Genomic DNA, 56,593 nt, shown 5'->3' on the forward strand with positions numbered 1-56,593 from the left:
CACCATTCGGCCAGCGTGGCGATCGCGAGCGCGGCGTAGCCGGGCGAAGCGGGTCGCCACCATTCGGCCAGCGTGGCGATCGCGAGCGCGGCGTAGCCGGGCGAAGCGGGTCGCCACCATTCGGCCAGCGTGGCGGCGCCGCGCCGACGGACGCGCCGCACCGCTGAGCCATTTACGACAGTTTGTAGGACCAGCCCTGACGTCGCCATGATCGACGGCTAAGATTCGTCTCAATACCGATTTTTGGGCCAGTGTCCGATCTGGATGTTTGGAGAAGCTGTTGACAGCCGAAGCGCCCCCCTTGGGAGAACTCGAGGCCGTTCGTCCGTACCCGGACCGGATGGGCCCCAAAGGGAACCTCGCCTACAAACTGATCACCACGACCGATCACAAGATGATCGGCATCATGTACACCGTCACCTGCTTCGCCTTCTTCTTCATAGGCGGGCTGATGGCCTTGCTGATGCGCACCGAGCTGGCCGCTCCCGGGCTGCAGTTCCTGTCGAACGAGCAGTTCAACCAGCTGTTCACCATGCACGGCACGATCATGCTGCTGCTGTACGCCACCCCGGTGGTCTTCGGTTTCGCCAACCTGGTGCTGCCGCTGCAGATCGGCGCGCCCGACGTGGCGTTCCCGCGGCTGAACGCCTTCTCGTTTTGGCTGTTCCTGTTCGGCGGGCTGATCGCGGCGTCCGGCTTCATCGTTCCGGGCGGGGCCGCCGACTTCGGCTGGACCGCCTACACGCCGCTGTCCGACGCCGTGCACTCACCCGGCGCCGGGGGAGACCTGTGGATCACCGGCCTGATCGTCGCCGGTCTGGGCACCATCCTGGGTGCGGTCAACATGATCACCACCGTGGTGTGCATGCGCGCGCCCGGCATGACCATGTTCCGGATGCCGATCTTCACCTGGAACATCCTGGTGACCTCGATCCTGATCCTGATCGCGTTCCCGATCCTGACCGCGGCGCTGTTCGGGCTTGCCGCCGACCGACATCTGGGCGCCCATGTGTACGACGCCGCCAACGGCGGAGTGTTGTTGTGGCAACACCTGTTCTGGTTCTTCGGCCATCCCGAGGTGTACATCATCGCGTTGCCGTTCTTCGGCATCATCACCGAGATCATTCCGGTGTTCTCGCGCAAGCCGGTCTTCGGTTACACCACGCTGGTGTACGCGACCCTGTCGATCGCCGCACTGTCGGTTGCGGTGTGGGCACACCACATGTTCGCCACCGGAGCCGTTCTGCTGCCGTTCTTCTCGTTCATGACGTACCTGATCGCGGTGCCCACCGGAATCAAGTTCTTCAACTGGATCGGCACGATGTGGAAGGGACAGATCACCTTTGAGACGCCGATGCTGTTCTGCGTCGGCTTCCTGATCACCTTCCTGCTGGGTGGTCTGACCGGCGTGATACTGGCCAGCCCGCCGCTGGACTTCCACGTCACCGACAGCTACTTCGTGGTCGCGCACTTCCACTACGTGCTGTTCGGCACCATCGTGTTCGCGACCTTCGGCGGGGTCTACTTCTGGTTCCCGAAGATGACCGGCCGGTTGCTCGACGAGCGCCTGGGCAAGCTGCACTTCTGGTTGACGTTCATCGGCTTCCACACCACCTTCCTGGTGCAGCACTGGCTGGGCGACCTGGGCATGCCGCGCCGCTATGCGGACTACCTGCCCAGCGACGGCTTCCAGCCCTACAACGTCGCCTCGACGGTCGGCGCCTTCATCCTGGGCGCGTCAATGTTCCCCTTCGTCTGGAACGTCTTCAAGAGCTGGCGGTACGGCGAGGTCGTCACGGTCGACGACCCGTGGGGCTACGGCAACTCGCTGGAGTGGGCCACCAGCTGCCCGCCGCCGCGGCACAACTTCACCGAGCTGCCCCGAATCCGTTCGGAGCGCCCGGCATTCGAGCTGCACTACCCGCACATGGTGGAGCGGCTCCGCGCCGAGGCGCATGTGGGCCGCGCGCACGGGCCGTCGGACAAGGACGTCACCAGACTGGACGACGTCCAGGTTCGCAGCTGATCGCCTGACGGGCGGCTGTCGGGAGTGAACTCACCAGCCAATGTGTCGGTGCTGATCACCGTCACCGGCGTGGATCAACCGGGCGTGACGGCGACCCTGTTCGAGGCGCTGTCGCGGTACGGGGTCGAGCTGCTCAACGTCGAACAGGTGGTGATTCGGCATCGCCTGACGCTGGGCGTGCTGGTGTGCTGCCCGGCCGACGTCGCCGACAGCGCGCAGTTGCGCGACGACGTCGAATCGGCCATCCGCAACGTGGGCCTCGATGTCAGCATCGAGCGCAGCGACGACGTGCCGATCATGCGGGAGCCCTCGACCCACACCATTTTCGTGCTGGGCCGGCCCATTACCGCCGGCGCGTTCGGCGCGGTGGCCCGCGAGGTGGCGGGGCTGGGCGTCAACATCGACCTGATCCGCGGCGTCTCCGACTATCCGGTGATCGGCCTGGAGCTGCGGGTCTCGGTGCCGCCGGGGGCGGACGCCGCGCTGCGGACCGCGCTGAACCGGGTGTCCGGCGAGGAACAGGTCGACGTGGCGGTCGAGGACTACAGCCTGGAACGACGGGCCAAGCGGCTCATCGTGTTCGACGTCGACTCGACGCTGGTGCAGGGCGAGGTCATCGAGATGCTGGCGGCCCGGGCCGGTGCCGAGGGCAAGGTCGCCGCGATCACCGAGGCCGCGATGCGGGGCGAGCTGGACTTCGCGCAGTCGCTCGAACAGCGGGTGGCGACGCTGGCGGGCCTGCCCGCCAGCGTGATCGACGAGGTCGCCGACCACTTGGAACTGATGCCCGGCGCCCGCACCACGCTGCGGACCCTGCGGCGCCTGGGTTACGCCTGCGGCGTCGTTTCCGGGGGCTTCCGCCGGATCATCGAGCCGTTGGCCGAGGAGCTGATGCTGGACTACGTCGCGGCCAACGAGCTGGAGATCGTCGACGGCACGCTCACCGGACGGGTCATCGGCCCCATCGTTGACCGGGCCGGAAAGGCCGAGGCGCTAAGGGAATTCGCGAACCAGGTCGGGGTACCGATGGCGCAGACGGTCGCCGTGGGAGACGGCGCCAACGACATCGACATGCTGGCCGCGGCCGGACTGGGGATCGCGTTCAACGCCAAGCCGGCGCTGCGCGAGGTCGCCGACGCGTCGCTGAGCCACCCCTACCTGGACACCGTGCTGTTCCTGTTGGGTGTGACCCGCGGCGAAATCGAGGCCGCCGACGCGGTCGACGGCGAGGTCCGCCGGGTCGAGATCCCGCCCAACCCGTAGCACTGCCGGGCGCGGTGACCCGGCAGGTATTCGAGCGCCGCGGTACGGCACGATGGTCGGGTGCCCGAGAACGGAAGCGAGTCAGCCGACCCCGATCTGCTGCTCGACTTCAGGCAGGTGTCGCTACGGCGCGGCGGCAACGTCTTGGTCGGGCCGGTGGATTGGGCGGTCGAACTCGACGAACGCTGGGTGATCGTCGGCCCCAACGGCGCCGGCAAGACCTCGCTGCTGCGGATCGCCGCGGCGACCGAACATCCCTCGTCCGGCGTCGCTTTCGTGCTCGGCGAGCGGCTGGGACGGGTCGACGTGACCGAGTTGCGGTCCCGGATCGGGCTCAGCTCTTCGGTGTTGGCGCAGCGGATCCCCACCGACGAGGTGGTGCGCGATCTCGTCGTCTCGGCCGGCTACGCGGTGCTGGGCCGGTGGCGGGAGCGCTACGAAGACGTCGACTACCAACGGGCCATCGACATGCTGGAGAGCCTGGGCGCCGAGCACCTCGCGGACCGCACCTACGGCACGCTGTCCGAGGGCGAGCGCAAGCGGGTGTTGATCGCCCGCGCGCTGATGACCGACCCCGAGTTGCTGCTGCTCGACGAGCCCGCCGCCGGCCTGGATCTGGGCGGCCGCGAGGAATTGGTCGCCCGGCTTGCCGACCTGGCCGCCGACCCCGACGCACCGGCCCTGGTGCTGGTCACCCATCACGTCGAGGAGATTCCGCCCGGGTTCAGCCACTGCATGCTGCTCTCGGAGGCCGAGGTGGTTGCCGCCGGATTGCTGAGCGACGTGCTGACCGCCGAGAACCTGTCCACCGCGTTCGGCCAAGCGATCGCCCTCGACGTCGTCGACGGGCGTTATTTCGCGCGGCGAGTCCGCACCCGCGCAGCCCACCGGAGGCCGTTATGACGTCACCCGACGGACCCCCGCTGGTCGCGCGGCCTGCCGCTACCGTGATGCTGGTCCGCGACGACCCGGGCGGCTCCAAAACCGGGTTAGCGGTCTTCCTGATGCGCAGGCACGCCCAGATGGAGTTCGCCGCGGGCACCGTGGTGTTCCCCGGCGGCGGCGTCGACGACCGCGACCGCAATGCCGACATCGCGTGGGCCGGCCCGCCGCCGCAGTGGTGGGCGCAGCGGTTCGGCATCGAACCCGACCTGGCCGAGGCGCTGGTCTGCGCCGCGGCCCGCGAGACGTTCGAGGAGTCGGGGGTGCTGTTCGCCGGTCCGGCGGGCGACACGGAAGGCATCGTCGGCGACGCCTCGGTCTACGGCGAGGCCCGCCGGGCGCTGGCCGAACGGTCGCTGTCCTTCGCCGACTTCCTGCGCCAGGAAAACCTGGTGCTGCGGTCCGATCTGCTGCGGCCGTGGGCCAACTGGGTCACTCCGGAGGCCGAGCGCACCCGCCGCTACGACACCTATTTCTTCGTGGGCGCACTGCCGCAGGGCCAGCGGGCCGACGGCGAGAACACCGAATCCGACCTCGCCGGCTGGATGACACCCCGGGCCGCCATCGACGAGTTCGAGGCGGGCCGCTGCTTCTTGCTGCCCCCGACGTGGACGCAGCTGGACTCGCTGGCCGGGCGGACGGTGGCAGAGGTGCTGGCCGTCGAACGCCAGATCGTGCCGGTGCAGCCGCATCTGGAGATCCAGGGCGACAACTGGGTGTTCGAGTTCTTCGATTCCGACCGCTACCACCAGGCGCGGGAAGCGGGCGGCCTGGGATGGCGGCATTGAGCGAGTTCGTCAGCGTCGTGGTCAGCGACGGCACGCAGGACGCCGGGCTGGCCATGTTGCTGCTGTCGCGTCCACCGACCAACGCGCTGACCCGCCAGGTCTACCGGGAGGTGATCGCGGCGGCCGAGGAATTGGGCCGGCGCGACGACGTCGCCGTGGTGATCCTGTTCGGCGGCCACGAGATCTTCTCCGCGGGCGACGACATGCCCGAGCTGCGGACGCTGCGGGGCCCCGAGGCCGAGAGCGTCGCGCGGGTGCGGCAGGAGGCCGTCGACGCCGTGGCCGCGATCCCCAAGCCGGCCGTCGCCGCGATCACCGGCTACGCGCTGGGCGCCGGGCTCACCCTCGCCCTGGCCGCCGACTGGCGGATCAGCGGCGACAACGTGAAGTTCGGCGCGACCGAGATCCTGGCCGGCCTGGTGCCCGGCGGCGACGCGATGGCCCGCCTGACCCGGGTGGCCGGCGCGAGCAAGGCCAAGGAGCTGGTCTTCAGCGGCCGTTTTTTCGATGCCGAGGAGGCGCTGGCGCTGGGCCTCATCGACGAGATGGTGGCGCCCGACGACGTGTACGACGCCGCCGCCGGGTGGGCGCGCCGGTTCCTCGACGGGCCGCGACACGCGCTGGCCGCCACCAAGGCAGGGATCAACGACGTGTTCGATCTGGCACTCCCCGAGCGCCTCGCCGCCGAACGCCGCCGCTATGTCGAGGTGTTCACCGCTGGTCAGGGCGGTGGCGATCGGGCGGATCCCGGCGGCCGTTAGGCTGCCCTGCATGACCAGTTCGACCGACGCCGTTCCGACGCCCCACGCCACCGCCGAGCAGGTGGAAGCCGCCCGGCACGACAGCAAGCTGGCCCAGGTGCTCTACCACGACTGGGAAGCCGAGACGTACGACGACAAGTGGTCGATCTCCTATGACCAGCGCTGCATCGACTACGCGCGCGGCCGCTTTGACGCCATCGTTCCCGACGAGGTGCTGCGCGAGCTGCCCTACGACCGGGCCCTCGAATTAGGCTGTGGCACAGGGTTTTTCCTGCTCAACCTGATCCAGTCCGGGGTCGCCCGGCGCGGGTCGGTGACCGACCTGTCGCCGGGCATGGTCAAGGTCGCCACCCGCAACGGGCAGTCGCTGGGCCTCGACATCGACGGCCGGGTCGCCGACGCCGAGGGCATCCCGTACGCGGACAACACTTTCGACCTGGTGGTCGGGCACGCCGTGCTGCACCACATCCCCGATGTGGAGCTGTCGCTGCGCGAGGTGATCCGGGTGCTGCGCCCGGGCGGCCGGTTCGTCTTCGCCGGCGAGCCGACCAGCGCCGGCGACGTCTACGCCCGCGAGTTGTCCACCCTGACCTGGCGCATCGCCACCAACGTCACCAAGCTGCCCGGCCTGGGCGGCTGGCGGCGCCCGCAGGCCGAGCTCGACGAATCCTCCCGGGCCGCCGCGCTCGAGGCGATCGTCGACCTGCATACCTTCACCCCGGGCGACCTGGAGCGGATGGCAGCCAACGCCGGGGCCACGCAGGTGCGAACGGTCAGCGAAGAGCTCACCGCCGCGATGTTCGGCTGGCCGGTGCGCACCTTCGAGGCGTCGGTGCCGCCCGGGCGTTTGGGCTGGGGCTGGGCGAAATTCGCCTTCACCGGCTGGAAGACGCTGAGCTGGGTGGACGCCAACGTCTGGCGCCGCGTGGTCCCGAAGGGCTGGTTCTACAACGTGATGGTGACCGGGGTCAAACCCTCCTGAGCGGTGGGCTGCGCTTCGGCACGGACGACGTCGGCTACCTGCGATCGCAGGCGGGTGCCGCGGCGCTGGAGGCGGTCGGCGAACTCGAACTGACAGACGCCAGCCGGGTCGGCGATATCGCCGCTGCGCGCGCCCAATTCGGCCACCGGGCCGCGGTGCTGGTGGAGACGGTCCTGTTGCGCCGCCGCGCCCTGGAAAAACTGGGCCAGCTGGGAGTGTCGGGGTGGCTGTTCACCGACGAGGCGCTGCAGCAGGCCACCGCGGCGCCGGTGGCGTTGCACCGGGCCCGACGGCTGGCCGGCGACGGCGGCGCCGTCGTGCACGACGCGACCTGTTCGATCGGCACCGAGCTCGCCGCGCTGAGGGCCTGCGGGATCGCCGCGGTGGGCAGCGATATCGATCCGGTGCGGCTGGCGATGGCGCGCCACAACGTGGGGGAATCGGCCTGGATCTGCCGCGCCGACGCGCTGCGCCCGGTGACCCGCGACGCCGTGCTCGTCGTCGATCCGGCCCGGCGCGTCGAGGGTCGGCGGCGATTGCGCATCGACGACTACCGGCCCGGCCTTGGCTCGCTGCTTGACACCTACCGCGACCGGGAATTCGTCGTAAAGTGTGCTCCCGGAATCGATTTCGATGAGGTGCGACGCCTGGGCTTCGACGGGGAAATCGAGGTGACGTCGTATCGCGGCTCTGTCCGGGAAGCCTGCCTGTGGTCGGCCGGACTGGCGCACCCCGGTGTGGGCCGGCGGGCGAGCCTCCTGGATCGCGGTGAGCAGCTCACCGACGACGACCCGGACGACTGCGGAGTGCGACCGGTCGGGCGCTGGATCGTCGACCCGGACGGTGCGGTGGTGCGGGCCGGGCTGGTGCGCCACTACGGCGCGCGGCACGGGCTGTGGCAGCTCGATCCCGACATCGCCTACCTCTCCGGGGATCGGCTGCCCGCGGCGGACCGCGGGTTCGGGGTGCTCGAACAGCTGGTCTTCGACGAGCGCCGGCTTCGCCAGGCGCTGTCGGCGCTGGACTGCGGTTCGCTGGAGATCCTGGTGCGCGGGGTGCGGGTGGACCCGGACGCGCTGCGCAAGCGGATGCGGCTGCGCGGGCGCCGATCGCTGTCGGTGGTGATCGCCCGCATCGGCGCGCGCAGCGCCGGCCGGGTGATGGCGTTCGTTTGCCAACCCTCCCGATAGCGCCGGGTACGCTGGCGGCGTCACTTCTCCGGGTCACCGGCCCTGGCCAATTTGCGAGGACAATTCCACGATGCGTTACCCGATAGCCGCTGCGCTGCTCGCGGCGGCGGTCTTGGTGGTGGGCTGGCCGGCCGCGGCCGAGCCACCGTCGTGCGCCAGCCTGGGCGGCAGCGTCGAGGCCGACCAGATGTGCCGTCTGCGCGCGACCGGCCCCAACTACACGCTCAACATGACCTTTCCCGCCGATTATCCGGACGGCCAGGCGCTGGCCGACTACATCACCCAGAACCGCGACGGCTTCGTCGCCGTCGCGCAGAGTTCCGGGGGGCGCGACCAGCCTTACCAGCTCGAGGCCACCACCGAGCAGCGCGTCGCCGGGCAGCCGCCCCACAACACCCGCAGCGTCGTGCTCAAGTTCTTCCAGGACGTCGGGGGAGCGCACTCGTCGATCTGGTACAAGGCGTTCAACTACAACCTGGGGACCAAGCAGCCCATCACCTTCGACAACCTGTTCCCCCCGGGCGCCACCCCGCTGGACGCCATCTTCCCGATCGTGCAGCGCGACCTGGAACGCCAAACCCCTTTGGGCGCCGCGATTCTGCCGTCGACGGGACGTGACCCGACGCACTATCAGAACTTCGCCATCACCGACGACCAGCTGATCTTCTACTTCGCCCCAGGCGAGATGCTGCCGGCGTTCGGCGGGCCGTTGCAGGCCCAGGTGCCGCGCAACGCGATCCCGCCGCTGGCGATCTAGTCCCGATGATGGCGACCCGCCACTAAGCCCGCTCAGACCGGGCCGGCCTGCAACTCCATCGCCACGGCGCCCAGGGCCAGCGCCACCTGCGCGACGCAACCGATGAGCGGGACGAAGAACGCCCGCCTCTGCCGCACCAGGAAATACACGGCGACCACGATGTCGACGACCAGGAGGGCGGCGCCGCCCCAGGTGCCCAGATTCATGGCCCGGTCGATCCAGGCGGGATCGCCGCATTGTCGGGATCCGCAGGGATCGGTGGTCATCACCAGCAGGCCCAGCAGCACGAAGCTCGCCGCATAGAGGCCGCCGTGGATGACCAGCAGTACCGACGTCGCCACGATGTCGGCGGTGCTGCCTCGCGGGCTTGCGGTGGTCTTGATGGTCGCGACGCCTGGCGCCACGGGTTCGTCGATCGGCACTACACGAGTATGTCCCGGTCAGGCCGGCGCAAAACCGTAAACCTGGCCGTCGCTGGTGGCGGCGACCACCCGGCGATCGGTGCCGACGGACACGCCGACCGGATACCCGGTTGCCGCCGGCATCGGATAACTGCCCAACGTGCGGCCGCTACCCGGGTCGAAGATCAGCAGCGACATGCCGGGGGCGCCGTTCGCCGGGGGTCCGCTGGCCACCGTGTAGCCGACGCCGGCGCCGGCCAGGCTCGACGTCGACAGGGGCAGGACGTCATCGCGGCGCCACACCTGATCGGCGTGATCGCCGGCGTCCCTGAACGCCGCAAGCTTCGTGTCGGGCCCGCCGCCGGCCACGATCAGCCCCTGTGGGGTGACCGCGGGCGGCGTCTGCGCCAGGAAGCCCAGCGGCGCAGACCATTTCACCTTCGCGTCGGCGGCGCGCAATGCCCACAGTCGTTGGTCGCGGCCGTTGACGTAGACGGTCGACCCGTCGGCCGACAGGACCGGGCTGGCGATCACACCGGCGCCCACGGCGTCGCTGGTCCACTCGCGGGTCAGCAGCGGCGTCTGCCCCGGGTGGTACTTGAGCCCCACCAGACCAGCGGCGGGAGCGGCGGGCTGCCAGACACCGAGCACCACCATCCCGTTGGCCGCCGAGAAGGCCGGCGCGGCCGCGACGGGGCAGCCCTGGCGGGCCGGTGTGCAGTCGGCCAGCCCGCGCGCGGCGTCGGTGGGGTCGACGCCGTCGACCAGGTCGAGCGGGCTCCCCGACACCTGTCCGCGATGGGAGTCGAAGACCAGCACCTGTCCCAGGTGCGTGGCCACCAGCAGCGCGCCCTGCCCGACGAATCGCGGCGTGGTGGGCATGCCGATCACCGGCTGGCGCCACCGGGTCCACTGGGTCACCGGGAAAGACAGCAGCGCTCCGGGCTGGCCGACGTAGAGGTTGTCGAATCCGTCGAGCAGCGGGCCCCCGAAGCCGCCACCCTGGGCCAGACGCACGCACCAGCGCTGCCGCCCGTTGTCGTTGTTCTCCCATTCCATCAGCGAGCATCCCGCCGAGGTCTGGGCGTTGAGGGCCAGATAATTACGCGCGCTCAGCGCCGGTCCGGCGGCCAGGCTTCCCTTGACCGACCGGGTCCACTGCAGCGAGAGCTTGGTGGCCCCGTCGGTGGTGGTGTAGCTGCTGTTGGCGGCGTCGGCGTACTGCGCCGGCCAGCCCTGCGCGGCCGAGGCGTCGACCCAGGAGTCGGTGTCGCCGCAGGCGCCGGCCCCGATCGTGAGCACCGCCGCCATCACGACGGAGGACGAACGCCGGAGCCCACTGACGAGTTGTCGGGCAAGCACGTCGGTTTCCAAGTCCTTCCGCAGGGGCGTTGGGCGGGTGCGGCGATCGAGTACACGTGAGGGTATCGCTTGGCCTCTCGACTAGGCTTTCCGGCCATGACATCCATGTGGGGTGCACCGGTCCATCGCCGCTGGCGTGGATCGAACCTGAGGGATCCGCGTCAGGCCAAGTTCCTCACGCTGGCCTCGCTGAAATGGGTGCTGCGCAACCGCGCATACACCCCGTGGTACCTGGTGCGCTATTGGCGGTTGCTGAAATTCAAGCTGGCCAACCCGCACATCATCACCCGCGGCATGGTGTTCCTCGGCAAGGGCGTGGAGATCCACGCGACGCCCGAGTTGGCGCAGCTCGAGATCGGCCGGTGGGTGCACATCGGCGACAAGAACACCATCCGCGCGCATGAAGGCTCGCTGCGGTTCGGCGACAAGGTGGTGCTGGGGCGCGACAACGTCATCAACGCCTACCTCGACATCGAGCTCGGCGATTCGGTGTTGATGGCCGACTGGTGCTACGTCTGCGATTTCGACCACCGCATGGACAATATCGACCTGCCGATCAAGGACCAGGGCATCGTCAAGTCCCCGGTCCGGATCGGTCCGGACACCTGGGTGGGCGTGAAGGTGTCGGTGCTGCGTGGCACGTCCGTCGGACGTGGTTGCGTGCTGGGGTCTCACGCGGTGGTCCGCGGGGTCATCCCGGACTATTCGATCGCCGTCGGCGCACCGGCCAAGGTGGTCAAGAACCGTCAGCTCGCCTGGGAGAGCTCGGCCGCACAGCGCGCCGAACTCGCGGCCGCGCTGGCCGACATCGAACGCAAGAAGGCCTCGCGCTAGCCGGCGCTTGCGGCTGTTCGTCGACCTTGAACTGGAAGTTGACGCCGCCGGGATGGCGAACCGCAATCAGATGCTCTGATAGCGCCGCAGCGCCTCGGTGCGCTCGGCGGCGTGGTCGACGATGGGCGCCGGGTAGCCGTCCGGCCGCTGACCCTTGCGCAGGTGCACGTCGTCGGCCGAGCGCAGTTCGGGTACCCAGCGCCGGACGTAATCGCCCGCCGGGTCGAACTTCTCGCCCTGAGTGATCGGGTTGAACACCCGGAAGTAGGGCGCGGCATCGGTACCGCAACCCGCACACCACTGCCAGCCGTGCTGGTTGTTCGCCATGTCGCCGTCCACCAGCTGGTCCAGGAACCATTCGGCACCCCATTGCCACGGTAGGTGCAGGTCTTTGACCAGAAACGACGCCACGATCATCCGCACCCGGTTGTGCATGAAGCCGGTGTCGCGCAGCTGGCGCATCCCGGCGTCGACGAAGGGAAACCCGGTCTCGCCGGCTCTCCACGCGTCGAAGCGGCGTTTGGCCTCGGCGCCGGTGTCGGTCTGAATGCCGTCGAAATCGCTGTTCCAGTTGCGCCAGGTGCTGGCCGGCCAGTGGTGCAGCACGTCGGCGTAGAAATCACGAAAAGCCAACTCCCGCAAGAAGGCTTGCACCCCGGCGCCGCGCTGGTCCAGGTCGGCGACCAGGGTGCGGGGATGAATGGCGCCGAACTTCAGGTGCGCCGACATGCGGCTGGTCCCGGTCAGGTCCGGCCTGTTGCGGTTCTCTGCATAGCTCTGTAATCCGGTGTCCACGAACGACTTCCACTGCTTACGCGCCGCAGGCTCACCTGCCGACACCTCGAGGGCCAACCCGGGATCGGGGATCTCGCATTGCCTGATCCGCAGCTGCGCCGGATCCAGCCAGCGTGCCGACTTCGCATTCGACCCGGCCGGTTCGCGCCAGCCGGTCTTTTGCCACTGACGCAGAAACGGGGTGAACACCTGGTAGGGCGAGCCGTCCGGCTTGGTGACGCGGCCGGGCGAGACCAGATACGGCGAACCCGTCGCCACCAGCGGCACCGAATCCAGTGCCGCGCGCACCCGCTCATCACGGCGCTTTCCGAACGGTGCGAAGTCTTCGGAGACGTGCACCGACGACGCACCGATTTCGGTGACGATGCGCGGAATCTGCGTGTGGGGCTGGCCGCGGGTGACGAGCAGCCGGCCGTCGAGGTCGTCGCGCAGCCGCCGCAGCGCGTCACCCAGGTACTGCAGCCGGCGTTGTCCCGACGACTTTTCCAGGCGTGGATCGAGCACGAAGCAGGCGAGCACCTCGTCGTTCTCGGCCGCGGCGATCAGTGCAGGATGGTCACGCAACCGCAGATCTCGGCGAAACCACAACAGTGCCGGCATGATCTAGCGATTCAGTCGCCAGATGTGGGTGGACAGGATGGTCGCGAAGCCACACCACAGCGGGTAGGGCAGCAACGCCAGCCCGCCGCGCGGTGTGGCCTGGGCCGTCCGCCTGACCAGATCGGCGCTGCTGGCCGTCAGCGCCGCGGCGCCGACAGCACTCGCGCCGAGTTTGTGGTACCCGAAGAACAGCCAACTCCATCCGGCATTCAGGAGCAGGTTGGCCGCCAGAGCCGCGGCGTAGTTGCGTGCCTTGTCGTGCCGCCCGGTCGCGCGAAACCGGTCGATGGCCACCGCCGACGTGCCCGCGATGTCACCGTAGAGCGCCGTCCACACGGTGGGGAAGGCGGCGCGGGGCGGCTGGTAGGAGGGCTTGCGAAGCCGCGAGTACCACAGCGGAATGGCGTTGCTGCTGGCGATGCTTCCGGCGCCGGCGGCAGCGGCGACGGCCAGGCTGGTCGCGGCAAGTATCGACCTGTTCACGGTGTGCTCCGTTCTGGTTGTTTCCGGTCCGCTTGTTGCTCAACGGCTTTGGTGCGGGCAGGGCTGGTGGGCCACCAGATCCGGTCGCCGATGAGGGCGAACAGGGCCGGGATGACCAGTGTGCGCACCACGAAGGTGTCGAGCAGGATGCCCAGGCCCACGATGATGCCCAGCTGGGTCAGGACGATCAGCGGCAGCACCCCGAGCACGCAGAACACGGCGGCCAAAACGATTCCCGCGCTGGTGATCACGCCGCCGGTGGCCGACACCGCCCGCACCATCCCGCCGCGGGCACCGTGCTGCGCGGCTTCCTCGCGGGCCCGGGTGACCAAGAAGATCGTGTAGTCCACGCCGAGGGCGGCCAGGAACAGAAACGCGAACAGCGGGGTGGTGTTGTCCAGCGCGGGGAAGCCGAAGACGTGCAGGCTCGCCCAGCCGCCCATGCCCAGCGCGGCCAGCGCGCCCAGAATCGTTGTGGCCAGCAGCGTGGGTGGCGCAAGGGCCGACCGCAGCAGCACGTAGAGGACGATCAGGATGACCGCCAGGATCGCCGGGATCAGCAGCACCCGGTCGTGGGTGGCCGCGTCGCGAACGTCCAGCGCCTGTGCGTCGGCACCGCCCACTAGCGCGCGCGGGTCGGCGGTCCGTGTCGAATCCCGCAGCGCGGCAACGATACCGAACGCCCGCTTTGACGACGGCGGTGCGTCGATCACCACCGACCACTTCGTCAGTCCCGATCCCGACCGACCGGACTCGGTCGCCGAGACGACGCCGGGGGTTGAGGTGATCGCCCGCTGTACGGGTGCGGCGTGATCGGTCGGGCTGACGACCAGCGTCGGGTTGGCCAGGCCGGCCGGAAAATGTTCGGCCACAACGGTATAACCGGTTACCGAGTCCGCGCGGACGCGGAACTGCTCGGTCTGCGACAAGCCGATCCGAGTTCCGCACAGGCCGGCGCCAAGGGCCACCAGCACGGCGATCGCGACCGCGGCGACCAGTGCGGGGCGCCCGCCCACCCATTCGGCGACGCGATGCCACCCGCCGGAGTCCAGGGTTTCGTCGTCCCCGGCGCGCGGGATGAACGGCCAGAACAATCTCCGGCCGCACACGGCCAGCAGCGGGGGCAGGATCACCAGCACCGAGATCGCGGCAAGCACGAGGCCGCACGCCGCCAGGGCGCCTAGGCTGCGAGTGCTCGGGGTGGACGCGAACAGCAGGGTGAGCAGCGCCAGCACCACCGTGGCGTTGCTCGCGACGATGGCCGGCCCCGCCCGGCGAACGGCATGACGCAGCGCGGCGCGGTGCGCCGAATGGAGCCGGAGCTCCTGGCGATACCGGGAGATCAGCAGCAGCGCGTAGTTGGTGCCGGCGCCGAAGACCAGCACGCTGGTGATCCCGGAGGTGGCGCCGTCGAAGCTCAGCCCGGTCAGCGATGCCACCGACGTGCCGACCGCGACGGCCACCCGATCGGCGAATCCGACCACGAGCAGCGGGACCAGCCACAGCACCGGTGACCGGTAGGTGGCGATCAGCAGCAGCGCCACCACCGCCGCGGTCACCGCGAGCAGGGTGATGTTCGCGCCCGCGAAGGCGCTGGCGATGTCGGCGCCGAATGCCGGGCCGCCCGTCACGTGCACCTGCAGGTCCGCGGGCAGACCGCTGGCCGCGGCCGCGCGCAGCCCGGCGACGGCGTCGCCCAGGGCGAGCCCGGACAGGATGGCGCTGATCGGCACGACGCCGAGGACGGCCTTGGCGTCCTGCGCGGGCCTCAGGGGCGCGGCCTGATTCGGGGTGGGTTGCGCCGCCGCCTGCACCCGATCGCACGCGGCTTGGGCGGCCGCGACGTCGGACGGGCTGAGGACCCCGCCATCGGTGCGGCTGACCACCACGATCAGCGGGGCTTTGTCACCCCCGGGAAATTGCCTTGCCAGGGCGTCGACCTGCGCGGATTGCGCAGCAACCGGAACCGATTGCGGGGACTGGCCCGAAGCGGCGTTGCCACCGACCAGAACCATGAATGCGACACCCAGCAGGGCCGTGACCAGCGCGAGCAGCCATGAACGCCGGCCGGTCACAGCGGCGGCCAAGGAATCCCACACCACGATCACAACCCTTTCAGTTTGTTAAACATTAATCAACTGAAATGACGCATCGTCACGCGGCAGCGCCGGCGATACGCAAGAGGGGGCACTATGGACATTATGAACGCGGGGGCCGGGTCAGTGTCGGACGCGAGGGAGGCCTGCGATGACCGCTGACCGGGGGGAGATGAGCACCCGCAAGCGGCGCCACATCGACGTCTGCCTGAACGAGCCGGTCGGCTACGACGGCGTGACCACCGGGCTGGACCGCTACGCATTGCCGTACAACGCGCTGACTCAGACGAACCTGGGTGACATCGACTTGTCCACCGGGTTTTTCGGCGCCAACCTGCGATCTCCGATACTCATCGGTGCGATGACCGGGGGTGCCGAGCTGTCCAGGACGATCAACCGCAATCTGGCGGCGGCCGCCCAGCAGCTGGGCTTGGGCATGATGCTGGGCTCGCAGCGGATCATGCTGGACAGTGCGCTGGGGGAGCGCGCCGCGGACAGCTTCACGGTGCGCGACGTGGCCCCGGATGTATTGCTGTTCGGCAACATCGGCCTGGCGCAACTGACGGAGACCGCCGTGCCGGATCTGGCCAAGGCCCTCGACCGAGTGGGCGCCGACGCCCTTGCCGTGCATACCAATCCGCTTCAGGAAGCCATGCAGCACAACGGTGACACCGATTTCTCCGGCTCGCTGAGCAGGCTGCGCGAGGCGGCCGACGGCATCGGCTATCCGGTGCTGCTCAAGGAGGTCGGGCATGGGATCGGCGGCGCGGCTGCCGCGGAACTCGTTGGGGGAGAAGGCGAATTGCCGGTTGCCGGAATCGACGTCGCGGGCGCCGGTGGCACGTCGTGGTCGCGGGTCGAACAGTTCGTGCGGTACGGTGAACTGCGCTATCCGCACCTGGCTGATTGGGGCGTTCCCACCGCCCGCGCGATCGTGGAGGTGCGTGAGGTGCTGCCGGCGGTCCCGTTGGTGGCATCCGGCGGCATCCGCACCGGCATGGATGCGGCCAAGGCGATCGCGCTGGGTGCCGATGTGGTGGCGGTGGCTCGGCCGTTGCTGGCCGCCGCGATCGAATCGACTGCGGCCGTGGTCGATTGGCTGCAGCCGTTCATCGATGAGCTCAGGGTCTGCCTGCACGGCTGCGGCGCCGCGAAGCTGGCGGACCTGCGCGATGTCGACCTCATCGGCGTGGCCTAGGCCCGCGCGAGGTGGCCGTCATATTGGCGTACGGTTCGCCGGCCCTGGGACATCTGCTGCCGACGGGGGCCGTGCTGGCCGAGCTGGTCCAGCGCGGCCATGATGTTCACCTGCGCACCATGTCGGCCGGCGTCTCGGCGATGCGATCGGTCGGCGTGCACGCCGAGGCGGTCGCCCCCGACATCGAGGCTATCGCCGGCAACGACTGGCAGGCGCGAAACGCGTTGGGAGTGCTGAGGTTATCGATCGACGTGCTGTGCCGGCGGGCGGTGCAAGAGGTGGGCGACTTCCGGCGCGCGGTGGACGCGATCCGACCGGATGCGGTCATCGTGGATGCGAACTGCTGGGGCGCCTTGTCGGCCGCGGACGCAGGCGACATTCCGTGGTTGCTCTTCTCGCCGTTCACCCCGTATCTGCGCTCCCGCGGTGTGCCGCCGTTCGGTCCCGGAATGCGTCCACTGCCGGGCATAATCGGCGACCTCCGGGACGCCGGGGTACGGCCGATCGTCAGGCACGTGTTCGACCGGCCGATGTTGCCCCGCATCAACGCCATTCGTGCTGGGCTGGGCGTACCTCCGGTGACATCGGTGGACGGTTTCATGCGGCGCGCGCCTCTGGTGCTTGCGGTGGGTGGCGAGCCGTTCGAGTACCCGCACCCCGGATGGGCCGGTCTGGTGCACCACATCGGCGCGTGCGTATTCGAGCCCACACCCAGGGCCACACCGGAGTGGATCGACGCCATCGATCGTCCGCTGGTGCTGGTGAACACCTCCTCGCTGCGGCAGGCCGACGAGGCCCTGGGGCGAATCGCGTTGCGCGCGCTGGCCGACGCGGACGTTCACGTGGTGGCGACGTTCCCGGCCGGTGTACCCGCCGATCTGCCGCGGTCGGCGAACGCGACCGTATGCCGGTTCGTGCCGCACGCGGCCATCCTCGACAAGGCCGGCTGCGCCATCACGCACGGCGGGATGGGCACGACGCTGAAGGCCCTCGATCGCGGCGTGCCGGTCTGCGTCGTGCCGTTCGCCCGCGACCAGGCCGAGGTGGCGCGGCGGGTCGAGGTTGCCCGCTGCGGCACCCGCCTGGCCGCGAAGAAACTCACCGCGGCGCGGCTGAGGGCCAAAGTGCGCGAGGCGATGACGATGGCCGGCGGTGCGCACCGGGTTGCGGCCGGATTCGCGGCGACGGGCGGTGTGGCCCGCGGTGCCGACCTGATCGAGCAACGGCTACTGGGCTGCGCGGCCGAGTGGCCGGTGCACTAACCGCCGCGTTTGACCGGGCTGCGCGGGCCTTTGGCCGTCGCGCGCTTCGGTTCGGCCGCGGGAGCCTTGGGACTTGGTGGGGCGAGTCGGGATTCGAAGCTGGCCATCGCCTCGATCATCGACGTGAACACCCGATGTGCCGCCGCCAGGTCACGATCGGGTATGTCGGCCAGCGCCGTATGCAGTTCGGCGCCAAGGGGAGTGAAAAACGACCGGGCCAGGGCCATTCCCGGTTTCTCGTAACGGAGCAGGGTCTTGCGGCGGTCCTGGGGATCGGGTTCCCGCCGGACATGGCCGGCGTCGATCATGCGATCGACGAGGTAGGTGATCGCGGCCGGTGACACGTCCATGCGCCGTCGCAGCTGTGCCGCGGTCAAAGGTTCTCCGGCGGTCTCGGCGACCATGATGTGCAGCAACGCGTGGAAGTCGGTGCCGCTGACGTCATTTTGGCGGGCGAAGTGCCGGCCGATGCGATCGGACTGCGCAGTGATCGCGCGCATGTCGGCCGACATCAATTTCTCGAGTTCGGCCCGGTCTAGTCGCCGGTCAGCGGCGGCGCGCTTGGTCACTTACCCGCATCCTTCTTGGAAGATACGCCGGCCAGCGTATCGGCGACCGCTGTCCGCGGCAGGCGAAACGCCCAAGCGTTCCGATGGCCATCAGCGTACGGCACCCTCGGCGGGTAGCCTCGTGCGGCGCCTCAGCCGCATCCAGGGGGCGCTATCGCGGGGTCGCGACCCCGGTTCATCAACGAGCCCCGCCACGGGCTCTCGTCGATCTTGCCGTCCGGGCATCGGTCATGTCAGTTCTCGTGGATCGTGTTCACGTGCATCACTTTGCACGACGCAGCGCATCCGGCTTGTGCACCGCGTCCGCGCCCGTCTTGTCGCTGCGTACCTTGTACTGAGGCTCGTCCTTGGACGCCCGCACCGTGCGGCCGGCGGCGTCGGTATCGGAGGTGATCTTGCCTTCCACCGTGCCCTGGACCGTGGTGCCGTGGCTTCGCCACTGCACCTTGTCGCCCTGGTTGAATTCGCTGTCGCTCACCGGGAGTCACCTTTCGCCGATTCATCGCTGGGGGACGAGGTGTGGGCCGGGTGGCCGGCGGTGCGGCGGCGCCGTTTCAACGCCATCTCATGGACGTGGCGGTGACCGTCGGTGAGTCGGCTCCGCACCAGCTGTTCGGTCTCTTTGAAGCAACGGTAGTAGCCGTCGTCGTACTCCTCGACGACCTGAAAGCTCCACCGGCCGGCAGGACGTTGCGCCCGATCAGCTCGCTACAGATGTATCGCGCGAGATCGGCGTGGCCGATGTCGTGCAGCCGCGCCACCGCCTCGTCGAGTTGCAGGTCGGCGCGGCCGGTGAGCTGATGGAAGGAATACAAATGCCCGCGCGCACGCTCGATGGTTTCCAGCGCCTCGGTCACTCGCCCTACCGCATGCGCAACGCCGTCGACGTCCGGCCCGTCGCTCATGAATTCCTCCCCCCGCGTTGGCCTATGGCATTCCCGCCGCGAGGGTGAGCGAATCGTCGGATTCAGCGATTCACAAACTGAATAGTTAAGGCTTTGGCGTGAGTCGCATGCGGCGCCCGCGTGACGGTTTGAACGGGTGTGCCTCGGGTATCTGGTGTGACGATGACTGTGATCGAGACTTCCCGGCGCCTGGGGCGCGCGGAGCGCAAAGTGATGCGCCTACAACGACGCTTGTGGCTCGCGCAGCTGGCCATGTGGCCCACCGTGATCGTGCTAGTGATCCTGCTGCTGGTGGGTGTGTGGTGGCTGGTGCGGCGCCGGTCAACCGGTGGTCGGCATGCCGCGGCTCCCGCGACCAACGCCCCGGGGGGCGAATACACCCCATGAGATGGCGGCGGCGTCAGCCGAGCCCGGCGCGTACCTGATAGCGCCGCTCGGCGTAGGCGAGGTCGTCGCGCCAGAGTTTGGTGGCCGCGTAGCGCATGAAGGGTGTGATCAGCGGCGCCACCCGGGAGGCGTGCGCGAAGCCGGGCCGGTCCGAATGCGCGATGGTGGCTTCCAGGACGGTGGTGCGCGGTCGGCCGTCGGGACCCGAACCCATTGGCGTCGCGTGGGTTTCGACGACGCTTCCGGTTCCCTCGCCGTCCACGATGCGCATGACGATGGTGCGTGCCTCCGGACAACTGAACTCCGCGACGACCGGCACCCCCAGGCGGCCCATCCGGAATGTCACCGCCACCAGGAATCGGTCGACCTGTTCGGTGGGCGTCGTGAGCACGTCGAGACGGGTGAACGAGTAGGGGTGGAACCACGCTCCGTGCCAGGGGTCGAGCCGGTTTGCGATGATGTCCGTCGGCTCGCACACACCCTGCATGCGGGCGACCGCGCTCAGCGTGCCGCCGCTCGGCCGTTGCGCAAGCACCGGCCGGTCCAGCGGTTTCTCCTTGCCCACCGCGTCGAGCCGCACCCACGCGAGCACGCCGTCGTCGTGACTGGGCAGCGGGCTCCAGCCGAACTCGCGAGCGTGTCCGTCGAGCGTCAGCCCGTGCCAGCGGCAAATCAGCGCGCCCCGGTGCACGGTGCCGGTCGCGAGGTCGGCGCCCAGATGGGGACAACTGCGCGGACCCACACAGAGCCCGTCCTGTTCGTCACGCCAGGCGACGACGTCTACACCGGCGACGCGGGTGCCCAAGGGCCGCCCGGCGGGCACCCGGTCGCTGGCGGCGAACGCGTACCAGTTGCCGGTGGGTTTGCGCTGGGAGCGCTGCAACGCTCCCTCGATGATGGCGGGCTGTGCGTCGCGATACGTCGGGCGCTGATCGGCCCACGGCGCGCGCGGGATCACCTGCAGCGGCCAGCCTTTGGCCCGGGCGGCGGACAGGCGTTGCTGAAGCTGTTCGCGAATCTTCATGATCGGGTGGCTCTTTCGCGGGCGGCAAGCCAGCGCAGCAGTGGTGACCGGCCGTGGGTGGGTACCGTGGCCAACTGGTGTCCGGCTAATCCCCATCGTTGCAGGAGTTGATTGGCGGCGCACCAGCCGGTGGTGGCGGCCCGCTCCATGAGTGCCACCGGCAGGTCGATTCGGATTGCGTCGCCGGCCAGCAGCAGGCCCGGCGTGGGCGTGATGACCGGGGGGCGGTGGGGATAGGAGCCGGGCGAGAACAACGGGCAGTCGTTGCGATGCAGCAGCCGCTCGTGGACGATCTGTGCCGAAGCGGTTTCGGGATACACCCGGTACAGTTGTCGTAGGGCGGCGGCGCGGGACGGCGCGGAATCCAGTGCATACGAGTGCAATTCGACGACGGAGCCGCGGTGCGCAGCCGCCCAGTTGCGCGCCTCGCGTTCGTAGCGTTCCAGCACGCTGATGTTGTCGAGCGGTTCGTGGCCGGCCGTGCCCAGGAACGCCGGCCGGTGCGGCGCGACCGGGCGGTCGAGCCATAACCGGTGCACGGCGAACGGCGGCGCGGTGCGCAGCCGCGCTATCTGGGCGCGCCAGTCCTCGGTGCCCAGGTCGCCGGACGCCGCGACGATCCGCTGCAAACCCGCGATGTCGGTGGCCAATACGACGGCGTCGACGTCGGGCTGGTCAGCGGAATCGGTGTGCACCCGGAAGGTCTTCGGCGGCCCGGTGCCGATGCGCAGGACCTTGGTGGCGAGCCGGAACCGCACGCCCCGCCCTTCGAGGTAGTCGCGCAACGGCTGCCACAGGGCGCTGTCGTAGTTCGCCGACGGCACATCGAAGATCAGGCCTTCCGACGACCCCAGGAAGTAGATGTGAAACATGGTCGCCAACTCGGCCGCGGAAAGGTCGGCGGGGTCGGCGAAGAAGCTGCGGGAGAACACCTCGAACGCGAGATGCCTTGCTGCTTCCGGGAAACGGATGTCCTCGAGGAACGTCGCGGCGTCGGTGTGGTCCAGGCGGTGGTAGGTGCCGGGCACCGATACGGCGGCCAGCGGCGCGGCCGCGCGGGCGTCGATGCGGGTGAAGTCACGAAGCCGGAACGTGGGACTGCGCGCCGCGAAGACCACGGCATTCCACGGCGGGGTGCGCGGCAAGCCGCGGAAGCTATCGCGCCGGCCCGCCCCGTCGATCAGCGGGTAATCCTCGACGGGAGTGAGCATTCGCAATTGCGGGTCGATCCGGCCCAGCAGGGCGCGCAGGTTGTAGTACTGCCGGAAGAACGCGTGGAAGCCGCGGTTCATCGCGAGCTCGACACCGTCGTCGCGCTCGGTCCACCCGCCGACGCGGCCGCCGAGGTAGTGCTCGCTTTCGATGACCTCGACGGCGACGCCGCGCTCGGCCAACCCGGTGGCTGCGCTCAGTCCAGCGATCCCGCCGCCGACGACGACCACCTGCGGGCGCGATTCCAGCGCGTCCGCGTGCGGCAATCCCGTTGGCGCGGCGAATGTTCGGCGACGCCGATCGACGCTCATCGCGGCGCATCCGCCAGGAAGGTGTGCACGATGTTGGCTTCCCAGCCGGGCATCGTCTCGCTGTGCACGGCGGTGAAACCGGCGTCGGAGAGCCGAGTCCGAAATCGCGTGGCGCCGTCGAACGCCAGCACACTGCGCCACAGGTAGCGGTACAACCCGGTGTCGCGGGTGCGCCACCACCCGGCGGGGATGATGATGCCCCAGCACACGGCGTGCCAGATGCCAGTGGCCGCGGGGGAGTCGCGCACCGAATATTCGTGCACCGCCAGCGTGCCGCCCGGCCGCAACATCTCGCGGAACCGGCGCAGCTGTGTGTCGCGGTCGGCGACGTTGCGGATCAGGTAGGCGGCCAGGATGCCGTCGAACGGGCCGGTGATCCCGTGCTCGGCCAGCTGTTCGACCGGGGTGTGGACGAAGCGCACCGAGGCGGGCCAGTCCTTGGCGCGTGCCTCGTCGAGCATGCCCCGCGACGCGTCGACGGCGACGATGTCGGCCTCGGGGGCGGCGGCGAGCAGCGCGGCCGTCGACGCGCCCGTCCCGCACCCGGCGTCGAGCAACCGTAACCCGTTGCCGCGGTCCGGAATCCGCATTCGGCGGGCCGACAGGGACAGCTGCGCGTGGTAGCCGGGGCTGGCGCGGACCAGGCGATCGTAGGCCGGCGCACCCGCGTCGAACGCGGTCGCCAAATCGCCGGGGCCCGCATCACCGACGCGCACGTTGCCGCTCCCACAGCAACAGCACCGCGGTTACCAACGCGAAGCCGAACAGAAAGTCTTCGATCGGGATGTCGAACGGGAAACGCGCTCCGCTCAGCTGCCGATCGTCGTAGCTGACGATGGGCGAGCTGAGTTTGGTCAACCAGCCGTCCACCGGGATCTGGAATCCGATCACGATCAGCATCGACACCCAGTACGCCGGCCGCCGGAAGAGCCCGGTGCGCAGCAACGCCAATTCCAGTGCGCCGACCAGCAATACCGCCAGCGCGGCCGGCAGGGTGTACCCGAGGCCGGTCATCGGCGATGCACCTTGGCCAGGATGGTGGTGACGGCGTTGTAGGTCAGCAATGCGCACACCGGGATGACCAGGAAGAACAGCACCTCTTCGATCGGCACCCGGAACGGGATGCTCAGGCCGCACAGATAGTTGCGGTCGTAGGTCCACACGTGCGCGGCCACCGCGATCTCATCCCAGACCAGGAATACCGCGGCCACCGGCACGACCGCCTTGATGACCCGGCGCCACTGCCGGTAGACGCCGGGGCCGAAGACTTCCAGCGGCGCGGTGATCACCAGGCATGCGGCGAGCACCGCCAGGTATTGCCACCGATCGCTCATGCGGCCCCCGATTGACGAACGCCCAGCGCGCCGTTCCGCGCCCGCCACGACCGTATCAGCCCCGCGCCGGCAACCCGAAGCCGTCGGGCCGTGCCGACGGTGGCCCGGTGATCGAACACCGCGAAGTCGCTTTTTTCGATGCAGTCCAAGATCTCTGAATACAGTGCCGCGGCGGTCGCCACGCACGGTCGCGAGCGGCGGGCGAGCGTGCCGATTCCGTCGGTGGCGAATCGGTAGGTCTGCCGGGCGATTTCGTGCTGGGTGACCAGGGCCCGGCGCACCCGCGGATCGGTGCGGCGGTGCTCGTGGCACCACACCAGCAGTTCCCGGTCGACTCCGTCGGCGGCCAGTTCGTCGGCGGGCAGGTAGACCCGGCCGCGCTGCAGGTCCTCGTCCACGTCACGCAGGAAATTGGTCAGCTGAAACGCCCGGCCCAGTGCCGCGGCGTACGGCGCGGCCTCCTGCACCGGCGTCACGGTGCCCAATATCGGAAGTACCTGCAGTCCAATGGCTTCCGCGGAGCCCCGCATGTAGTGGTTGAGGGTGTCGCGGTCGGGATAGTCGGTGACCGCGAGGTCCATCCGCATCGAAGCCAGGAAGTCCTCGAACAGCCCGGCGCTGATCCGGTAGCGCCGCACGGTGTCGGTGACCGCGGCCACCAGTGGATCTTCCAAATGAGCTCCGCCGGAGAAAAAGCGCTCCGACAGCTGCTGCAGCCGCCGGCCGCGGGCGTCGGCGCCGACCTGCGGGTCGAGGTCGTCGAGGATGTCGTCGGCGTAACGGGCGAAGCCGTACAGCGCGTGCACGGGCGGTCGCTGGTCGGGCGCGAGCAGCCGGGTGGCGAGAAAGAAGGTGCGGCCATGCGCGGCATTGAGTTCGCGACATTGCCGGTATCCGTCGCGCAGCCGCGGGTCGTCGATTCCAGCCGCGGCCAACTCGCCGCGCATCACGGCAGCCCCGCTTTCATGTCGATGTGCGCGGCCGACCGTGCCGCGGGGGCGCCCGTGATGCGGTCGGCGGCGAGCCGCCCGGAGATCAGCGTGGTCGGCACGCCGACGCCGGGCACCGTGGAAGACCCGGCGAGCACGGCGTTGTCGATGCCGCGCACCATGTTGCCGGGCCGGAACGGGCCCGTCTGACCGAACGTGTGGGCGAGCGCGAACGGACTGCCGGCCGCCATGCCCTGCCGTGCCCAGTCGGCCGGTGTGACGACATCCAAAACCGTTGCGTCGTGCGGCAAGCCGGGCAGCAGCCGGTCGGCGACGTGCGCGATCATGTCCTCGACGTAGGCGCCCCCGGTACCGGCCCAATCGATGGCGCCCCGCTCCAGGTTCGGCGCCGGAGCGAGCAGGTAGAGCAGGTCGCGCCCCTGCGGAGCCAGGGTCGGGTCGCTCGCCGTCGGCCGGGTGACCAACAGGGAGGGGTCCCGCATGAGTCGTCCGTCGTCGACGATGTCGGTGAAGGTCTGATCCCACGCCTCACCGAACAGGATGGTGTGGTGGGCCGTACCGGATGTGATGGCGGGACAACCCAAGTGCGCGACGACGGCCGAGGGTGAGGGCCGCAGCCGCACCGCACGACGCGGTGTGCGGCCCAGCAGCGCGTAGGTCTGCGGCAGCTCGGTGGTCAGCACGACCGCATCGCAGGCGATGCGCCCGGTCTGGTCGGTCACCACCGCGCCGACCCGGCCGCCGGTGCGTTCGAGCGCGGTAACTGTTGCGCCGTAACAGAATCGCACACCGGCGTCGGCGGCGGCCGCGGCCAGTGCGTCGGGCAGCGCGCGCACGCCGCCACGCGGAAACACCACACCCGAGATGGTGTCCATGTACGCGATCACCGCGTACACCGCTAGCGCGTCGCGCGGCGCCACGCCGGCGTACAACGACTGGAAGGTGAAGATCCGCTGCAGCCGTGTGTCGCTGATGTACCGCCTGACCATCCGGTCCCACTTGCGGAAGCCGCCGATCGCGGTCAGCTGCGCCAACTGCGGGGTGAGCAGTGAGAGCGGGGAATCGAAGTTCGCGGCGATGAATCCGTTGAATTCGGTGCGGTACAACCGCGTCAACCAGTTCCGGAGCCGCCGGTAGCCCGCTGCCTGTCCGAAGCCGGCGAACTCTGCGACCGCGTCGGCCATCCGATCGGCGTCACTGTGCACGTCCAGCGCACTGCCGTCGGCGAATACCGCGCGATACGCCGGGTCGACCGGCAGCAGCTCCATGCGGTCGCTCAGTCGCTCGCCCACGGCCGCGAACGTCTCGTCGATGATGTCCGGCATGGTGAGCACCGTCGGACCGGTGTCGATCCGGTAGCCGTCGATGTCGAGACGACCGGCCCGCCCGCCCGGCCACGGCTCGCGCTCCACCACCGTCACCACGCGCCCGCGGCCGGCCAGGTGCAGCGCAGCGGAGAGGCCGGCCAGCCCAGCTCCGATCACCACCACGTGATCTGAGCGCCCTTCGATGGTCCGCATGATCAACAGGCTCCCCGGTCGGTGCTACTCATTCGGCGCGATCCGTGCAGGCGCCCGCCATTTCGGCCAGCGCGGTGCGAACGGGCTCGTCGATCGGCAGGTCGCTGAGGCGGTCGAGCGCGGAAGCGACGCGGTCGCCGATCATCTCCTCGATCAGCTGCACCGCCCCCGTCTCGACGATCAGCGCTTTCCACCGGTCGATCGCGTTGTCGTCGAGGGTGTCGCGATTGGCGAGTTCGACGAGTTCACGCCGGGCCGGCGCATCGGCCAGTTGGTGGGCGGCCACCACGACGCTGGTCGCTTTGCGCTCGAGCAGATCGCCGGCACCGGGCTTGCCCGTCACCGCGGGCGAACCGAACACGCCGAGCACGTCGTCGCGAAGCTGGAATGCCTCGCCGACGGCGGCGCCGTAGCGGCCCAGTTGGGACAGCGTTCGGTCGTCGCACTCGCCCATGGCCGCGCCGATCTCCAGCGGCCGGCGCACGGTGTAGTTGCCCGACTTACGCCGTGCCACGTCCAACACGACATCCAGCCCGGGCGTCTGCCGCGCATCGTTGGTCAGGTCGGCGAATTGCCCGACGGCGAGCTCGGTGCGCATGGCGTCATAACGCGGCCACGCGCGTGCCAGACGCCCGGCCTCGACGCCGCTGTCGCGCAGCATCTGTTCGGCCCAGATGAGGCAGAGGTCGCCCAGCAGAATGGCGGCCGATTCACCGAATCGCCGCGACGATCCTGGTAGTCCGCGCTCGCGATGCCAGTGGCCGAATTGACGATGCGCCGACGGGCGGCCGCGTCGTTCGTCGGAACCATCCATGACGTCGTCCTGCAGTAGCGCGAAGGCGTGCACCAACTCGAAACTGGCCGCGGCCCGCAGCGCGGCGTCGTCGGGCGGCGCGCCACACAGCCAGCCCAGGTACACGAAGGTGGATCGCAGGCACTTACCGCCGGAGACGAACTGAACCAGGATGTCGCCGGCGGCATCGATGCGCGCATCGTCCAGTTCGGCGAGACGTCGCGCGGCGATGAAATCGGCGACGTCGCCCAAGACCATCCGCCGTACGTTCGATCGCCATGCTTCGAAATCGTCAGCGCTCAGCCAACCGATCTCCAGCGGCGGCGACGCCGTCGCGGGTGAAAACGACAAAGCTCTCATTATGTCCAAGCGCTCCCTCCCGGACGGCTTGGCACGCCCAGGCCTGCGCGGCCCAAACACTCGCGTCATACCCGCCGATGACGCGGGTAAAACCACAGCGCTGACCGTCAGACGCGCCCTGGCGCCGCCCGCTACGAAATACCACCTTGTTCAGAAACTTAAACATTAATTTAATGAACTTAAACGGCGTGCGCCCGCCGATCGGCGATACGCTGCACAGTGTTATGGAGGCTGATGCGCAGCGTTGCGGCCGCGATGAGCTGGAGTCGCTGATCTCGGCCGATCTGCGGGAGTTGTCAACCGAGTCCGATCAGATCGGCCGGCTGTTCGCGCTGATACATAGCCTGCGGCCCAATGATTTTCGCGCCCTGCTCCACATCATGGTGGCTGAAACCGGTGGGCGGCCAATGACCTCCGGTGACCTCAGCCAGCGGATGGGGATGTCGGGTTCCGCGATCACCTACCTGGTGGACCGGCTGATCGACGGCGGCCATATCCGTCGCGATAACCACCCGGCGGACCGCCGAAAGGTGGTGTTGCTCAACGGCGAGTCCGGCCTGGCCACCGCGCGGTCGTTCTTCAGCCCGCTGAGCACCCATACCCGCATCGCCCTCGCCGACCTACCCGATGCGGACTTGACCGCCGGCCACCGGGTACTTTGCGCGCTGATCGAAGCGTTGCGGTGCTTTCGAGACGAATTGGGTGTGGGGCCGAAACCCTGACCCGGGCAATGGGTTAGGCGAAGATCACGACGCGGCGCTGTCCGTGGCCCGGGGGCGGGGTGGCCGTGGCCGCGCCAGGTCGGACATGAATTGCCGCCGCGCGCGCAGAATGTCTTCGACGTTCTGGAAGGCCTCGGCCACCGAACCGGCAATCGGTAGTCCGTTGTCGTGCACGATCCGCAAGAGGGGCCGAACGGCCGCTCCGCCAACGACGCCGCAGTACACGCGCGCCTTGCGGAGCTCATCGTTGAGGAACAGGAGCGCTCGAAAACCTTCCACACTGACAAAACGCAGGTGACTGAGGTCGAGGACCAAGGGGGTCTTGAGCCGAGTGAGGTTTCGGATCTCTTGGGTGAGGTCCTTCGCGTTCGAGGCGTCGATCTCGCCGTCGACGCGCAGCACCGTACCGAGACTGCGTGCATAAACGAACAGATGTGCCCTGTCGAAATGAGCCGTGTACCGGCACCGCACGGGGTCGTGGGGGTCCGCCGAATCTGCGGAGCGACTAGCAGCCATGAGCGCGCCTGTCGAATGTGAGAAGGGAGTGAACGATGTTCTGCCCACCGCCCCTGCTAGAGACGCAGCTGTGAACTCAACCTGTTCGGGAGCCTACGCCCAGCTGCGCGCTCGATGTCGATATGGCGAATGCCCAGGTGAAGCATTCGTTTCCTGGCCTTTTGGCAACCATCACTTGTTCGCTTGCCGGCCGGAACCGGGCGGGGTTTGACCCCATTTGCGGCGGGTATCCGCGTGTCGAGTAACAAACGCGATAAACCCTCTGATGGACGTGAGGGGTGATGCGTCCCAATGGAAGAGCTAGGCCGCCGGTGGTACCGGCTAGCGATCGCATCCGCATTTACGACCATGCTCTTTGCCGCGTCGGGGCGGGCGGCGGCCGATCCGGGCAGCACCGTGTTCCCCGGGATGGAGATTCGCCAGGGCGACACGGTTTGCATGGTGGGACTGGTGGAGCCCCGGTTGCGGGTCGCGGTGACCAGCGGCCAGTGCGATGGCGGAAAGTCGATGGTGACCGACCGTGACCGCAAGCCGATCGGGTCCGTGGTACTCGGGCGTCGCCAACTCGACGCCGACTCCACCGCGGACGTCTCCATGCTGCCCGTGGAATACGAAGTCATCGCGATCGCACCGGAGGTGACGACCAGCGATGTCCTGCCGACGGGGCGCCACCTGGGGTCCACTCCCAGCCTGCGCGCGCAGCCGGGCATGCCCGTGTGCCAGCTACGCAGCGCGACCGGCCAACGATGCGGCTCGGTCAGCTCGGTGGCCAATGGCCGCTTCGCCATTACCGACATGGCGTCGGACAGCCGGGACTCGGCGGCCCGGTCTACACGCTGACCAACGACAACAATGCCGTCATTGTGGGATTGGTCGAGGGCACCTGGAGATCCTCACCCCAGATCGAGTCCTGGCAGGCCGTCATGGCACAGGTCTACATCGACAGCCACACCTACAACCCGCAGCAACTGCCGCCCGGTCTGCGAATGATCGGCTGGCGCACCTGATCGCGCGGACCGGTTTCCCCGACCGCAGAATGGGAATCCGCCGCCGGTGAACGTTTTCGAACTTGTGGCATTGCCGTTTCAGTGGGGCTCCGCGATCCGGGGCAAACGGTTCTTCCATCCGATCGGGGTGCTGGCGCGGGGCTACATCGAACGCGTTGCCGCTCCGGCGCAGGGCTTGCCGATCGCGTCCTCGGAGACTGTTGCGCGCCTGTCGAAGGCCAGCGGCACACCGGGGGCGCTGCCCGACTTCATCGGGTTGGCCTTCCGGCTGCCCACACCCCAGCCCGCGGACAAGCCGTGGGACATCCTGCTCGTCTCGTCCGGGTCGGGGGTGCTGTCCCGCGCACTGGCGCTACGGCCGGCCACATCGTGGAACGGCCAAACCCTGACCACGCTCATGCCGCTGCACTATCAGGGCAACAACTGGTGGCTGCGGGCCCGAACCTCGAACGAGATCGGTGGCACGGGGTTGTCGCTGGACAGCATCCGGTCGAAGCTGCAGCGCAGCAGCATCGAGGTGGCACTCGACCAGGCCTGCGGCAGAGGCGATTTCACCCCCCTGGCCCGCATGACCCTGACGACCGCCCTCGACCCCGAACACGACCACGACGTATCGTTCGACCCCGTCCTCAACACGGCGCCGGGGCTGAGCCTGCACCCCAGGTGGCTCGCGGATCTACGCGCCCGCGCCTATCAGCGCAGCCGCGACGGCAGGGATGCCGAAGAGTAGCCGCTCGTTGTGAGCAGGTAGCCGGTGTCCAAGCGGATCGTCATCACCGCCGGGCGCTGACCGTCCGGCGGGTGCCGTGACGAGCACCGTCAGCCGGTGCGGCCCAACAGGTGACGCAGCGCCCCGTCGAGGTCGGGCCGGCGGAACCGGTGCCCGGCGGCGGCGAGCCTGGCGGGGGCCACCCGCTGGCTCGCGCAAGCCAGTTCGCGGGCGCCCTGGTCGCCCAGCACTAGCCGCGGGCCCAGCGACGGCACCGGCAGCACGGCCGGCCGGCGCAATACCCTGGCCAGGACGGCGGTGTACTCGCTGTTGCGAATCGGTTGCGGCGCAACGGCATTCACCGGACCGGAGAGCGTGGAGTCCCACAGGGCGCGGTGGTAGACGTCCACCAGATCGTCGATTCCGATCCAGGACAGCCATTGGCGTCCGTCGCCGAGCCGGCCGCCGAGGCCGGCGCTGAACAGCGGGCGCATCAGCTTCAGCGTGCCGCCCGCCGGCGACTGCACGATTCCGGTGCGCACCCGCACCACCCGCACCCCGGCCTGCTGCGCGGGCGCGGTCGCCTCCTCCCAGTCGGTCACCACGTCGGCCAGGAATCCGTCGCCGCGATCGCTGTCCTCGGTCAGGGTGTCGTCGCCCCGGTCATATCCGTAGTAGCCGATCGCCGACGCCGAGATCAGCACGGCCGGCCGGGGGTCCGTGCGGCCCAGCAGTTCGGCCAGCCGCCGTGTGGGCCCAATCCTGCTGTCCCGGACGGCCTGCCGGTGTTCATCGGTGAACCGGCCGGCGATCGATGCTCCAGCCAGATGGATCACCGCGTCGACACCCTCGAACAGCTGCGGGTCGGGATCGTCTGTGTTCCACCGTCGCTCGTCGTCGCCGCGCGGCGCGTGCCGGACCAGCTGGATCACCCGATGGCCACCGGTGCGCAGGAACGCGGTCAACGCAGAACCGACCAGTCCCGAGGACCCGGTGACGACGATCGTCAGAGGCCTCAACCCGTTCTCGGCGGCCAGCCGATGTGCGGCCAGATCGTCGGCCAGCTGCCGGTGCCGGTAGTCGAACATGGGCCGCAACAGCGTCGCAGGCACCGGCGTCTCGACCCGGTCGATCACCCTGGTGCGGTTGTCCCCGAGGTCCTCGAATTCATGGGTGTGCTTCCACCGCACGGCAATTCGCGCCGGGAGCGCGGCCAGGCCGTCGCCGCCGATGGCGTCGACGAAACGGCGCGGCGGGTCATAGCCGTCGGGCTGATGGACGGCGACCCAGCGCAGACCCCCGGGCAGCGCCAGCGTGGCCCGCCCGTCCTTCAGTGAGGCGGCCTCGGTGACCAGCCGCATCGGCTGCCACGGCGGCGAGAGCCGGGCGAACGCGCCCGGCCTGGCATGCCACTCGAAAACGTCGGTGATGGGAGCGTCCACGACGCTCGAATAATCCAGCCCCATCCCTGAAACGTTAGTCCCTACCGGTCCGGCAAGGCGTGTTCGACGATGGGCAGCCGGGCCTGCGGCTGCCGCACGCCACGCTTGGCAGACAGGTACACCTGCGCGGTCCTTTCGGCCACCGTGCGCCAATCGAAATCGGAGGTGAGTCGCTCGCGGGCGGCGTGGGCGCGCTGCTGCGCGGCCTGCGGGTCGTCGAGCACGGTGCGCACCGCCGCGGCCAGCCGTCCCACGTCGCGCGGCGGGCAGGACACCCCGGTCCGGCCGTCGATCACCGCCTCGCCCAGGCCGCCGATGTCCGATGTCACCAGGGGAGTGCCGGCCGCGGCCGCCTCCAGCGCCACGATCCCGAACGGCTCGTAGTGGCTGGGCAGCACCGCGGCGTCGGCGCGATGCAGGACGGCCAGCAGCTCGGCGTGTTCGAGGTGCCCGACGAACCGGATCGCCTTGAGCACCCGGTGTTTACGGGCCTGCTCGATGAGCCAGCCCTGCTGGGTGCCCTCACCGGCGATGGTCAGCGTGGTACCGGGATGGCTGCGCCTGATCCGCGGCAGCGCGGCGATGACGTCGTGCACACCTTTCTCGTACTCCAGCCGGCCCAGGTAGAGCAGCTCGGCGGGCCCGGTGCGCGGCCGGCGCGCCGCGAACGGCCACCGCGCCGTCTCGATGCCGTTGCAGATCACGGTGATCTCGGCCAGGCCGGGACCGAACAGTTCGGTGATCTCATCAGCCATCGATGCCGAACATGTGATCAGCGAGTCGGATTCGCGCACCAGCCACGATTCGATCGCGTGCACCTGGCGGCTGATCGGGCCGCTGACCCAGCCGGAATGCCGGCCGGCTTCGGTGGCGTGGATCGTGGAAATCATTGGCGCATCGTAGAATTGGGCGAGGGCGATGGCCGGGTGGGCCACCAGCCAGTCGTGGGCGTGCACGACGTCGGGCCGCCACACGCGGTTGGTGCCCGGTTTCGTCAGGGGCAGCCCGGCGCGAATCATGGAGTGGCCCATCGCAAGCGTCCACGCCATCATGTCGGTGCCGAAGGTGAATTCGTGCGGATCCTGGGCGGCCGCGATCACCCGGACGCCGTCGCTGATGTGGTCGGACGACGGGTGACTGCGGGGATCGGTTCCGGTGGGTCGGCGCGACAGAACCACGACGTCGTGACCGGCGGCGGCCAGCGCGGTCGACAGGTGATGCACGTGCCGGCCGAGCCCGCCGATCACGACCGGCGGGTATTCCCACGACACCATCAGGATTTTCACGCCGCGGCCCGCCTCATCGGGGCAACCTGCGGGCATCGAGGGCGCCGAACAGCCCGTCGGCGCGGTTCCATCCCTCCGCCAGGCGCTGCGCGGTGTCGCGCCGGCCCGACGCCAGCGCGTCGGCGATTTCGCGGGTGGCGTGCGCATGCAGGTGGGCGCGGTAGCGGGCGTAGTCGGTGGCCGAATCCTTGCTCACCATGAACGGCCAGTCGCTGGACACGGTGAGCAGCGTCTCGCGCAGGATCTGATCGGCGACGTGGTCGCGGGGGATGGGCCCGTCCAGCGACGCGGTCTGGGACAGCGCCTTGTCGACTGTGCTCAGTGCCATGTCGACGACTTCGCTGTTCAGCGCGACCAGATCGGCGACCTGGTCGCCGGCCCACACCTGCCAGTCCTTGCCCGAGCCCCACGAGCTGGGCGGCAGGGCAACCGGGTTGCCGACGAAGCCGTCGGCGATGGCGTCGTTCAGCGTGCCCACCCGCACGCCGGCCTCGGGCAGGGCCCGCAGCACCCGCTCCAGCCAGGTCGGGCCCTCGTACCACCAGTGACCGAACAGCTCGGTGTCGAATGCGGCGACCACGTGGGCGGGTCGCCCGATGCGCGCGGACTCCGCGAGCAGGCGGTTGCGGACCACGTCGACGAAGTCGGTGACGTGCGTGTCGACCGCGTGGTCGGCGCGCTCGGGGTCATAGGGCGCCTTGTCCTCCGAGGACACGTTGCGGCCCGTCACCCGGGCCGGCTTGAGGCCGGTGAGGTGGTCGTAGGTGTGGAAGTCGCGATACGCGGCGTGCCCGGGATAGCCGGACTTAGGAGACCACACCCGGTAGCTGACCTGCAGATCGCGCCCGAACGCCACCACATCGGTGCCGCCGACCGGCCGGCCCAGCGCGGTGTCGCCGTGCAGCGACGGGCCGTCGACCATGAAATGGGTGACGCCGGCGGCCGAATAGTCGTGTTCCATGCCGGGCGCGTAGGCGCATTCGGGCGCCCAGATCCCGCCCGGGCGGTGCGCCAGGCGGTGCGCGGCGTCGGCCAGACCCTCGCGCAGCGCGAACTCGCGCAGCCGCGGCGCCAGCAGCGGTTGGAACGGGTGAGCCAGCGGGCCGCCGAGCAACTCCACCGCGCCGGAGTCGAGCAGGCTGCGCAGCAGCGGGCTGCCGCCGTGCCGCCACAGGATGGCGAAGTCGTCCAGCGCCCGCTGCGCCTCGGCGGACTCACGAAGCCCCAAGGCGCGCAACGCTTCCGGTGTGCATGACTGGTAGCCGGCGGACTTTGAGCTTGTTGCGGACCGCACGCTGGTGGCCTCCAGGCCGCGCAGCCGCCAGTTGGCCAGCCAGTGATGCATGCCGTCCAGGCAATACGGGTCGTCGAGTTGGGCGTTCACCACCGGTGTGACGCCCAGCGTGATCACGCCGCGGCGGTCTTCGCCGGCCAGGGTGTGCAGCACCCGCATCAGCGGCAGGTAGGCCGCCGCCCAGGATTGATACAGCCATTCCTCGCCGACCGGCCAGCGGCCGTGGTGGGCCAGCCAGGGCAGGTGGGTGTGCAAAACCAGGGTGAAGAGGCCGGGAACGCGGTGCTGCGGCGCGCTCACGGTGCTACCGCGATCGCGATCAGGTCGAGGCTGTCGTCGATGTGCTGGCCGGTGCGCGCGCCCGCGCCGGCCTCGACCAGGTCGAAGTCGCCGGTGGTGACCGCGGCGACGTCGGCCACCAGCTCGGGCGGCCACGATGCCCCGGGGTCAGCGGCCATTGCGCGCTGGATCTGCGCGTCGATGATCGAGCCACCGTGCCGGGCGTCCATCTCGCGAAGCCTCGGGCCGTGGAACAAGCCGCTGATCGACACGTCGGTGAAGCCCCCGTCGATGAGGAGCTGGGTCAGTTCGGCGGCGTTGAGTTCCCGGGTGTGGAACGGGTTGATCGGGGTGTCGCGACCCGGGGAGAAGGTGATCCGGTTCGGCGTGGACATCATTAACAGCCCAGACGGCCGCAGCACCCGGGCGCACTCGACGACGAACTGTGTTTGGTCCCACAGGTGTTCGATCACCTGGAAGTTGACCACAATGTCCACCGACGAATCGGGCAGTGGCAGCCGCGCGAGGTTCGCCTGCATGACGTCCACCCGCGGGTAGCGGCCGCGGACATGGGCGACCGCGGCCTCGTCGTAATCCACCGCGATGACGCGGCGGGCGACACCGGCGATCAGATCGGCGCCGTAGCCCTCCCCGCAGCCGGCCTCGAGTACGTCGGCGCCCGCGCAACGCTGGGCAAGCCGCTGGTAAACGACCTCGTGGCGGCGAAACCAGTAGTTCTCGATGTCCAAACCCGGGATGGTGCGCTCGCCCGTCAGCATCATCACGGCGTCACCCCCCGAGGCGGTGTCGCCGGGGGTGTGCTGCGGGACGTCAGGGACCGGTGCGCTCATTGCATAGGCAGGCTAACGCGAAGTGTCGGATTCGCGAACCGGGGAAGTGAGGCCCCGCTTCTCAGGCGGTGGACGGGCTGCGAGAACGTGCACTACGACCAGCTATGGTGTGAATGCATACCGCACAAAGTTACCGGGTAGTAACACGGCCGTGCGTTGCGAAAACGCGTACCGAGGTTTCGCAGTCGATTGCTGCGAGCCCCCTTCTAGGAGGACGAACCACACTCATGACGAACATCGTGGTCCTGATCAAGCAGGTCCCAGACACCTGGTCGGAGCGCAAGCTATCTGACGGCGATTACACGTTGGACCGTGAGGCCGCCGACGCGGTGCTGGACGAGATCAACGAGCGCGCGGTGGAAGAGGCGCTGCAGATCCGTGAGCGCGAGGGCGGCGAAGGCTCGGTGACGGTGCTGACCGCGGGTCCCGAGCGCGCCACGGAGGCGATCCGCAAGGCTCTGTCGATGGGCGCCGACAAGGCCGTCCATCTCAAGGACGACGGCCTGCACGGCTCGGACGTTGTCCAGACCGGATGGGCCCTGGCGCGTGCGCTGGGCACCATCGAGGGCACCGAGCTGGTCATCGCCGGCAACGAGGCCACCGACGGGACCGGGGGCGCGGTGCCGGCCGTCATCGCCGAGTACCTGGGCCTGCCGCAGCTGACACACGTGCGCAAGCTCTCCATCGAGGGCGACAAGGTCACGGGCGAGCGGGAGACCGACGAGGGTGTGTTCACGCTCGAGGCGACCCTGCCCGCGGTGGTCAGCGTCACCGAGAAGATCAACGAGCCGCGGTTCCCCTCCTTCAAGGGCATCATGGCCGCCAAGAAAAAAGAGGTCACGGTGCTGACCCTGGCGGAGATCGGGGTGGAGAGCGACGAGGTCGGGCTGGAAAACGCCGGTTCGACCGTGCTGTCGTCGACGCCCAAGCCACCGAAGACCGCGGGCGAGAAGGTCACCGACGAGGGCGAGGGCGGTAACGACGTCGCCAAGTACCTGGTTGCCCAGAAGATCATCTGACCCGAGTCCCTAAGACGAGAAGAGCGAAATAACTCATGGCTGAAGTACTGGTGCTCGTCGAGCACGCAGAAGGTGCGCTGAAGAAGGTCACCTCCGAACTGATCACCGCCGCCCGCGCGCTGGGCGAGCCCGCCGCCGTCGTGGTCGGCGCTCCCGGGACCGCCGCGCCGTTGGTCGACGGGCTCAAGGAGGCCGGCGCCGCGAAGATCTACGTCGCCGAGTCCGACGACGTTGACAAATACCTGATCACACCGGTGGTCGACGTGCTGGCCTCGCTCGCCGAGTCCAACTCTCCCGCCGCGGTGATCCTGTCCGCCAACGCCGACGGCAAGGAGATCGCCGGCCGGCTCGCGGCCCGGATCGGATCCGGCCTGCTGGTCGACGTGGTCGAGGTCAAGGAAGGCAACAAGGCGACCTACTCCATCTTCGGTGGCGCGTTCACCGTGGAGGCCCAGGCCAACGGCGACACCCCGGTGATCACCGTGCGCGCCGGCGCGGTCGACGCCGAACCGCAGGCCGGCGCAGGCGAAGAGATCAAGGTCGAGGTCCCGGCGCAGGCCGAGAACGCCACGAAGATCACAGCCCGCGAGCCCGCGGTCGCCGGTGACCGTCCGGAACTGACCGAGGCCACCATCGTCGTCTCCGGTGGTCGCGGTGTCGGCAGCGCAGAGAACTTCAAGGTCGTCGAGGAGCTGGCCGACTCGCTGGGTGCGGCCGTCGGTGCGTCGCGCGCCGCCGTCGACTCCGGCTACTACCCGGGCCAGTTCCAGGTGGGCCAGACCGGTAAGACGGTCTCGCCGCAGCTCTACATCGCGCTGGGCATCTCCGGTGCCATCCAGCACCGCGCGGGCATGCAGACGTCCAAGACGATCATCGCGGTCAACAAGGACGAAGAGGCACCCATCTTCGAGATCGCCGACTACGGCGTGGTGGGCGACCTGTTCAAGGTCGCTCCGCAGCTGACCGAGGCGGTCAAGACCCGCAAGGGCTGAGTCTCGGCCGCGCAAAAAGCCCCCGGCACCGCGGTGCCGGGGGCTTTTTGCGTCCGGGGCCGGACAAATCGGCGTCGCGTCCGTGACCATCGACCCCTTCCCGAACCCGCTAGCGCCGGCGCTGGCGGATTGCGAAGTGACACAACCGTTCTCGGGCCCGGCCGTCGAGGTCGCTAGGCGCCGGTCAGCATCGCTTCGATGCGACGCACGGCGATGGAACACACCGTCAGGTAGGGCGCGGACCACCACGGCACCGACATGCTCACCCGCGCGCCGTCGCCCGCCGGGTCCACCCGGTGCCGGGTCGCCGGGACACCGGCCACCTTCCACGCCCAATAGTGCCCCGGCTCGAACTCGGTGACTTCGAACGGCAACGCGACCAGCAGGGAGGTCTGTACGGTGCCGGTCGCGTGCAAGCCCAGTGCGGTGTGCTGCGGGTCCAGCCGCGCCCCCCGAATCGTCGGCCCCCACTTCGGCCACGCGTCCAGATCGACCAGCAATTTCCACACCGCGGCCGGCGGCGCCGCGATCTGGCGATCCGCGGTCAGGATCATGGCGCGGCCTGCCCGAGCAGGCACTGCTGTTGGACGACGTCGTCGGGATCGATGAGCCGGCGCAGGCCTGCCGAAGGTCGGGTCATTCGCTTGTTTCCCTCCAGGTCACCTGCACGTCCTACCCGGCGCGGTCCGCGCTCAACCGCGGAAAATCGGTAACGCTGCGTTCATCGCGCCGTTGCGGGGTCACTGTGAGCTGCGTCGCAGGGCTCCCCATTGCGCATAGTTCGTCATCTCACGTGCACCGACACGTCACAGCGTCGATGCCGACTAGCTCATCGACTACGCCACGTTTGGGTTCATGAGCATTGCTTCAGTCCTCATACCCAGCGATAAGCCAAGCGGAACGGCCACCAGCTCGTCGGCGGCACCCCGCTACTCCCTGTTGCTGTCCACCGACCCCGCCATGATCGAGGCGGCGCAGCGACTCCGGTACGACGTGTTCACCAGCACGCCCGGTTTCGCACTGTCGGCGGCCGACCAACAAGGACGGGACGTCGACAGGTTCGACGAGTTCTGCGACCACCTGCTGGTTCGCGACGACGACACCGGTGAGCTGGTCGGCTGCTACCGCATGTTGGCGCCGGCGGGGGCCATCGCGGCCGGCGGGCTCTACACCGCCACCGAGTTCGACATCCGCGCCCTGGACCCGCTGCGGCCGTCGCTGGTGGAGATGGGACGCGCCGTGGTGCGTGACGGGCATCGCAACGGCGGCGTCGTCCTGTTGATGTGGGCGGGCATCCTGGCCTACCTGGACCGCTACGGCTACGACCACGTGACCGGGTGCGTGTCGGTGCCCATCGGCGGCGAATCCGACGTTCCGGGCAGCCAGCTGCGCGGCGTCCGCGACTTCATTCTGAGCCGGCACGGGGCACCCCCGGAATACCGCGTCTACCCGCACCGGCCGGTGGTCGTGAACGGGAGGGGGATCGACGACATCGCCCCGCCCGCGCGGCCCTCGGTTCCGGCGCTGCTGCGCGGCTACCTGCGGCTGGGCGCCCAGGTGTGCGGCGAACCCGCGCGCGACCCGGACTTCGGCGTCGGCGACTTCTGCGTCCTGCTGGACAAGGCGCACGCCGACACCCGATATCTCAAGCGACTCCGATCGGTCTCCGCGGCGTCGGAAATGGCGGGCGGCGAGCGATGAACGCCCCCGCGGGCACCGGGCACTCCTGGCTACCGCGCGCCTCGTGCGATGCCCGCTGTGTGGGTGCGGGCGACGTGGTGGCGTCACGACCGCTGCTGACGAAGCTGCGGGTGACCCTTCGCCTCATGCTGGCGCTGCTGCTGGCGCCGGGCCTGCCGCTGCTGGCGGTGCCGGTGCCGGGCCGCACCCGCGTGCAGCGCATCTACTGCCGCTTGGTGCTGCGCTGCCTGGGCGTCCGAATCACCGTGACGGGCAACCCGATTCGCAACCTGAGCGGGGTGCTGGTGGTGAGCCCGCACATGTCTTGGCTCGACGTCTTCGCCATCGGTTCGGTGCTGCCCGGGTCGTTCGTCGCGCGGGCCGACATGTTCACCGGCCCCGCGACCGGGGTCGTGGCCCGCTTCCTGAAGATCATCCCGATCGAGCGGACCAGTCTGCGGCGCCTGCCCGGCGTGGTGGACGCCGTCGCCCGCAGGCTGCGTGCCGGCCAGACGGTCGTCGCATTTCCGGAGGGCACCACCTGGTGTGGCCGGGACCGCGGCGCGTTCTATCCGGCGATGTTCCAGGCCGCGATCGACGCCGGCCGGCCGGTGCAGCCGCTGCGGCTGACCTACCACCACGTTGACGGCAGCCCCTCGACGGTGCCGGCCTTCGTCGGCGACGAGACCCTGCTGAGCTCGATCCGTCGGCTGCTCGTCGTGCCGCGCACGTTGGCCCGGGTGCACGTCGAGTCTCTGCAGCTCCCCGGGACCGACCGCCGCACCCTGGCCGGTCGGTGCCAGTCCGCGGTGGGCGCCGGAACCACCCGGCGCGCTGGTCACGGGCACGTGCTGGTGGCCTGAGCCAACGGGCGGGCCGGTATCGTGGGTCGCGTCATGGTCTACCTGGATCACGCCGCCACCACCCCGATGCACCCCGCCGCCGTCGAGGCGATGACGGCTGTGCTGGGCACGGTCGGGAATGCGTCCTCGCTGCACACCAGCGGCCGCGCGGCGCGGCGCCGCATCGAGGAATCCCGTGAGCTGATCGCCGACCGGCTGGGCGCACGCCCGTCGGAGGTCATCTTCACCGCCGGCGGCACCGAGAGCGACAACCTGGCGGTCAAGGGCATCTACTGGGCCCGCCGCGACGCCGAGCCGCGCCACCGGCGCATCGTCACCAGCGAGGTGGAACACCACGCCGTGCTGGACTCGGTGAACTGGCTGGTCGAACACGAGGGCGCCGAGGTCACCTGGCTTCCGACCGACACCGACGGGTCGGTGTCGGCGGCGGCGCTGCGCGAGGTGCTCACACGGCACGACGATGTCGCGCTGGTCTCGGTGATGTGGGCCAACAACGAGGTCGGCACCGTGATGCCGGCCGCCGAACTCGCCGCCGTCGCGGCCGAATTCGGCGTCCCTATGCACAGCGACGCCGTTCAGGCGGTGGGGCAGCTGTCGGTCGACTTCGCCGCCAGCGGTTTGTCGGCGATGAGCGTGACCGCACACAAATTCGGTGGCCCGCCCGCGGTGGGCGCGCTGCTGCTGCGCCGCGACGTCGCGTGCGTGCCGCTGGCGCACGGGGGCGGGCAGGAGCGCGACATCCGTTCGGGCACCGCCGATGTCGCCGGAGCGGTCGGAATGGCGGCGGCGGCCCGGATCTCGGTCGACGGGCTCGAGGTCAACAGCGCACGGCTGCGCGCGTTGCGTGACCGGCTGGTAGACGGGGTGCTGGGCGGCATCGAGGACGTCATTCTCAACGGGGCCCGCGATCCGCTGCGGCTGCCCGGCAACGCGCACTTCACGTTCCGCGGCTGCGAGGGCGATGCGCTGCTGATGTTGTTGGACGCCAACGGAATCGAGTGCTCGACCGGATCGGCGTGCACCGCCGGTGTCGCGCAGCCCTCGCACGTGCTGATCGCGATGGGCGCCGACGCGACCAGCGCCCGCGGTTCTCTGCGACTGTCGTTGGGGCACACCAGTGTCGACGCCGACGTCGACGCGGTGCTGCGGGTACTGCCCGGGGCGGTGGACCGCGCCCGTCGCGCCGCGCTGGCGGCCACGGGGGCGTCCTAAGTGAAAGTGCTTGCTGCCATGAGCGGTGGCGTCGACTCGTCGGTCGCCGCCGCCCGGATGGTCGACGCCGGACATGACGTCGTCGGCGTGCACCTGGCACTGTCCAGCGCGCCCGGCACGCTGCGCACCGGCTCGAGGGGGTGCTGCTCGAAGGAAGACGCCTCCGACGCGCGCCGCGTCGCGGATGTGCTCGGAATCCCGTTCTACGTCTGGGATTTCGCGGAGAGGTTCAAGACGGACGTGATCGACGAATTCGTGTCGTCGTACGCGCGCGGCGAAACCCCCAACCCGTGCGTGGTGTGCAATCAGAAGATCAAGTTCTCCGCGTTGTCCGCGAAGGCCGTTGCGCTCGGGTTCGACACGGTGGCCACCGGCCACTACGCCCGGCTCTCCGATGGCCGGCTGCGCCGCGCCGTCGATCACGACAAGGACCAGTCCTACGTGCTGGCCGTCCTGAGCGCCGAGCAGTTGCGCCACGCGGCGTTCCCCATCGGGGACACCCCCAAGCCGCAGATCCGGGCCGAAGCCGCGCGGCGCGGCCTGACCGTCGCCGAAAAGCCGGACAGCCATGACATCTGCTTCATCCCGTCGGGCAACACCCGTGCCTTCCTGGGCGAGCGCATCGGGGTGCGCCGCGGTGCCGTGGTCAATGCGGACGGCACGGTGCTCGCCGAGCACGACGGCGTGCACGGTTTCACCGTCGGCCAGCGCAAGGGGCTCGGCATCGCCGGGCCGGGGCCCGACGGCCGGCCGCGTTACGTGACCGCGATCGACGCGGAGACCTCGACCGTCCAGGTGGGCGAGGCGGCCGACCTCGAGATACGCGAAATGGTCGGGCGGACACCGATTTTCACCTCGGGCGTCACGCCGTCCGGGCCGGTGGAGTGCGCGGTTCAGGTGCGCGCGCACGGCGAAACAGCCGACGCGATAGCCGAACTGATCAACGACGAGCTCGTCGTGCGGCTGCGCGCACCGATGCGCGGCGTGGCCCGCGGCCAGACGCTGGTGCTGTACCGGCCCGATCCCGACGGTGACGAGGTGCTCGGCAGCGCCACCATCGCCGGCACCACCCGCTGAACGCGGGCTACCGCGGCATGTTCGCGGAGATATTCGTCATCACGATGTCGGACACCGATTGCGCGAAGCCGCAGAAGGTGACCTCCAGCATGGCCACCGACAGGATCCGGTAGTCGCGGCCGCACCCGCCGGGCCGCAGGTGTAGTGACGTCGCGTCTGCGTTCCAGTCGCCGATATAGAGGCGGCCGTTCGAGCCGTTCGCGCAGTCGCCGACGGTACCCACCAGTGCGCCGAAGGCGCGCCGGGCGGCGTCGGCATCGCGGTACGCCGCCGCGCCTTCGGAGATCAGCGCGCCGTCGGGCGGGTCCTGAAACGTCGTCTTGTGGAACGCCTCGAGGTCGCGCCCGAAGGTCGCGGTCTCGGCATAGATGAACCGGCACTCGCGCGGCGCGGTATTGGCCAGCGCGTCGATATCCACCGGGCTGGTGCCGTCCATCGACGGGATGATGGTCAGATGCTCACCGGCGCCGGTGATCGCGCGCATCCGGGTCTGATCCAACAGGATGGTGTCGACGTCGACGCCCTGCACCACCCGCCGGTCGGCGGCGGATCCCGCCACGGCCGCGCCGTCCACCACCCGGGTGCACGCCGCCACCAGCGCCACCACCGCGCACAACACCGGTAGCCACGCCGATTTCGCCTTCTGCGACACGTTTTCGCACCTCTCTGGCGTTGAAACTACCCGTGCCGCCCCGCGGCTCACAGACCCCTGCCGACCGGCGGGTGGTGCGCCGTCGAATACGGTTGCCCGGTGAGTGATTTCACCCATCCCTTTGCCAGCGCCAGCGGTGTCGGATCGTGGCCCGGCATCGGCGCGCGCCAGGCCGCCGAAGTCGTCGTGGGTGAACTCGCCGGCGCGCTGGCGCACATCGTCGAGCTGCCGGCGCGCGGAGTGGGTGCCGACATGCTGGGCCGGGCCGGCGCGCTGCTGATCGACGTGGCCATCGACACGGTGCCGCGCGGCTATCGGCTGGCCGCCCGGCCCGGCGCGGTCACCCGTCGCGCCGTCAGCCTGCTCGACGAGGACATGGACGCGCTGGAAGAGGCCTGGGAGGCCGCCGGCCTGCGCAACGACGGCCGGGTGGTGAAGGTGCAGGCGCCGGGACCGATCACACTGGCCGCCGAGATCGAGCTGTCCAACGGCCACCGGGCGATCACCGATCCCGGGGCGCTGCGCGACCTGGCGGCCTCGCTGGCCGAGGGCGTGTCCGCGCATCGTGCGGGGCTGGCGCGCCGGCTCGAGGCGGAGGTGGTGGTGCAGTTCGATGAGCCGTCGCTGCCCAGGGCCCTGGGCGGTGGGCTGAGCGGGGTGACAGCGCTGAGCCCGGTGGCGCCGATCGACGAGGAGGTGGCCGCGGGCCTGCTCAACGCCTGCGCCCAGACGGTGGGCGGTGAGGTGCTGCTGCACTGCTGTGCCCCCGGCCTGCCATGGGACCTCTTGCAGCGCAGCGTCTTTCGTGGTGTATCGGTAGACGCCAACGCGCTGAGCGCGGCGGATCTGGACGGAGTCGCCGAGTTCTTGGAGTCCGGCCGCACCGTCGCGCTGGGGGTGGTCGCCGGCAACGCCCCGCCGCGCCGGCCGTCGACGGAGGAGGTGGCCGCCGCGGTGGTCGCGGTGACCGATCGGCTTGGCTTCGCTCGTTCGGCGCTGCGCGACCGCATCGGCGTCACGCCCGCCTGTGGCCTGGCCGGTGCGACGCCGGAGTGGGCGCGGACCGCCATCGAGCTGGCCCGCAAGGCGGCTGAGATGTTCGCCGAGGATCCCGACGCCATCGAATAGGCAACCGAAAGGTTGCGCTTTCGGGTGGGTCGTGCTGAAGTAATAGGCAACCAGGAGGTTGCATATGAAGATCGAGAAGCGGGTGGTGCTGCGCGCGCCGCTCGAGCGGGTGTGGCGGGCCATCAGCGACGCCGAGGAGTTCGGCCGATGGTTCGGGGTGCGCTTCGACGGGCCGTTCGTCGCCGGGACGTCGGTGACCGCGGCGATCAGCCCGACCGTCGTCGACGGGGAGGTCGCCAAGCGTCAGGAGCCCCACGCCGGGGTGCGCAGCACCTGGCAGATCGTCGCCGTCGAGCCGCGGCGCCGGTTCGCCTACCGCTGGCATCCGTTCGCCATCGACCCGGACGTCGACTACGACAGCGAGCCGACCACCCTGGTCGAATTCACCCTGCGCGAGCAGCCAGACGGCGTTCTGCTGACCATCACCGAATCCGGGTTCGAGGCGATTCCCGAGGCGCGCCGCGGGCCGTCGTTCGACGCCAACGGCGAGGGCTGGGCGATCCAGACCACGCTGGTGCGCAGGTACATCGAAGGCGTCCGGGTATGAAAGTCGCCGTCGACGCGCCGCTCTTCGACGCGCTCGGCGATCCCAACCGGCTGCGCATCTTCGTGCGGCTCTGCGACCAGGGCCCCAGTTCGACATCGCAGGTCACCGGCGGGATACCGGTCACCCGGCAGGCGGCCACCAAGCATCTGCAGCTGCTGGAGTCCGTGGGGCTGGTGACCAGCGCACGGCGGGGCCGCGAGCGGGTCTGGACGGTGCAGACCCAGCCGTTGGCGTCGGCCAGCGACTACCTGAGTCAGCTGTCCCGGCGGTGGGATGCCGCGATGGATCGGTTGCGGGCCTTCGTGGAGGACTGAGCGCGCCCGGTTTCGCGTCGGTGTCCTCGGATAGCCTGCCAAGGTGAGCGCAGCAGAAGCTGATTCGGTATCGCCCGAGGTTCGCCGGCAGTGGCAGGACCTCGCCGAAGAGGTCCGTGAACACCAATTCCGCTACTACATCAAGGACGCGCCGATCATCTCGGACGCGGACTTCGACGCGATGTTCAACGAGCTTCTCGCGCTGGAGGAGCGCTACCCCGAGCTGCGGGTGGCCGATTCGCCGACGCAGCTGGTCGGCGGGGCCGGATTCGCCACCGAGTTCGCCGAGGCGCAGCACCTGGAACGGATGCTGAGCCTCGACGACGTCTTCGATCGCGACGAGCTGGTGGCCTGGAACAACCGCGTCGAGAACGAGGTCGGCGACCAGCCGTACTACCTGTGCGAACTCAAGATCGACGGGGTCGCCCTGGCGCTGGTGTACCGCGACGGCCGGCTGGAACGCGCCGCGACCCGGGGCGACGGCCGGGTCGGCGAGGACGTGACGCTCAACGCGCGCACCATCGACGACGTGCCCGAGCGGCTGTCCGCCAGCAAGGACTTCCCGATTCCCGCCCTGCTCGAGGTGCGCGGTGAGGCGTTTTTCCTGCTCTCCGACTTCGAGGCGCTCAACGCCAGCCTGGTCGAAGACGGCAAGGCGCCGTTCGCCAACCCACGCAACAGCGCCGCGGGGTCGCTGCGCCAGAAGAACCCGGCCGTCACCGCCCGGCGCAAGCTGCGGATGATCTGCCACGGCATCGGCCGCACCGAGGGGTTCGTCCCGAAGACCCAGCACGAGGCCTACACCGCCCTGAACGCCTGGGGGCTGCCGGTGGCCGAACAGACCGCGCGGGTGCGCGGCCTGGCCGCCGTGGAGGAACGGATCGGCTACTGGGGTGAGCACCGCTACGAGCTCGAGCACGAAATAGACGGCGTGGTAGTCAAAGTCGACGATGTCGCGCTGCAGCGCCGGCTCGGGACCACCTCGCGCGCGCCGCGCTGGGCGGTCGCCTACAAGTACCCGCCGCAGGAGGCGCAGACCAAGCTGCTCGACATCCGCGTCAACGTCGGGCGCACCGGACGCGTCACCCCGTTCGCCTTCATGACGCCGGTGAAGGTGGCCGGGTCGACGGTGGGGCTGGCCACCCTGCACAACGCCGCCGAGGTGAAACGCAAGGGCGTGCTGATCGGCGACACCGTGATGATCCGCAAAGCCGGCGACGTGATCCCGGAGGTGCTCGGTCCGGTCGTCGACCTGCGGGACGGCTCCGAACGCGAATTCGTCATGCCCACCGCGTGTCCCGAGTGCGGCACCACGCTGGCGCCGGCCAAGGAGGGCGACGCCGACATCCGCTGCCCCAATGCCCGGTCGTGTCCGGCGCAGTTGCGAGAGCGGGTGTTTCACGTAGCCGGTCGCGGTGCGTTCGACATCGAGGGGCTCGGTTACGAAGCGGCCATCGCGCTGCTCAAGGCCGAGGTGATCGCCGACGAGGGCGACCTGTTCACCCTCACCGAGGACGACCTGTTGCGCACCGAGCTGTTCCGGACGAAGGCCGGCGCCCTGTCCGCCAACGGCAAGCGGCTGCTGGACAACCTGGACAAGGCCAAGAAGGTCGCCCTGTGGCGGGTCCTGGTGGCGTTGTCGATCCGTCACGTCGGGCCGACGGCCGCACGTGCCCTGGCGACCGAGTTCGGCGATCTGGATTCGATCATGTCGGCGTCGACGGAGCGGCTGGCCGCGGTGGAAGGCGTCGGGCCGACGATCGCGGCGGCGCTCACCGAATGGTTCACCGTCGACTGGCATTGCGCGATCGTCGACAAGTGGCGCGCGGCCGGCGTCCGAATGGCCGACGAGCGCGACACCAGTGTGCGGCGCACGCTGGAGGGCCTGACGGTGGTGGTCACCGGGTCGCTCAGCGGCTTTTCCCGCGACGACGCCAAGGAGGCGATCCTGACGCGCGGGGGCAAGGCCGCCGGCTCGGTGTCGAAGAAGACCGACTACGTCGTGGCCGGCGATTCGCCAGGATCCAAGTACGACAAGGCGATCGAGCTGGGGGTGCCCGTCCTCGACGAGGACGGCTTCCGGAAGCTGCTGGCCGAGGGTCCCACCGAAACCCCGGCGGACTGAGCCGATGAGCAATCGGTACGGTGATTCCACCCGCAGCCTCAAAGCCGTTGATTCTCAAGTGATTACGGGTCAACCAGTGGCCCCGCAGCCGGTGCTTGTGTCCACCTACCATCTGTCCGGCGACGAATCCGATGTCTTGGACAGCTACGGCCGCGGCTCCAATCCGACCTGGCGGCAACTGGAATCCGCACTCGCCGAGCTGGAGGGCGCCACCGGCGCGCGGGTGTTCGGCTCGGGCATGGCGGCCATCGGTGCGGTGCTGCGGGCGGCGGTGACTCCCGAATCGACGCTGGTGATACCGGTCGACGGGTACTACCAGGTGCGCCGTTACGCCACCGAGGACCTGGCGCCCGCCGGTGTGACGGTCGTCGAGGCGTCGAGCTCGCAGATCTATGACGCCGCCGCGACGGCGGACGTGGTGTTGGCCGAAACTCCCACCAACCCGGGATTGGATGTCGTCGATCTGCACCGGTTGGCCACCATCTGCCGCGGCCGCGGCGCGCGCCTGATTGTCGACAACACCGCCGCCACGCCCCTGGGTCAGCAGCCGCTGTCGTTGGGGGCGGACGCGGTGGTGGCCAGTGCGACCAAGGCCCTGTCCGGTCACGGTGACCTGCTGGCCGGCTACGTGGCCACCAGCCAGCCCGAGCTGCTGGCCGCGGTGGAGCGACATCGGCTGCTCGCCGGCGCGATCCTGGGCGGGTTCGAGGCATGGCTTCTGTTGCGCAGCATGGCAACTGCCGGATTGCGTTTCGAACGGCAATGCCAGAACGCCCGGGCGCTGGCGACCATGCTGGCCCGCCACCCGGCGGTGCGGGCGGTGCGCTATCCGGGATTGGCCGACGATCCGGCGCATCCGGTGGCCATGGCACAGATGCGCCGATTCGGGGCGCTGGTCTCGGTCGAACTGGCCAACGCGACCGCGGTGCACCGGCTGGTGGACCGCAGCGAACTGCTGATCGCCTCCACCAGTTTCGGGGGCCTGCACACCTCGGTGGACCGCCGGGCGCGCTGGGGAGACCCGGTCGTCGACGGATTCGCGCGCATCTCAGTGGGTATCGAGGACACTGACGACCTGCTCGCCGACATCGAACGCGCGCTGATGTCTTCCCCCTGACGATTCAGATTCGTGCGGGCCGACTGCGCCGAAACTGGTCCGCATCGCCCGACCGGCTCTATCGTGGGCTCTATGACCCAGACGGCCGACCGGTGTGAGCACGCGTCGCCGTGGTCGCCGCGCGAGGCCGAGATACTGGCCGTGACCCTGGCGCTGCTGCAGGAACACGGCTATGACCAGCTGACGGTGGACGCGGTGGCCAACGCCGCGCGCGCCAGCAAGGCCACGGTCTACCGGCGCTGGCCGTCCAAGGCCGAACTGGTGCTGGCCGCCTTCATCGAAGGCGTCCGCCAGGTGGCCGTCCCGCCGAACACCGGCACGTTGCGCGGTGACCTGCTGAGCCTGGGGGAGACCATCAGCCAGGAATGCGGGCAGCACGCCGGCACCATCCGCGCGGTGATGGTCGAGGTGTCGCGCCACCCCGCGCTCAACGAGGCCATGCAGCATCAGTTCCTGGACCAGCGCAAGGCCACGATCCAGCACGTGCTGCATCAGGCGGCCGACCGCGGCGAGATCTCCGAGGACGTCATCACCGACGAACTCTGGGACCTGTTGCCCGGCTATCTCATCTTCCGGTCGATCTTGCCCGGTCGGCCGCCCACCCGGCGCACCGTGGAAGCGTTTGTCGACGGCTTCCTCATCCCCGGACTGACCAAGTCGGCGGGGTAAGACGCCGCATGTCAGCGGCGGCCCCGGCCGGAAAATATATACGCGCGCGTCTCTTGTACAGTACGGTCCGGTACCGTACTGTCATACCTGTCGATCACACTCACGGTGTTGGCAGCCGTGTTTGGCTTGAGTGGAATCTTGTCGCCCGATTTTCGAAAGGCTAACGGGTGAAAGGCTTTTCGATCGCGTCCCTGGTGAAGCGGGGGTGGATGGTGCTCGTCGCCGTGGTGGTGGTCGTGCTCGCCGGATTCGGCATCTATCGCCTGCATGGAATCTTGTGGTCGCACAGCAGCACGTCGGCCAACAGCGGCCTGTCCAACGAGATCGTTCCGTTCAACCCCAAGCAGGTCGTGCTCGAGGTCTTCGGCGCACCGGGCGCGACTGCGACCATCAACTACCTCGACGTCAACGCCCAACCGCGGCAAGTCAAGGACGCGCCCCTGCCGTGGTCGTTCACCATCACCACGACCGAGCCCGCGGTCATCGGAAACGTCGTCGCGCAGGGCAACGGGGACACCCTGGGTTGCCGCATCACCGTCAACGGAGAAGTGAAAGACCAACGCACCGTCAACAAAGTCGACGCCTACACCTTCTGTCTGGATAAATCTGGATGAGCAACGATCAACAGCCGCGGCCGTTCGTGCCGCGCACCATCCGCCGGCTGGCGCTGCCGATCCTGCTGTTCTGGGTCGCGCTCGCCGCCCTCACCAACATCGCGGTGCCGCAACTGGAAGACGTGGGCAAGACCCACAACGTGGCGCTGAACTCACCAGATGCGCCGTCGCTCAAGGCGGTCAAGCGCATCGGCGAGAAGTTCGGAGAGTTCAACACCGACAGTTCGGCGATGATCGTGCTGGAAGGCGACAAGCCGTTGGGCGCCGACGCCCACCGCTTCTACGACGAGATGGTCCGCAGGATCGAGCAGGACCACAAGCACGTCCAACACGTCCAGGATTACTGGGGCGACACTCTGACGGCGGCGGGATCGCAGAGCAGCGACGGCAAGGCCGCCTATGTTCAGGTGAACCTTGCCGGCAATCAAGGCTCGGCGTTGGCCAACGAGGGCGTCGGGGCGCTGCGCGACATCATCGAGCGCATGAAGCCGCCGCCCGGCGTCAAGACCTATGTGACCGGGGCGGCGCCGCTGATATCCGATCAGTTCGACGTCGGGAGCAAGGGCACCGCGAAGGTCACCGCGATCACCATCGGGGTGATCGCGCTGATGCTGTTCTTCGTGTACCGCTCGGTGCTCACCACGCTGCTGGTGCTCGCCACCGTGCTCATCGAAATGTCAGCCGCCCGAGGCCTTGTCGCATTTCTGGGTAACGCCGGCGTGATCGGCCTGTCGACGTATGCGACGAATCTGCTGACGCTGCTGGTGATCGCGGCCGGAACGGACTACGCGATATTCTTCGTCGGCCGCTACCAGGAGGCGCGCGGCACCGGCGAGGATCGCGAAAAGGCCTTCTACACCATGTATCACGGCACGACGCACATCGTGCTGGGCTCCGGACTCACGGTGGCCGGCGCGGTGGCCTGCCTGAGCTTCACCCGATTGCCGTACTTCCAAAGTCTGGGCATACCAGCCGCATTGGGCATCCTGGTCGCGCTGTTCGCCGCGCTCACCCTGGGGCCGGCGATCCTCACCCTGAGTGCGATGGTGGGCATCTTCGACCCCAAGCGGGCGATACGAACCCGCGGCTGGCGGCGCATCGGCACCGCCATCGTCCGGTGGCCCGGCGCGGTGCTCGCGGCGGCGTGCGCGCTGGCCCTGGTCGGCCTGCTCGCCCTGCCCGGCTACAAGACCAGCTATGACACCCGGCCCTACATGCCGGCCAGCGCGCCGGCCAACGTCGGGTACACCGCGGCGGAGAAGCACTTCTCGCGGGCCCGGCTGGAGCCCGAGCTGCTGATGGTCGAAACCGATCACGACATGCGCAACCCGGAGAGCATGCTCGTGTTGGACAAGGTGGCCAAGGCGGTGTTCCACGTTCCCGGCGTCGCGCAGGTGCAGACCATCACCAGGCCGCTGGGAACCCCGCTCGTGCACAGTTCGCTCGCGTTCGTGGTCAGCAATTCCAGCGCGGCGCAACAGCAAAACCTGACCTACCAACAAGATCGGGCCAACGACGCCCTCAAGCAGGCCAACGAACTCACCAAGACCATCAACATCCTCAAGCAGCAGTACACCCTGCAGCAGCAGCTCGCCGGCACCACTCACGACGAGACTCAGAGCTTTCACGACACGCTCGGTACCATCCAGGATCTGCGCGACAAGATCGCGAATTTCGACGACTTCTTCCGGCCGGTGCGCAGCTACTTCTATTGGGAGAAGCACTGTTACGACATTCCCGTCTGCTTCGCGTTCCGGTCCCTGTTCGACGCGCTCGACGGCATCGACCAGCTCACCGAGAAGTTCGAAAACCTCACCGCCTCGCTCGACAAGCTCGACGCGCTGCAGCCGAAACTGACCGCGCTGATCCCGCCGCAGATCCAAAGCCAGCAGACCAATCGCGATCTGACGCTGGCGAATTACGCCACGCTGTCCGGCATTTACGCGCAGACCGCGGCCGCGATCGACAACGCGACGGCGTTGGGGCGCGCCTTCGACGCGGCCAAGAACGACGACACCTTCTACCTGCCGCCCGAGGTGTTCAACAACCCCGACTTCAAGCGTGGCCTGAAACTGTTCCTGTCGCCGGACGGCAAGGCCGCCCGGATGATCGTCACGCACGAAGGCGATCCCGCGACGCCCGAGGGCATCTCGCACATCGATCCGATCACGAAGGCCGCGCACGAGGCCCTGAAGGGCACGCCCATGGCCGGGGCGGGCATCTACGTCGGCGGGACCTCCGCGACGTACAAGGACATCCAGGATGGCGCCAAGTACGACCTGATGATCGTGGCGTTCGCCGCGCTGAGCCTCATCCTGCTGATCATGATGATCATCACGCGCAGCCTGATCGCCGCGCTGGTGATCGTCGGGACGGTAGCCCTGTCGCTGGGGGCCTCGTTCGGCCTGTCAGTCTTGGTGTGGCAGTACATGTTCGGCATCCAGCTGTACTGGGTCGTGCTCGCGCTGGCGGTGATCCTGCTGCTGGCGGTGGGATCCGACTACAACCTGCTGTTGATCTCCCGCTTCAAGGAGGAGATCCATGCCGGGCTGAACACCGGCATCATCCGCGCGATGGCCGGCTCCGGCTCGGTCGTCACCTCGGCCGGAATCGTTTTCGCCGTCACCATGTGTGCGTTCGTGTTCAGCGGTTTCCAGGTGCTCGGTCAGATCGGGACGACGATCGGGCTCGGCCTGTTGTTCGACACGCTGATCGTGCGCTCATTCATGACGCCTTCTGTCGCAAGGCTTCTCGGACGCTGGTTCTGGTGGCCGCAACGGGTGCGCCCGCGCCCGGCGAGCACCATGCTGCGGCCCTACGGTCCGCGCCCGGCGGTTCGTCAGCTGCTGTTGTGGGACGACGACGACCCGGTGGCGATGTCATCAAAAGCTCGCTGATCCGGTTCCCCCGGCCGAGTCCACCGTTCTAGCGCAACCCCGTTGCTTTCCGGCGTGTGCTGGGGATCGGGTGGCCTGGATTTGTCGGTGGTGGCTGCGATGATGAGGTTATGTCTTCGACCGCATCCGCAGGCGCGTTGGTGGTGAGTCCTAGTGAGCGGCTTGAGGTGTTGTTCGAGGAGTTGGCGGAGTTGACCGGTCAGCGCAACGCGATTGATGGGCGCATCGTAGAGATCGTGGCCGAGATCGAGCGCGACGAGTTGTGCGGGGTGACCGGCGCGCGGTCGGTGCCGGCGTTGGTGGCCTGGAAGACCGGCTGTTCGCCGGCAAACGCGCACACGATCACCACGATTGCGAGCCGGCTGCAGGAGTTCCCGCGCTGTGCTCAAGGCCTGCGGGAGGGCCGGCTGTCGGCCGATCAGGTCGGCATCATCGCGGCGCGGGCCGGCGAGGGGTCCGATGAGCACTATGCGCAGCTGGCGCGTAGTGCCACGGTCACGCAGCTGCGCACCGCGGTCAAGCTGGAGCCCCGACCCGGACCCGAATCCCGGCCCGAGCTGGAGCGCTCGATCACTGCGACCGCCACCGAGCGGGGCAGCTGCTACCGGATCAGTTTGGGTCACCATGATGCCGCGAAGTTCGACGCCGCGTTGGCGTCTCATCGTGATGCGCTGATCACCGAGTACCAGCGCGAGCACGGCGACGGCGCGGGCGCGTCAGGTCAGCGGCCCCCGTTGCCTGGCACCGCCGAGGCGTTCATGCGGCTGGTCGAGTCGGGATGGGACGCCGAGGCGGTCCGCCGGCCCCACGGGCAGCACACCACGGTGGTGGTACACCTCGACGTCGAGCAGCGCGCTGCGGCACTGCATCTGGGTCCGCTGCTCACCGACGCCGAACGCCGATACCTGACCTGTGATGCCACCTGTGAGGTGTGGTTCGAGCGGCGCGGCGAGGTCATCGGCGCCGGACGGTCGACGCGGCTGATCAACCGGCGGCTTCGCCGCGCGCTGGAGCATCGCGACCGCAGCTGCGTGGTCCCCGGTTGTGGGGCCACCCGTGGTCTGCACGCCCATCACATTCGGCACTGGGAAGACGGCGGCCCCACCGAGTTGGCCAACCTGGTGCTGCTCTGCCCTTATCATCACCGGTTGCACCATCGTGGGATCCTCAATATCACCGGATCCGCAGGTGCACTTAGGGTCACCGACGACGCCGGCCGAGTGCTGAGCCCGGGATCGCTGGCGCGCCCACCAACCGGGCCCCCGCCCGCAGTGCCGCCGTGTCCCGGACCGACCGGCGAGCGCGCCGACTGGTGGTGGTACACACCTTTCCAACCCCAACCACCACCGACAAACAACTAACTCGACACGGGACCGGTCACCACCGGAACTGCTCAAACATGCTGGTGCACAAAGGAATCCGTTCACACTCGCGATCGCCGGTCAAGACGGTTGTGCGGGTACCCGCGACATATACGGGCCAAATCGTTTGTGGGCGATGCCAACCCGTCGCGCTAACGCAGCATCGTGGCGACGATCCCGGCCAGGTAGCCCAGCCGGGCGACCTCCGAGGGCCGGAATTCCGGGCCGGGGCGGCCGAGCACCACCGCGGTGTGCGGGTCGCCCAACGGGGCGGCGACCATCGTCACGTCCATATCGCGCCACGCCTTCGGCACCCACTCGGCGTTGCCGTCCAGCGTCGCGGCCCGCTCCAGGGGCAGCCACGGGGCCGAGTCCGCCTTGGTCTCCGGGGCGCCCGGACTGCTGGCCAGGCGCTGTAGCTCGCCGCCCGAGGCGCGCAGCACCGTGCACCAACTGACGCGCAGCACCTTGGGCGCCTCGTTGGCCAGGACCTGCAGTCGCGCCGCCTTGCCCTCGGCCGCGGCGACGTGGTCGAGGAGCTCGAGCTCACGATGCGCCTCCAGCAGACCGGTGTGCGGGCGCACGCTGTCCACCCGGACACCGGACAGGGACTCGGCGGCGGTGATCAGCGTGTCCGGCATGGCCCCCGGCGGCAGTTCGATCACCAGGTCGTCGGTCGCGTAACCCGCGCTGCGCTCCACGACGTCGAGCGACAAGATGTCCGCCCCCACCGAACCGAGCGCGACCGCCAGCGACCCCAAGCTGCCGGGCCGGTCGACGAGCTCGATGCGCAACAGATAGGAGGGCACGGCCAACACTGTTGCACAGGGATGTGTCAGCGGCATTTCGACGTACCCGGCCCCGCGATGGCCAACGGGCGTGCAGCGGCCCACACCTTCGCGGCTAGGCTTTCCAGTCGTGTCCCAGATCTCCCGCGACGAGGTAGCGCACCTGGCCCGGCTGTCCCGGCTGGCACTGACCGACAGCGAGCTCGACAGCTTCGCCGGCCAGCTCGACGCCATCCTGACCCACGTCAGCCAGGTGCAGGCGGTCGACGTCGCCGGCGTCGAAGCGACCGACAACCCGCTCAAGGACGTCAATGTCACCCGGCCGGATGAGTCGGCACCGTGCCTGACCCAGGCCGAGGCGCTGGCCGAGGCGCCCGCGGCCGTCGATGGCCGCTTCGCGGTCCCGCAGATCCTGGGGGACAGCGAGTGAACGAGATCATCCGGTCCGACGCCGCCACGCTGGCGGCTCGGATCGCCGCCAAAGAGGTGTCGTCGGTCGAGGTCACCCAGGCGTGCCTGGACCAGATCGCTGCGACCGACGACCGCTACCACGCCTTCCTGCACGTGGCCGCCGACGACGCGCTGGCCGCGGCCGCCGTCGTCGACGAGGCGGTGGCCGCCGGGGAACGGCTGCCGTCGCCGCTGGCCGGAGTCCCCCTGGCGCTCAAGGATGTCTTCACCACGGTCGACATGCCCACCACCTGCGGGTCCAAGATCCTGGATGGCTGGCGTTCCCCGTACGACGCCACCGTCACCTCGAGGCTCCGCGCCGCGGGGATACCGATCCTGGGCAAGACCAACATGGACGAGTTCGCGATGGGCAGCTCGACCGAGAACTCCGCCTACGGCCCCACCCGCAACCCGTGGGACGTCGACCGGGTGCCCGGCGGCTCCGGGGGAGGCAGCGCCGCTGCGCTCGCCGCGTTCCAGGCGCCGCTGGCGATCGGGTCCGACACCGGCGGCTCCATCCGCCAGCCCGCTGCACTCACCTCGACGGTTGGCGTCAAGCCCACCTACGGCACGGTGTCACGCTACGGCCTGGTGGCGTGCGCGTCATCGCTGGATCAGGGCGGCCCGTGCGCGCGCACGGTGCTGGACACCGCGCTGTTGCATCAGGTGATCGCCGGGCACGACACCCGCGACTCCACGTCGGTGAAGGCGGCAATGCCCGACGTCGTCGCCGCCGCCAAGGCCGGCGCGGCCGCTGATCTCAAGGGCGTGCGCGTCGGAGTGGTCAAGCAGCTGCGGGGCGACGGCTACCAGCCCGGGGTGCTGACCGCGTTCGAGGCCGCCGTCGAGCAGTTGACCGCCCTGGGCGCCGAGGTGAGCGAGGTCGACTGCCCGCACTTCGACTATGCGCTGGCCGCCTACTACCTGATCCTGCCGTCGGAGGTGTCGAGCAACCTGGCCCGCTTCGACGCGATGCGCTACGGGTTGCGGGTCGGCGACGACGGCAGCCACAGCGCCGAGGAAGTGATGGCGATGACGCGCGCCGCCGGCTTCGGGCCGGAGGTCAAGCGGCGCATCATGATCGGCACCTACGCGCTGTCGGCCGGTTATTACGACGCGTATTACAACCAGGCCCAGAAGGTGCGCACCCTGATCGCCCGCGACTTGGACGAGGCCTATCGCTCGGTGGATGTGGTCGTGTCGCCCGCGACCCCGACCACGGCGTTCCGGCTGGGCGAGAAGGTCGACGATCCGCTGGCGATGTATCTGTTCGACCTGTGCACGCTGCCGCTGAATCTCGCCGGCCACTGCGGCATGTCGGTGCCGGCGGGCCTGTCGCCGGACGACGACCTACCGGTCGGGCTGCAGATCATGGCCCCCGCCCTGGCCGACGACCGGCTCTACCGGGTGGGCGCTGCCTACGAGGCGGCCCGCGGACCGTTGCCGTCGGCGATCTAGGACAGCCCAAGCCCGGGTTCCCGGGCGATTTTGCGCTTGCACGCGCCATGGAGCCGCCGCCGAAGGCAAGATGAGGGGATGCGGATCGGAGTGCTCACCGGAGGCGGCGACTGCCCCGGGCTCAACGCGGTCATCCGGGCAGTGGTGCGAACGTGCGACTCCCGGTACGGCTCCTCGGTGGTCGGATTCCAGGACGGTTGGCGCGGACTGCTGGAGAACCGGCGCATCCAGCTGCAGAACGACGACCGCAACGATCGCCTGCTGGCCAAGGGCGGAACCATGCTGGGCACCGCCCGCGTGCACCCCGAAAAGCTGCGCGCCGGGCTGAGCCAGATCAAGCAGACCCTGGACGACAACGGGATCGACGTGCTGATCCCGATCGGCGGGGAAGGCACGTTGACCGCCGCGCACTGGCTCTC

General features: G+C 69.1%; 55 protein-coding genes and 2 pseudogenes (1 of these 57 running past the window's edge). 33 read left to right on the plus strand and 24 right to left on the minus strand.

What is annotated here, in order from left to right; all coding sequences use genetic code 11:
• The first annotated feature begins 280 nt into the window (after window positions 1-280).
• From ctaD to ACZYVJ_RS21605, 8 genes are all read left to right on the plus strand, one after another.
• Window positions 281-2,026, plus strand: a complete 1,746-nt coding sequence (gene ctaD / locus ACZYVJ_RS21570) for an aa3-type cytochrome oxidase subunit I (protein ID WP_463833233.1) — start codon at window positions 281-283, stop codon at window positions 2,024-2,026.
• A 24-nt stretch (window positions 2,027-2,050) separates the two neighbouring features.
• The gene (serB, locus tag ACZYVJ_RS21575; protein WP_463833234.1) at window positions 2,051-3,289 is read left to right on the plus strand and encodes a phosphoserine phosphatase SerB; all 1,239 of its coding nucleotides are present in this window, start codon (window positions 2,051-2,053) and stop codon (window positions 3,287-3,289) included.
• 60 nt (window positions 3,290-3,349) lie between these two features.
• A complete protein-coding gene (locus ACZYVJ_RS21580) occupies window positions 3,350-4,192 on the plus strand; it encodes an ABC transporter ATP-binding protein (protein ID WP_463833235.1) in 843 nt (280 codons plus the stop codon).
• Window positions 4,189-5,019 (plus strand): NUDIX hydrolase, encoded by an 831-nt coding sequence (locus tag ACZYVJ_RS21585; RefSeq protein ID WP_463833236.1) that lies wholly within the window; start codon window positions 4,189-4,191, stop codon window positions 5,017-5,019. Before ACZYVJ_RS21580 ends, ACZYVJ_RS21585 begins: the two co-directional genes overlap by 4 nt.
• Window positions 5,016-5,780 (plus strand): enoyl-CoA hydratase, encoded by a 765-nt coding sequence (locus tag ACZYVJ_RS21590; RefSeq protein WP_463833812.1) that lies wholly within the window; start codon window positions 5,016-5,018, stop codon window positions 5,778-5,780. The genes ACZYVJ_RS21585 and ACZYVJ_RS21590 overlap by 4 nt, the downstream gene beginning before the upstream one ends.
• A 10-nt stretch (window positions 5,781-5,790) precedes the next feature.
• Window positions 5,791-6,762, plus strand: coding sequence for a class I SAM-dependent methyltransferase (locus ACZYVJ_RS21595; RefSeq protein ID WP_463833237.1), 972 nt, complete (start codon window positions 5,791-5,793; stop codon window positions 6,760-6,762).
• Window positions 6,720-7,952: a class I SAM-dependent methyltransferase gene (locus ACZYVJ_RS21600; protein ID WP_463833813.1), complete on the plus strand. Its 1,233-nt coding sequence runs from the start codon at window positions 6,720-6,722 to the stop codon at window positions 7,950-7,952. The genes ACZYVJ_RS21595 and ACZYVJ_RS21600 overlap by 43 nt, the downstream gene beginning before the upstream one ends.
• A 70-nt stretch (window positions 7,953-8,022) precedes the next feature.
• Window positions 8,023-8,709, plus strand: a complete 687-nt coding sequence (locus ACZYVJ_RS21605) for an esterase (protein WP_463833238.1) — start codon at window positions 8,023-8,025, stop codon at window positions 8,707-8,709.
• A 32-nt stretch (window positions 8,710-8,741) separates the two neighbouring features.
• On the opposite strand, the gene ACZYVJ_RS21610 is transcribed toward ACZYVJ_RS21605, so the two are convergent.
• Together ACZYVJ_RS21610 and ACZYVJ_RS21615 are read right to left on the minus strand one after the other, a co-directional pair.
• Window positions 8,742-9,131, minus strand: a complete 390-nt coding sequence (locus ACZYVJ_RS21610) for a hypothetical protein (RefSeq protein ID WP_463833239.1) — start codon at window positions 9,129-9,131, stop codon at window positions 8,742-8,744.
• An 18-nt stretch (window positions 9,132-9,149) separates the two neighbouring features.
• Entirely contained in the window at window positions 9,150-10,421 is a 1,272-nt protein-coding gene (locus tag ACZYVJ_RS21615) for an outer membrane protein assembly factor BamB family protein (RefSeq protein ID WP_463833240.1), read from the minus strand.
• Between the two features lie 147 nt (window positions 10,422-10,568).
• On the opposite strand from ACZYVJ_RS21615, the gene ACZYVJ_RS21620 reads away from it, so the two are divergent.
• Entirely contained in the window at window positions 10,569-11,306 is a 738-nt protein-coding gene (locus tag ACZYVJ_RS21620; protein WP_112707040.1) for an acyltransferase, read from the plus strand.
• A gap of 66 nt (window positions 11,307-11,372) precedes the next feature.
• Here the strand turns inward: ACZYVJ_RS21620 and ACZYVJ_RS21625 are convergent, their stop codons facing one another.
• From ACZYVJ_RS21625 to ACZYVJ_RS21635, 3 genes are read right to left on the minus strand one after another with little or no spacing between them, the layout of a single operon-like run.
• Complete coding sequence (locus ACZYVJ_RS21625) at window positions 11,373-12,701, minus strand: cryptochrome/photolyase family protein (RefSeq protein ID WP_463833241.1); 1,329 nt, start codon at window positions 12,699-12,701, stop codon at window positions 11,373-11,375.
• 3 nt (window positions 12,702-12,704) lie between these two features.
• Window positions 12,705-13,184, minus strand: a complete 480-nt coding sequence (locus tag ACZYVJ_RS21630) for a TspO/MBR family protein (RefSeq protein ID WP_463833242.1) — start codon at window positions 13,182-13,184, stop codon at window positions 12,705-12,707.
• Entirely contained in the window at window positions 13,181-15,286 is a 2,106-nt protein-coding gene (locus ACZYVJ_RS21635; protein WP_463833243.1) for an MMPL family transporter, read from the minus strand. The genes ACZYVJ_RS21630 and ACZYVJ_RS21635 overlap by 4 nt, the downstream gene beginning before the upstream one ends.
• Before the next feature lie 145 nt (window positions 15,287-15,431).
• On the opposite strand from ACZYVJ_RS21635, the gene fni reads away from it, so the two are divergent.
• Together fni and ACZYVJ_RS21645 are read left to right on the plus strand one after the other, a co-directional pair.
• Window positions 15,432-16,478, plus strand: coding sequence for a type 2 isopentenyl-diphosphate Delta-isomerase (fni, locus tag ACZYVJ_RS21640; RefSeq protein ID WP_463833244.1), 1,047 nt, complete (start codon window positions 15,432-15,434; stop codon window positions 16,476-16,478).
• 11 nt (window positions 16,479-16,489) lie between these two features.
• On the plus strand, window positions 16,490-17,740 hold the full coding sequence (locus ACZYVJ_RS21645) for a glycosyltransferase (protein WP_463833245.1): 1,251 nt from the start codon (window positions 16,490-16,492) through the stop codon (window positions 17,738-17,740).
• Here the strand turns inward: ACZYVJ_RS21645 and ACZYVJ_RS21650 are convergent.
• The 3 genes and pseudogenes from ACZYVJ_RS21650 to ACZYVJ_RS21660 form a co-directional block, all read right to left on the minus strand.
• Entirely contained in the window at window positions 17,737-18,309 is a 573-nt protein-coding gene (locus tag ACZYVJ_RS21650) for a MarR family winged helix-turn-helix transcriptional regulator (protein ID WP_463833246.1), read from the minus strand. The genes ACZYVJ_RS21645 and ACZYVJ_RS21650 overlap by 4 nt on opposite strands.
• A 262-nt stretch (window positions 18,310-18,571) precedes the next feature.
• Complete coding sequence (locus ACZYVJ_RS21655) at window positions 18,572-18,787, minus strand: hypervirulence associated TUDOR domain-containing protein (RefSeq protein WP_463833247.1); 216 nt, start codon at window positions 18,785-18,787, stop codon at window positions 18,572-18,574.
• Window positions 18,784-19,214: pseudogene (locus ACZYVJ_RS21660) on the minus strand (hypothetical protein). Before ACZYVJ_RS21660 ends, ACZYVJ_RS21655 begins: the two are co-directional and overlap by 4 nt.
• Before the next feature lie 162 nt (window positions 19,215-19,376).
• Between ACZYVJ_RS21660 and ACZYVJ_RS21665 the strand changes: the two are divergent.
• Entirely contained in the window at window positions 19,377-19,601 is a 225-nt protein-coding gene (locus tag ACZYVJ_RS21665) for a hypothetical protein (protein ID WP_463833248.1), read from the plus strand.
• A 13-nt stretch (window positions 19,602-19,614) separates the two neighbouring features.
• Here ACZYVJ_RS21665 and ACZYVJ_RS21670 read toward each other — a convergent pair whose 3' ends face one another.
• From ACZYVJ_RS21670 to ACZYVJ_RS21705, 8 genes are read right to left on the minus strand one after another with little or no spacing between them, the layout of a single operon-like run.
• On the minus strand, window positions 19,615-20,625 hold the full coding sequence (locus ACZYVJ_RS21670; RefSeq protein ID WP_463833249.1) for a DUF5914 domain-containing protein: 1,011 nt from the start codon (window positions 20,623-20,625) through the stop codon (window positions 19,615-19,617).
• The gene (locus ACZYVJ_RS21675) at window positions 20,622-22,148 is read right to left on the minus strand and encodes an FAD-dependent oxidoreductase (RefSeq protein ID WP_463833250.1); all 1,527 of its coding nucleotides are present in this window, start codon (window positions 22,146-22,148) and stop codon (window positions 20,622-20,624) included. The genes ACZYVJ_RS21670 and ACZYVJ_RS21675 overlap by 4 nt, the downstream gene beginning before the upstream one ends.
• Complete coding sequence (locus ACZYVJ_RS21680; protein ID WP_463833251.1) at window positions 22,145-22,864, minus strand: class I SAM-dependent methyltransferase; 720 nt, start codon at window positions 22,862-22,864, stop codon at window positions 22,145-22,147. Before ACZYVJ_RS21680 ends, ACZYVJ_RS21675 begins: the two co-directional genes overlap by 4 nt.
• On the minus strand, window positions 22,851-23,162 hold the full coding sequence (locus ACZYVJ_RS21685; RefSeq protein ID WP_463833252.1) for a lycopene cyclase domain-containing protein: 312 nt from the start codon (window positions 23,160-23,162) through the stop codon (window positions 22,851-22,853). The genes ACZYVJ_RS21680 and ACZYVJ_RS21685 overlap by 14 nt, the downstream gene beginning before the upstream one ends.
• A complete protein-coding gene (locus tag ACZYVJ_RS21690) occupies window positions 23,159-23,482 on the minus strand; it encodes a lycopene cyclase domain-containing protein (RefSeq protein WP_463833253.1) in 324 nt (107 codons plus the stop codon). The genes ACZYVJ_RS21685 and ACZYVJ_RS21690 overlap by 4 nt, the downstream gene beginning before the upstream one ends.
• On the minus strand, window positions 23,479-24,432 hold the full coding sequence (locus ACZYVJ_RS21695) for a phytoene/squalene synthase family protein (RefSeq protein ID WP_463833254.1): 954 nt from the start codon (window positions 24,430-24,432) through the stop codon (window positions 23,479-23,481). The genes ACZYVJ_RS21690 and ACZYVJ_RS21695 overlap by 4 nt, the downstream gene beginning before the upstream one ends.
• Complete coding sequence (crtI, locus tag ACZYVJ_RS21700) at window positions 24,429-25,952, minus strand: phytoene desaturase family protein (RefSeq protein WP_463833255.1); 1,524 nt, start codon at window positions 25,950-25,952, stop codon at window positions 24,429-24,431. Before crtI ends, ACZYVJ_RS21695 begins: the two co-directional genes overlap by 4 nt.
• A 28-nt stretch (window positions 25,953-25,980) precedes the next feature.
• The gene (locus ACZYVJ_RS21705; protein WP_463833814.1) at window positions 25,981-27,165 is read right to left on the minus strand and encodes a polyprenyl synthetase family protein; all 1,185 of its coding nucleotides are present in this window, start codon (window positions 27,163-27,165) and stop codon (window positions 25,981-25,983) included.
• Window positions 27,166-27,329: 164 nt separating this feature from the next.
• Between ACZYVJ_RS21705 and ACZYVJ_RS21710 the strand changes: the two genes are divergently transcribed.
• Entirely contained in the window at window positions 27,330-27,827 is a 498-nt protein-coding gene (locus tag ACZYVJ_RS21710) for a MarR family winged helix-turn-helix transcriptional regulator (protein ID WP_463833815.1), read from the plus strand.
• 24 nt (window positions 27,828-27,851) lie between these two features.
• Here ACZYVJ_RS21710 and ACZYVJ_RS21715 read toward each other — a convergent pair whose 3' ends face one another.
• The gene (locus ACZYVJ_RS21715) at window positions 27,852-28,343 is read right to left on the minus strand and encodes an STAS domain-containing protein (protein WP_463833816.1); all 492 of its coding nucleotides are present in this window, start codon (window positions 28,341-28,343) and stop codon (window positions 27,852-27,854) included.
• Between the two features lie 291 nt (window positions 28,344-28,634).
• Between ACZYVJ_RS21715 and ACZYVJ_RS21720 the strand changes: the two are divergent.
• Window positions 28,635-29,350: pseudogene (locus tag ACZYVJ_RS21720) on the plus strand (Rv1815 family serine proteinase).
• A 46-nt stretch (window positions 29,351-29,396) separates the two neighbouring features.
• Window positions 29,397-30,080, plus strand: a complete 684-nt coding sequence (locus ACZYVJ_RS21725; protein WP_463833256.1) for a phosphodiesterase — start codon at window positions 29,397-29,399, stop codon at window positions 30,078-30,080.
• Between the two features lie 89 nt (window positions 30,081-30,169).
• On the opposite strand, the gene ACZYVJ_RS21730 is transcribed toward ACZYVJ_RS21725, so the two are convergent.
• The 4 genes from ACZYVJ_RS21730 to ACZYVJ_RS21745 are packed head-to-tail and all read right to left on the minus strand — an operon-like array spanning window position 30,170 to window position 35,211.
• Window positions 30,170-31,525: a TIGR01777 family oxidoreductase gene (locus tag ACZYVJ_RS21730; protein WP_463833257.1), complete on the minus strand. Its 1,356-nt coding sequence runs from the start codon at window positions 31,523-31,525 to the stop codon at window positions 30,170-30,172.
• Window positions 31,526-31,542: 17 nt separating this feature from the next.
• Window positions 31,543-32,787 (minus strand): glycosyltransferase family 4 protein, encoded by a 1,245-nt coding sequence (locus tag ACZYVJ_RS21735; protein ID WP_463833817.1) that lies wholly within the window; start codon window positions 32,785-32,787, stop codon window positions 31,543-31,545.
• A 13-nt stretch (window positions 32,788-32,800) separates the two neighbouring features.
• Complete coding sequence (locus ACZYVJ_RS21740; protein WP_463833258.1) at window positions 32,801-34,381, minus strand: 1,4-alpha-glucan branching protein domain-containing protein; 1,581 nt, start codon at window positions 34,379-34,381, stop codon at window positions 32,801-32,803.
• Window positions 34,378-35,211, minus strand: a complete 834-nt coding sequence (locus tag ACZYVJ_RS21745) for a class I SAM-dependent methyltransferase (protein ID WP_463833259.1) — start codon at window positions 35,209-35,211, stop codon at window positions 34,378-34,380. Before ACZYVJ_RS21745 ends, ACZYVJ_RS21740 begins: the two co-directional genes overlap by 4 nt.
• Before the next feature lie 227 nt (window positions 35,212-35,438).
• Here ACZYVJ_RS21745 and ACZYVJ_RS21750 point away from each other — a divergent pair, with 227 nt between their 5' ends.
• Together ACZYVJ_RS21750 and ACZYVJ_RS21755 are read left to right on the plus strand one after the other, a co-directional pair.
• Complete coding sequence (locus ACZYVJ_RS21750) at window positions 35,439-36,230, plus strand: electron transfer flavoprotein subunit beta/FixA family protein (protein ID WP_067356298.1); 792 nt, start codon at window positions 35,439-35,441, stop codon at window positions 36,228-36,230.
• Between the two features lie 35 nt (window positions 36,231-36,265).
• The gene (locus ACZYVJ_RS21755) at window positions 36,266-37,222 is read left to right on the plus strand and encodes an electron transfer flavoprotein subunit alpha/FixB family protein (RefSeq protein WP_463833260.1); all 957 of its coding nucleotides are present in this window, start codon (window positions 36,266-36,268) and stop codon (window positions 37,220-37,222) included.
• 173 nt (window positions 37,223-37,395) lie between these two features.
• Here ACZYVJ_RS21755 and ACZYVJ_RS21760 read toward each other — a convergent pair whose 3' ends face one another.
• Window positions 37,396-37,776: an SRPBCC family protein gene (locus ACZYVJ_RS21760; protein WP_463833261.1), complete on the minus strand. Its 381-nt coding sequence runs from the start codon at window positions 37,774-37,776 to the stop codon at window positions 37,396-37,398.
• A 301-nt stretch (window positions 37,777-38,077) separates the two neighbouring features.
• Between ACZYVJ_RS21760 and ACZYVJ_RS21765 the strand changes: the two genes are divergently transcribed.
• From ACZYVJ_RS21765 to mnmA, 4 genes are read left to right on the plus strand one after another with little or no spacing between them, the layout of a single operon-like run.
• The gene (locus ACZYVJ_RS21765; RefSeq protein ID WP_463833262.1) at window positions 38,078-38,923 is read left to right on the plus strand and encodes a GNAT family N-acetyltransferase; all 846 of its coding nucleotides are present in this window, start codon (window positions 38,078-38,080) and stop codon (window positions 38,921-38,923) included.
• Window positions 38,920-39,765: a lysophospholipid acyltransferase family protein gene (locus tag ACZYVJ_RS21770; protein ID WP_463833263.1), complete on the plus strand. Its 846-nt coding sequence runs from the start codon at window positions 38,920-38,922 to the stop codon at window positions 39,763-39,765. Before ACZYVJ_RS21765 ends, ACZYVJ_RS21770 begins: the two co-directional genes overlap by 4 nt.
• 33 nt (window positions 39,766-39,798) lie before the next feature.
• A complete protein-coding gene (locus ACZYVJ_RS21775; RefSeq protein ID WP_463833264.1) occupies window positions 39,799-40,977 on the plus strand; it encodes a cysteine desulfurase family protein in 1,179 nt (392 codons plus the stop codon).
• Window positions 40,978-42,054, plus strand: coding sequence for a tRNA 2-thiouridine(34) synthase MnmA (mnmA, locus tag ACZYVJ_RS21780; protein WP_463833265.1), 1,077 nt, complete (start codon window positions 40,978-40,980; stop codon window positions 42,052-42,054).
• A gap of 7 nt (window positions 42,055-42,061) precedes the next feature.
• Here mnmA and ACZYVJ_RS21785 read toward each other — a convergent pair whose 3' ends face one another.
• Complete coding sequence (locus ACZYVJ_RS21785) at window positions 42,062-42,706, minus strand: sensor domain-containing protein (protein WP_463833266.1); 645 nt, start codon at window positions 42,704-42,706, stop codon at window positions 42,062-42,064.
• A gap of 99 nt (window positions 42,707-42,805) precedes the next feature.
• On the opposite strand from ACZYVJ_RS21785, the gene ACZYVJ_RS21790 reads away from it, so the two are divergent.
• The 9 genes from ACZYVJ_RS21790 (at window position 42,806) to ACZYVJ_RS21830 (ending at window position 53,478) form a co-directional block, all read left to right on the plus strand.
• Window positions 42,806-43,834 carry a uroporphyrinogen decarboxylase/cobalamine-independent methonine synthase family protein gene (locus ACZYVJ_RS21790; RefSeq protein WP_463833267.1) on the plus strand — a complete coding sequence of 343 codons (1,029 nt, stop codon included), beginning with the start codon at window positions 42,806-42,808 and terminating at the stop codon, window positions 43,832-43,834.
• 64 nt (window positions 43,835-43,898) lie between these two features.
• Window positions 43,899-44,381, plus strand: a complete 483-nt coding sequence (locus ACZYVJ_RS21795) for an SRPBCC family protein (RefSeq protein ID WP_463833268.1) — start codon at window positions 43,899-43,901, stop codon at window positions 44,379-44,381.
• Window positions 44,378-44,695: an ArsR/SmtB family transcription factor gene (locus tag ACZYVJ_RS21800; RefSeq protein ID WP_463833269.1), complete on the plus strand. Its 318-nt coding sequence runs from the start codon at window positions 44,378-44,380 to the stop codon at window positions 44,693-44,695. The genes ACZYVJ_RS21795 and ACZYVJ_RS21800 overlap by 4 nt, the downstream gene beginning before the upstream one ends.
• 43 nt (window positions 44,696-44,738) lie before the next feature.
• Window positions 44,739-46,820, plus strand: coding sequence for an NAD-dependent DNA ligase LigA (ligA, locus tag ACZYVJ_RS21805; protein WP_463833270.1), 2,082 nt, complete (start codon window positions 44,739-44,741; stop codon window positions 46,818-46,820).
• A 4-nt stretch (window positions 46,821-46,824) separates the two neighbouring features.
• Window positions 46,825-47,937, plus strand: coding sequence for a cystathionine gamma-lyase (locus ACZYVJ_RS21810; protein ID WP_463833271.1), 1,113 nt, complete (start codon window positions 46,825-46,827; stop codon window positions 47,935-47,937).
• A 72-nt stretch (window positions 47,938-48,009) separates the two neighbouring features.
• A complete protein-coding gene (locus tag ACZYVJ_RS21815) occupies window positions 48,010-48,606 on the plus strand; it encodes a TetR/AcrR family transcriptional regulator (RefSeq protein WP_463833272.1) in 597 nt (198 codons plus the stop codon).
• A gap of 167 nt (window positions 48,607-48,773) precedes the next feature.
• A complete protein-coding gene (locus tag ACZYVJ_RS21820) occupies window positions 48,774-49,220 on the plus strand; it encodes an MmpS family transport accessory protein (RefSeq protein WP_463833273.1) in 447 nt (148 codons plus the stop codon).
• A complete protein-coding gene (locus tag ACZYVJ_RS21825; protein WP_463833274.1) occupies window positions 49,217-52,117 on the plus strand; it encodes an MMPL/RND family transporter in 2,901 nt (966 codons plus the stop codon). Before ACZYVJ_RS21820 ends, ACZYVJ_RS21825 begins: the two co-directional genes overlap by 4 nt.
• Before the next feature lie 110 nt (window positions 52,118-52,227).
• Window positions 52,228-53,478, plus strand: a complete 1,251-nt coding sequence (locus ACZYVJ_RS21830) for an HNH endonuclease signature motif containing protein (protein ID WP_463833275.1) — start codon at window positions 52,228-52,230, stop codon at window positions 53,476-53,478.
• 152 nt (window positions 53,479-53,630) lie between these two features.
• On the opposite strand, the gene ACZYVJ_RS21835 is transcribed toward ACZYVJ_RS21830, so the two are convergent.
• Entirely contained in the window at window positions 53,631-54,287 is a 657-nt protein-coding gene (locus ACZYVJ_RS21835; protein WP_463833276.1) for an ACT domain-containing protein, read from the minus strand.
• A gap of 109 nt (window positions 54,288-54,396) precedes the next feature.
• Here ACZYVJ_RS21835 and gatC point away from each other — a divergent pair, with 109 nt between their 5' ends.
• The 3 genes from gatC to ACZYVJ_RS21850 all read left to right on the plus strand — a co-directional run.
• The gene (gene gatC, locus ACZYVJ_RS21840; RefSeq protein WP_463833277.1) at window positions 54,397-54,696 is read left to right on the plus strand and encodes an Asp-tRNA(Asn)/Glu-tRNA(Gln) amidotransferase subunit GatC; all 300 of its coding nucleotides are present in this window, start codon (window positions 54,397-54,399) and stop codon (window positions 54,694-54,696) included.
• The gene (gatA, locus tag ACZYVJ_RS21845; RefSeq protein WP_463833278.1) at window positions 54,693-56,174 is read left to right on the plus strand and encodes an Asp-tRNA(Asn)/Glu-tRNA(Gln) amidotransferase subunit GatA; all 1,482 of its coding nucleotides are present in this window, start codon (window positions 54,693-54,695) and stop codon (window positions 56,172-56,174) included. Before gatC ends, gatA begins: the two co-directional genes overlap by 4 nt.
• Window positions 56,175-56,252: 78 nt before the next feature.
• A protein-coding gene (locus ACZYVJ_RS21850; protein ID WP_463833279.1) for an ATP-dependent 6-phosphofructokinase crosses the window boundary here: on the plus strand, window positions 56,253-56,593 show its 5' portion. The gene runs 691 nt beyond the window's last position; the window shows 341 of its 1,032 coding nt (coding positions 1-341); it begins with the start codon at window positions 56,253-56,255; the stop codon falls past the right edge of the window.

The organism is Mycobacterium sp. IDUB_3 (assembly GCF_055419585.1).

Bases quoted from the DNA above. Each gene is read 5' to 3' on its own strand.
- ACZYVJ_RS21585 (WP_463833236.1), top strand. From the start codon at position 4,189: ATGACGTCACCCGACGGACCCCCGCTGGTCGCGCGGCCTGCCGCTACC.
- ACZYVJ_RS21595 (WP_463833237.1), top strand. From the start codon at position 5,791: ATGACCAGTTCGACCGACGCCGTTCCGACGCCCCACGCCACCGCCGAG.
- ACZYVJ_RS21605 (WP_463833238.1), top strand. From the start codon at position 8,023: ATGCGTTACCCGATAGCCGCTGCGCTGCTCGCGGCGGCGGTCTTGGTG.
- ACZYVJ_RS21615 (WP_463833240.1), bottom strand. From the start codon at position 10,421: ATGGCGGCGGTGCTCACGATCGGGGCCGGCGCCTGCGGCGACACCGAC.
- ACZYVJ_RS21620 (WP_112707040.1), top strand. From the start codon at position 10,569: ATGACATCCATGTGGGGTGCACCGGTCCATCGCCGCTGGCGTGGATCG.
- ACZYVJ_RS21625 (WP_463833241.1), bottom strand. From the start codon at position 12,701: ATGCCGGCACTGTTGTGGTTTCGCCGAGATCTGCGGTTGCGTGACCAT.
- fni (WP_463833244.1), top strand. From the start codon at position 15,432: ATGACCGCTGACCGGGGGGAGATGAGCACCCGCAAGCGGCGCCACATC.
- ACZYVJ_RS21665 (WP_463833248.1), top strand. From the start codon at position 19,377: ATGACTGTGATCGAGACTTCCCGGCGCCTGGGGCGCGCGGAGCGCAAA.
- ACZYVJ_RS21670 (WP_463833249.1), bottom strand. From the start codon at position 20,625: ATGAAGATTCGCGAACAGCTTCAGCAACGCCTGTCCGCCGCCCGGGCC.
- ACZYVJ_RS21675 (WP_463833250.1), bottom strand. From the start codon at position 22,148: ATGAGCGTCGATCGGCGTCGCCGAACATTCGCCGCGCCAACGGGATTG.
- ACZYVJ_RS21685 (WP_463833252.1), bottom strand. From the start codon at position 23,162: ATGACCGGCCTCGGGTACACCCTGCCGGCCGCGCTGGCGGTATTGCTG.
- ACZYVJ_RS21690 (WP_463833253.1), bottom strand. From the start codon at position 23,482: ATGAGCGATCGGTGGCAATACCTGGCGGTGCTCGCCGCATGCCTGGTG.
- crtI (WP_463833255.1), bottom strand. From the start codon at position 25,952: ATGCGGACCATCGAAGGGCGCTCAGATCACGTGGTGGTGATCGGAGCT.
- ACZYVJ_RS21710 (WP_463833815.1), top strand. From the start codon at position 27,330: ATGGAGGCTGATGCGCAGCGTTGCGGCCGCGATGAGCTGGAGTCGCTG.
- ACZYVJ_RS21715 (WP_463833816.1), bottom strand. From the start codon at position 28,343: ATGGCTGCTAGTCGCTCCGCAGATTCGGCGGACCCCCACGACCCCGTG.
- ACZYVJ_RS21730 (WP_463833257.1), bottom strand. From the start codon at position 31,525: ATGGGGCTGGATTATTCGAGCGTCGTGGACGCTCCCATCACCGACGTT.
- ACZYVJ_RS21745 (WP_463833259.1), bottom strand. From the start codon at position 35,211: ATGAGCGCACCGGTCCCTGACGTCCCGCAGCACACCCCCGGCGACACC.
- ACZYVJ_RS21750 (WP_067356298.1), top strand. From the start codon at position 35,439: ATGACGAACATCGTGGTCCTGATCAAGCAGGTCCCAGACACCTGGTCG.
- ACZYVJ_RS21755 (WP_463833260.1), top strand. From the start codon at position 36,266: ATGGCTGAAGTACTGGTGCTCGTCGAGCACGCAGAAGGTGCGCTGAAG.
- ACZYVJ_RS21760 (WP_463833261.1), bottom strand. From the start codon at position 37,776: ATGATCCTGACCGCGGATCGCCAGATCGCGGCGCCGCCGGCCGCGGTG.
- ACZYVJ_RS21765 (WP_463833262.1), top strand. From the start codon at position 38,078: ATGAGCATTGCTTCAGTCCTCATACCCAGCGATAAGCCAAGCGGAACG.
- ACZYVJ_RS21770 (WP_463833263.1), top strand. From the start codon at position 38,920: ATGAACGCCCCCGCGGGCACCGGGCACTCCTGGCTACCGCGCGCCTCG.
- ACZYVJ_RS21775 (WP_463833264.1), top strand. From the start codon at position 39,799: ATGGTCTACCTGGATCACGCCGCCACCACCCCGATGCACCCCGCCGCC.
- ACZYVJ_RS21795 (WP_463833268.1), top strand. From the start codon at position 43,899: ATGAAGATCGAGAAGCGGGTGGTGCTGCGCGCGCCGCTCGAGCGGGTG.
- ACZYVJ_RS21800 (WP_463833269.1), top strand. From the start codon at position 44,378: ATGAAAGTCGCCGTCGACGCGCCGCTCTTCGACGCGCTCGGCGATCCC.
- ACZYVJ_RS21810 (WP_463833271.1), top strand. From the start codon at position 46,825: ATGAGCAATCGGTACGGTGATTCCACCCGCAGCCTCAAAGCCGTTGAT.
- ACZYVJ_RS21815 (WP_463833272.1), top strand. From the start codon at position 48,010: ATGACCCAGACGGCCGACCGGTGTGAGCACGCGTCGCCGTGGTCGCCG.
- ACZYVJ_RS21825 (WP_463833274.1), top strand. From the start codon at position 49,217: ATGAGCAACGATCAACAGCCGCGGCCGTTCGTGCCGCGCACCATCCGC.
- ACZYVJ_RS21830 (WP_463833275.1), top strand. From the start codon at position 52,228: ATGTCTTCGACCGCATCCGCAGGCGCGTTGGTGGTGAGTCCTAGTGAG.